At 60.1% G+C, this 54,293-nt stretch carries 52 protein-coding genes and 3 pseudogenes; 21 read left to right on the top strand and 34 right to left on the bottom strand.

The genetic code is table 11. From position 1 onward, the window contains the following. Positions 1–103 precede the first annotated feature (103 nt). From NKH13_RS31510 to NKH13_RS31545, 7 genes and pseudogenes are all read right to left on the bottom strand, one after another. A pseudogene (locus tag NKH13_RS31510) lies at positions 104–524 on the bottom strand (recombinase family protein); the annotation flags it as partial. Then, entirely contained in the window at positions 521–1,000 is a 480-nt protein-coding gene (locus NKH13_RS31515) for a DUF5372 family protein (RefSeq protein ID WP_352916691.1), read from the bottom strand. The pseudogene NKH13_RS31510 and the gene NKH13_RS31515, both read right to left, overlap by 4 nt. Further along, positions 978–1,856, bottom strand: coding sequence for an IS110 family transposase (locus NKH13_RS31520; RefSeq protein WP_502914601.1), 879 nt, complete (start codon positions 1,854–1,856; stop codon positions 978–980). Before NKH13_RS31520 ends, NKH13_RS31515 begins: the two co-directional genes overlap by 23 nt. A gap of 98 nt (positions 1,857–1,954) precedes the next feature. Next, positions 1,955–2,350 carry a UPF0262 family protein gene (locus NKH13_RS31530; protein WP_352916758.1) on the bottom strand — a complete coding sequence of 132 codons (396 nt, stop codon included), beginning with the start codon at positions 2,348–2,350 and terminating at the stop codon, positions 1,955–1,957. A gap of 296 nt (positions 2,351–2,646) precedes the next feature. After that, positions 2,647–4,650 carry a CocE/NonD family hydrolase gene (locus NKH13_RS31535; protein WP_352916693.1) on the bottom strand — a complete coding sequence of 668 codons (2,004 nt, stop codon included), beginning with the start codon at positions 4,648–4,650 and terminating at the stop codon, positions 2,647–2,649. A 29-nt stretch (positions 4,651–4,679) separates the two neighbouring features. Continuing rightward, positions 4,680–6,353: a hydantoinase B/oxoprolinase family protein gene (locus NKH13_RS31540; protein ID WP_352916694.1), complete on the bottom strand. Its 1,674-nt coding sequence runs from the start codon at positions 6,351–6,353 to the stop codon at positions 4,680–4,682. Between the two features lie 8 nt (positions 6,354–6,361). Then, on the bottom strand, positions 6,362–8,395 hold the full coding sequence (locus NKH13_RS31545) for a hydantoinase/oxoprolinase family protein (protein WP_352916695.1): 2,034 nt from the start codon (positions 8,393–8,395) through the stop codon (positions 6,362–6,364). Between the two features lie 726 nt (positions 8,396–9,121). Between NKH13_RS31545 and NKH13_RS31555 the strand changes: the two genes are divergently transcribed. Further along, positions 9,122–9,871 carry a GntR family transcriptional regulator gene (locus tag NKH13_RS31555; protein WP_352916696.1) on the top strand — a complete coding sequence of 250 codons (750 nt, stop codon included), beginning with the start codon at positions 9,122–9,124 and terminating at the stop codon, positions 9,869–9,871. A gap of 430 nt (positions 9,872–10,301) precedes the next feature. Here the strand turns inward: NKH13_RS31555 and NKH13_RS31560 are convergent. The 10 genes and pseudogenes from NKH13_RS31560 to NKH13_RS31605 form a co-directional block, all read right to left on the bottom strand. Further along, positions 10,302–10,586 (bottom strand): annotated as a pseudogene (locus tag NKH13_RS31560) (hypothetical protein); the annotation flags it as partial. After that, positions 10,586–11,145: pseudogene (locus tag NKH13_RS31565) on the bottom strand (transposase); the annotation flags it as partial. The pseudogenes NKH13_RS31560 and NKH13_RS31565, both read right to left, overlap by 1 nt. 1,181 nt (positions 11,146–12,326) lie before the next feature. After that, positions 12,327–12,956, bottom strand: coding sequence for a Kiwa anti-phage protein KwaB-like domain-containing protein (locus tag NKH13_RS31570; RefSeq protein ID WP_352916697.1), 630 nt, complete (start codon positions 12,954–12,956; stop codon positions 12,327–12,329). Between the two features lie 97 nt (positions 12,957–13,053). After that, positions 13,054–13,251 (bottom strand): hypothetical protein, encoded by a 198-nt coding sequence (locus tag NKH13_RS31575; protein WP_352916699.1) that lies wholly within the window; start codon positions 13,249–13,251, stop codon positions 13,054–13,056. Then, entirely contained in the window at positions 13,248–13,838 is a 591-nt protein-coding gene (locus tag NKH13_RS31580) for a KwaA family protein (protein ID WP_352916701.1), read from the bottom strand. The genes NKH13_RS31575 and NKH13_RS31580 overlap by 4 nt, the downstream gene beginning before the upstream one ends. Before the next feature lie 815 nt (positions 13,839–14,653). After that, positions 14,654–15,724, bottom strand: a complete 1,071-nt coding sequence (locus tag NKH13_RS31585) for a hypothetical protein (RefSeq protein WP_352916703.1) — start codon at positions 15,722–15,724, stop codon at positions 14,654–14,656. Positions 15,725–15,854: 130 nt separating this feature from the next. Beyond that, positions 15,855–16,265: a hypothetical protein gene (locus NKH13_RS31590; protein ID WP_352916704.1), complete on the bottom strand. Its 411-nt coding sequence runs from the start codon at positions 16,263–16,265 to the stop codon at positions 15,855–15,857. Beyond that, complete coding sequence (locus NKH13_RS31595; protein WP_352916705.1) at positions 16,265–16,828, bottom strand: hypothetical protein; 564 nt, start codon at positions 16,826–16,828, stop codon at positions 16,265–16,267. Before NKH13_RS31595 ends, NKH13_RS31590 begins: the two co-directional genes overlap by 1 nt. Positions 16,829–17,843: 1,015 nt before the next feature. After that, the gene (locus tag NKH13_RS31600) at positions 17,844–18,302 is read right to left on the bottom strand and encodes a hypothetical protein (RefSeq protein ID WP_352916707.1); all 459 of its coding nucleotides are present in this window, start codon (positions 18,300–18,302) and stop codon (positions 17,844–17,846) included. Between the two features lie 55 nt (positions 18,303–18,357). Next, positions 18,358–18,960, bottom strand: coding sequence for a hypothetical protein (locus tag NKH13_RS31605; RefSeq protein WP_352916708.1), 603 nt, complete (start codon positions 18,958–18,960; stop codon positions 18,358–18,360). Between the two features lie 117 nt (positions 18,961–19,077). Between NKH13_RS31605 and NKH13_RS31610 the strand changes: the two genes are divergently transcribed. Beyond that, positions 19,078–19,593 (top strand): helix-turn-helix domain-containing protein, encoded by a 516-nt coding sequence (locus NKH13_RS31610; RefSeq protein ID WP_352916709.1) that lies wholly within the window; start codon positions 19,078–19,080, stop codon positions 19,591–19,593. A gap of 138 nt (positions 19,594–19,731) precedes the next feature. Here NKH13_RS31610 and NKH13_RS31615 read toward each other — a convergent pair whose 3' ends face one another. Genes NKH13_RS31615 through NKH13_RS31630 form a run of 4 tightly spaced genes read right to left on the bottom strand, consistent with a single transcriptional unit; the run spans position 19,732 to position 22,915 of the window. Then, a complete protein-coding gene (locus NKH13_RS31615) occupies positions 19,732–21,048 on the bottom strand; it encodes a sensor histidine kinase (protein ID WP_023785091.1) in 1,317 nt (438 codons plus the stop codon). Next, a complete protein-coding gene (locus NKH13_RS31620; RefSeq protein WP_352916711.1) occupies positions 21,045–21,590 on the bottom strand; it encodes a putative pterin-binding protein in 546 nt (181 codons plus the stop codon). The genes NKH13_RS31615 and NKH13_RS31620 overlap by 4 nt, the downstream gene beginning before the upstream one ends. Next, positions 21,580–22,281 (bottom strand): FkbM family methyltransferase, encoded by a 702-nt coding sequence (locus NKH13_RS31625; protein WP_023785089.1) that lies wholly within the window; start codon positions 22,279–22,281, stop codon positions 21,580–21,582. Before NKH13_RS31625 ends, NKH13_RS31620 begins: the two co-directional genes overlap by 11 nt. A 4-nt stretch (positions 22,282–22,285) precedes the next feature. Further along, positions 22,286–22,915, bottom strand: a complete 630-nt coding sequence (locus tag NKH13_RS31630) for a response regulator (protein WP_023785088.1) — start codon at positions 22,913–22,915, stop codon at positions 22,286–22,288. A 140-nt stretch (positions 22,916–23,055) separates the two neighbouring features. Here NKH13_RS31630 and NKH13_RS31635 point away from each other — a divergent pair, with 140 nt between their 5' ends. After that, on the top strand, positions 23,056–23,400 hold the full coding sequence (locus NKH13_RS31635; protein ID WP_352916713.1) for a hypothetical protein: 345 nt from the start codon (positions 23,056–23,058) through the stop codon (positions 23,398–23,400). Here the strand turns inward: NKH13_RS31635 and NKH13_RS31640 are convergent. The 3 genes from NKH13_RS31640 to NKH13_RS31650 are packed head-to-tail and all read right to left on the bottom strand — an operon-like array spanning position 23,397 to position 24,765. Beyond that, the gene (locus tag NKH13_RS31640) at positions 23,397–23,561 is read right to left on the bottom strand and encodes a hypothetical protein (RefSeq protein WP_352916715.1); all 165 of its coding nucleotides are present in this window, start codon (positions 23,559–23,561) and stop codon (positions 23,397–23,399) included. The genes NKH13_RS31635 and NKH13_RS31640 overlap by 4 nt on opposite strands. Next, positions 23,558–24,106, bottom strand: a complete 549-nt coding sequence (locus NKH13_RS31645) for a thermonuclease family protein (protein ID WP_352916717.1) — start codon at positions 24,104–24,106, stop codon at positions 23,558–23,560. Before NKH13_RS31645 ends, NKH13_RS31640 begins: the two co-directional genes overlap by 4 nt. After that, positions 24,103–24,765: a hypothetical protein gene (locus tag NKH13_RS31650; RefSeq protein ID WP_156942071.1), complete on the bottom strand. Its 663-nt coding sequence runs from the start codon at positions 24,763–24,765 to the stop codon at positions 24,103–24,105. The genes NKH13_RS31645 and NKH13_RS31650 overlap by 4 nt, the downstream gene beginning before the upstream one ends. Positions 24,766–24,771: 6 nt before the next feature. On the opposite strand from NKH13_RS31650, the gene NKH13_RS31655 reads away from it, so the two are divergent. The 14 genes from NKH13_RS31655 (at position 24,772) to NKH13_RS31720 (ending at position 41,737) form a co-directional block, all read left to right on the top strand. Further along, entirely contained in the window at positions 24,772–25,446 is a 675-nt protein-coding gene (locus NKH13_RS31655) for a lytic transglycosylase domain-containing protein (RefSeq protein WP_352916719.1), read from the top strand. A gap of 12 nt (positions 25,447–25,458) precedes the next feature. After that, complete coding sequence (locus NKH13_RS31660) at positions 25,459–25,773, top strand: TrbC/VirB2 family type IV secretion system protein (RefSeq protein ID WP_023749602.1); 315 nt, start codon at positions 25,459–25,461, stop codon at positions 25,771–25,773. A 3-nt stretch (positions 25,774–25,776) separates the two neighbouring features. Next, positions 25,777–26,070 carry a VirB3 family type IV secretion system protein gene (locus NKH13_RS31665; RefSeq protein WP_023720449.1) on the top strand — a complete coding sequence of 98 codons (294 nt, stop codon included), beginning with the start codon at positions 25,777–25,779 and terminating at the stop codon, positions 26,068–26,070. After that, positions 26,067–28,469 carry a VirB4 family type IV secretion/conjugal transfer ATPase gene (locus tag NKH13_RS31670; protein ID WP_352916722.1) on the top strand — a complete coding sequence of 801 codons (2,403 nt, stop codon included), beginning with the start codon at positions 26,067–26,069 and terminating at the stop codon, positions 28,467–28,469. The genes NKH13_RS31665 and NKH13_RS31670 overlap by 4 nt, the downstream gene beginning before the upstream one ends. Beyond that, positions 28,453–29,610, top strand: a complete 1,158-nt coding sequence (locus tag NKH13_RS31675) for a transglycosylase SLT domain-containing protein (RefSeq protein ID WP_352916723.1) — start codon at positions 28,453–28,455, stop codon at positions 29,608–29,610. Before NKH13_RS31670 ends, NKH13_RS31675 begins: the two co-directional genes overlap by 17 nt. Before the next feature lie 9 nt (positions 29,611–29,619). After that, a complete protein-coding gene (locus NKH13_RS31680) occupies positions 29,620–30,354 on the top strand; it encodes a type IV secretion system protein (protein WP_352916725.1) in 735 nt (244 codons plus the stop codon). Positions 30,355–30,537: 183 nt separating this feature from the next. Beyond that, positions 30,538–31,581 carry a TrbL/VirB6 family protein gene (locus NKH13_RS31685; RefSeq protein WP_352916727.1) on the top strand — a complete coding sequence of 348 codons (1,044 nt, stop codon included), beginning with the start codon at positions 30,538–30,540 and terminating at the stop codon, positions 31,579–31,581. Positions 31,582–31,661: 80 nt separating this feature from the next. Next, positions 31,662–32,369, top strand: coding sequence for a VirB8 family type IV secretion system protein (locus NKH13_RS31690; protein ID WP_352916729.1), 708 nt, complete (start codon positions 31,662–31,664; stop codon positions 32,367–32,369). Next, positions 32,366–33,163 carry a TrbG/VirB9 family P-type conjugative transfer protein gene (locus NKH13_RS31695; protein ID WP_352916731.1) on the top strand — a complete coding sequence of 266 codons (798 nt, stop codon included), beginning with the start codon at positions 32,366–32,368 and terminating at the stop codon, positions 33,161–33,163. The genes NKH13_RS31690 and NKH13_RS31695 overlap by 4 nt, the downstream gene beginning before the upstream one ends. Further along, positions 33,163–34,626, top strand: a complete 1,464-nt coding sequence (gene virB10, locus NKH13_RS31700; protein WP_352916732.1) for a type IV secretion system protein VirB10 — start codon at positions 33,163–33,165, stop codon at positions 34,624–34,626. Before NKH13_RS31695 ends, virB10 begins: the two co-directional genes overlap by 1 nt. Beyond that, on the top strand, positions 34,623–35,648 hold the full coding sequence (gene virB11 / locus NKH13_RS31705) for a P-type DNA transfer ATPase VirB11 (protein WP_352916733.1): 1,026 nt from the start codon (positions 34,623–34,625) through the stop codon (positions 35,646–35,648). Before virB10 ends, virB11 begins: the two co-directional genes overlap by 4 nt. A 12-nt stretch (positions 35,649–35,660) precedes the next feature. Further along, positions 35,661–37,811 (top strand): type IV secretory system conjugative DNA transfer family protein, encoded by a 2,151-nt coding sequence (locus NKH13_RS31710; RefSeq protein WP_352916735.1) that lies wholly within the window; start codon positions 35,661–35,663, stop codon positions 37,809–37,811. Positions 37,812–38,070: 259 nt separating this feature from the next. After that, a complete protein-coding gene (ligD, locus tag NKH13_RS31715) occupies positions 38,071–39,969 on the top strand; it encodes a DNA ligase D (protein ID WP_352916736.1) in 1,899 nt (632 codons plus the stop codon). Positions 39,970–40,075: 106 nt separating this feature from the next. Beyond that, complete coding sequence (locus tag NKH13_RS31720; protein ID WP_352916760.1) at positions 40,076–41,737, top strand: DNA polymerase/3'-5' exonuclease PolX; 1,662 nt, start codon at positions 40,076–40,078, stop codon at positions 41,735–41,737. A 264-nt stretch (positions 41,738–42,001) separates the two neighbouring features. Here NKH13_RS31720 and NKH13_RS31725 read toward each other — a convergent pair whose 3' ends face one another. Next, complete coding sequence (locus NKH13_RS31725) at positions 42,002–43,180, bottom strand: trans-sulfuration enzyme family protein (protein WP_352916737.1); 1,179 nt, start codon at positions 43,178–43,180, stop codon at positions 42,002–42,004. Between the two features lie 4 nt (positions 43,181–43,184). Between NKH13_RS31725 and NKH13_RS31730 the strand changes: the two genes are divergently transcribed. Continuing rightward, a complete protein-coding gene (locus tag NKH13_RS31730) occupies positions 43,185–43,883 on the top strand; it encodes a helix-turn-helix domain-containing protein (protein ID WP_352916739.1) in 699 nt (232 codons plus the stop codon). A 32-nt stretch (positions 43,884–43,915) separates the two neighbouring features. Beyond that, a complete protein-coding gene (locus tag NKH13_RS31735) occupies positions 43,916–44,554 on the top strand; it encodes an FMN-binding negative transcriptional regulator (protein ID WP_352916740.1) in 639 nt (212 codons plus the stop codon). Positions 44,555–44,794: 240 nt separating this feature from the next. Here NKH13_RS31735 and NKH13_RS31740 read toward each other — a convergent pair whose 3' ends face one another. Both NKH13_RS31740 and NKH13_RS31745 read right to left on the bottom strand, forming a co-directional pair. Continuing rightward, entirely contained in the window at positions 44,795–46,972 is a 2,178-nt protein-coding gene (locus tag NKH13_RS31740; protein WP_352916741.1) for a relaxase/mobilization nuclease domain-containing protein, read from the bottom strand. Positions 46,973–47,031: 59 nt separating this feature from the next. Then, complete coding sequence (locus tag NKH13_RS31745; protein ID WP_352916743.1) at positions 47,032–47,439, bottom strand: MobC domain-containing protein; 408 nt, start codon at positions 47,437–47,439, stop codon at positions 47,032–47,034. 493 nt (positions 47,440–47,932) lie between these two features. Between NKH13_RS31745 and NKH13_RS31750 the strand changes: the two genes are divergently transcribed. Both NKH13_RS31750 and NKH13_RS31755 read left to right on the top strand, forming a co-directional pair. Then, a complete protein-coding gene (locus tag NKH13_RS31750; RefSeq protein ID WP_024927363.1) occupies positions 47,933–48,613 on the top strand; it encodes a nucleotide-binding protein in 681 nt (226 codons plus the stop codon). Then, a complete protein-coding gene (locus tag NKH13_RS31755; protein ID WP_352916746.1) occupies positions 48,610–49,017 on the top strand; it encodes a hypothetical protein in 408 nt (135 codons plus the stop codon). The genes NKH13_RS31750 and NKH13_RS31755 overlap by 4 nt, the downstream gene beginning before the upstream one ends. Before the next feature lie 117 nt (positions 49,018–49,134). On the opposite strand, the gene NKH13_RS31760 is transcribed toward NKH13_RS31755, so the two are convergent. From NKH13_RS31760 to NKH13_RS31790, 7 genes are all read right to left on the bottom strand, one after another. After that, positions 49,135–49,476: a hypothetical protein gene (locus tag NKH13_RS31760; protein WP_352916748.1), complete on the bottom strand. Its 342-nt coding sequence runs from the start codon at positions 49,474–49,476 to the stop codon at positions 49,135–49,137. 57 nt (positions 49,477–49,533) lie between these two features. Continuing rightward, positions 49,534–49,857, bottom strand: a complete 324-nt coding sequence (locus NKH13_RS31765) for a DUF736 domain-containing protein (protein ID WP_006205585.1) — start codon at positions 49,855–49,857, stop codon at positions 49,534–49,536. 700 nt (positions 49,858–50,557) lie between these two features. Continuing rightward, positions 50,558–51,091: a hypothetical protein gene (locus NKH13_RS31770; RefSeq protein WP_352809906.1), complete on the bottom strand. Its 534-nt coding sequence runs from the start codon at positions 51,089–51,091 to the stop codon at positions 50,558–50,560. Positions 51,092–51,381: 290 nt separating this feature from the next. Next, entirely contained in the window at positions 51,382–51,801 is a 420-nt protein-coding gene (locus NKH13_RS31775) for a hypothetical protein (RefSeq protein ID WP_352916750.1), read from the bottom strand. After that, positions 51,791–52,051 carry a type II toxin-antitoxin system prevent-host-death family antitoxin gene (locus NKH13_RS31780; protein ID WP_352916752.1) on the bottom strand — a complete coding sequence of 87 codons (261 nt, stop codon included), beginning with the start codon at positions 52,049–52,051 and terminating at the stop codon, positions 51,791–51,793. Before NKH13_RS31780 ends, NKH13_RS31775 begins: the two co-directional genes overlap by 11 nt. A 63-nt stretch (positions 52,052–52,114) precedes the next feature. Then, positions 52,115–53,056: a DUF2493 domain-containing protein gene (locus NKH13_RS31785; RefSeq protein WP_352916754.1), complete on the bottom strand. Its 942-nt coding sequence runs from the start codon at positions 53,054–53,056 to the stop codon at positions 52,115–52,117. A 249-nt stretch (positions 53,057–53,305) separates the two neighbouring features. Next, entirely contained in the window at positions 53,306–54,283 is a 978-nt protein-coding gene (locus NKH13_RS31790; protein ID WP_352916762.1) for a DUF7146 domain-containing protein, read from the bottom strand. Between the last annotated feature and the right edge of the window lie 10 nt (positions 54,284–54,293).

Consider the following 54,293-nt stretch of genomic DNA (forward strand, 5'->3'; position numbering starts at 1 on the left):
GATCACTGACTGGTCGAACTGGCGGCCCTTGAACATCTAATCCTCCGAAAATGTCGAAGGGGTCTTGCCATAGCGCCGGTAATCAAAACGTTGCAACACATCCCAGTTCGAGTTCGCTCATTCCCTTTCATGCCCAGCAACAACCGATCGTTTGGATGGCGTGGTTCATAGATTCGATCCTCATCGACAATCACCGTGCCAACCAGTCCGCAAAATTCGATCAGCGTGGGCCAGTCGCGTCCATTGCGCGCCAGACGCGACACTTCGATCGCAAAGACGGCACCGACGCGGCCTTCGCAGATCGCCGCCAACAGCTTCTCGAAGCCCGGACGACTGACGCCCGACCCCGAGCGGCCAAGGTCGTCGTCGATGACTGTCACATCCGTCCAGCCAAGAGCATGGGCACGGTCGGCAAGTCCATATTGACGCCGCCGGCTCTCATGATTGTTGGCAAGCTGATCGACGGTGGATTGCCGAATGTAGATGAAGGCGCCGCGCGCCAGGTGGTCAGACGTGATCTTCATCGCCGGCCTCCGTCACTGCGGGGACGCTGAGTGTTTCCGACAGCAGCGCGCTCACCAGTGGCAATAGCTTCGTCCCCTCGGACGCTGCTACCGGCACCGGTGGGGTCTTGGGTACGAAGAGATCGAATTGGCGGTGACAGGGTTGCCGTTGCTTCATGCTTGTCTCCTCCTTCGTGACGGGAATCGTCACGCAGCAAGGTTAGACAGGCATCGAGCTCAAGACGAAGTTCGTGCAGATACGCCAGCGGCAGACGGGGACGCTCCGTCATCATCATCGCCTTCGCTTGATCTTCCGTCATCCAGATCGGCAGATGCGCCAGGGTGCCGTCAGGCTGGCGGATGGTCAGACTGACCTCGTCACCACGACGATTGCGCCCGGCAACAGTAACCGTTTCCCCGTAACGGGGATGGAAACGGTAACGGATAATCGTCTCGCCCGACTGATAGCGGGTATTATGAAGCTGTTGCCCCCACACCCGGCATTGTCATTAGCAGCTTGCAAACTTCGTCCCGCCGCGCCAGCGATATGATGCGGCGATCGAATACGGCTCGCTGGCGCAAGAGCTCAGCGCGATCAACCAGCAGCGGCTCGATTGTCAGCATGACCGTAGCATGGTCGCCAATCCGATCGCGCACCTCCTTGTCGAAATGTCGTCGCCCAAGTGGGAGCGATATGCCGTCGCCGCGTAGCAGTCCACGGATGACATTTTCGATTCGGATAAGCTGATCCTGGAGGGTATTCCGAGCCGTAAACAATGCGCCAAGGCGCTGCGCATATTCCGACTTCACCCAGACTGGTTGATATGCGTTCATGCGCATGAGGTGCGCGATGCCGCGCGCATCATTGCGATCTGATTTATTGCTCAGCCCTGCGTGGAGCATCGCCGCTGCGTGTCGTGCGTCGATGCAAATTGCCGGTAACTCGTGAGCCACGAGGCCCGCCTGCAGCCAGACTGCTGTCGACCCCGCCTCCAGTCCGATCTTCTCGCAAGCATAACCGGACTCCAGGATCGTTTGGGCGATCGTCTCCGGATCGGACGCGACTTTCTTCTCTTTGCAGATTTTGCCTTCGGCATCGACGATGCAGATCGCAGTTTCCCGCAACGAAACATCCAGGCCGCAGTAATACATGGTCAAATCCTCCTTGAAGCATGCGGCTTCAGCCACGCAGCCGAACTTGCACCCGTCAGCCGGGACACACCATCTTGTTGCAACGACTGAATCGGGACGTAGGGAGGATTGGTGCGCTCGCCTGTCCTTGTGCATCATGTGGACCATTTCGATGCCGGACAGAATGATGCCGGCGGTGAGGGACGACTTGAAGCCGAGCATCGGCCGGATGCGGCGTCGCTTGATCCGCCGATGGTCCTGTTCGATCCAGTTATTAGGCGCGACGCGTCAATCCGTATTTTCTTGCAGGGATGGATCGACTACCGTCCACCTACCGGGATTGGGGTGTCGGGAGCACGCGTGGCGGGCAGGCCGAAGTACCTGATGAACTGAGAGTTCGAGTTGTTATCTGGCCGCCCCCTTCGACTTGCGCGGTTGCGCTGCGAGCGCGGATTCGTAGTTGTCGTGTAGCCCGCCGGCCCCCATGGTTGCTGACCCTGGAAAGGAGCCGGGAATGAGAACCATTGCCCCTGATCGCCTGGCCCTCTCGTTACAGACACGATCAGTCGCCTCTCCACCAGTGCAAAAGAGAGTCGGTGAGGGCCGCCGCTGTGATTGACCGGCGCAAACGTATTGCTGTCGAGCAGGTCAAAAATGGCGACATTTTGCTCGCGCTTGCATTTCGAATCCATCGGACTGCCGAAAGACTTATCCAGCCAAACCGCGTCGGGCGAAAGTCGCTTGAGGTCGCGGTTGCGGGATCATCGTGCACACCTTCCTAGCGCGTTGGTCAACACCGACTTCCTTGTCCTACACCAAGATGTGGCTGCCGCCGACACGGGTCTGGCGACAGCCACGCGCCTTGGGAGGCAAAGGCAGGGGGCAAACTTGTTAGAGACCGTCTCGATGTGCCGCATCGCCACTGTGGCATCGTCATCTTCTGACTCCGATCAACCGCGGCAGGCTTTAGGTGATAGCGACCAATCGTAGGTCCCGATCTCGCAGAAACCGCTCAGGACCATTTCCGCTGGACGCTTTCCGTCCAGCTTTTTTGAAAATGTGCATGCCCATTGATCTGGATGCCGATCTGCACGGCGTGCGTGTAGCTCGCCGAGTCGCTCGTCGTCTGACAAGCGGCCTCGATGCGAATATCGAGCGTCGGATGCGGCGCGCGATACGAAAAGCTCGCATCGATGGTGGTTTGCGCCGGATTCCGATTCGAGACGGTATAGCGGGAGCGACTACGACTGCCTGCATCGTCGTTGGTCAACTCGCAGGTCACCTGATCGGCGACCAGATCGTGATGCAAGGTGTAGGTCGGCTGGGGCATCATTTCCGGAGACGCCTGCGAGACGACAGAGTCCACGAAATCCGGCGGCGGCAGGTGCTTCTGCCCCGGCATCGCGATCGGCAGCACAACGCGGGACGGATGCTTGTTACCTCGATGGATGGTGTTGCGCGCCGACTGTGCGGTGGGCCAGGCATTTTGAAACAAGGCGCTGGAGACTGCGACGCGGAGGCGATGTCCAGAAGGGATCGCATAGGCACAGTGCTTGAGGGGGAAGCGAATTTCTGTCACCTCGTTCGGGACGAGCGGCTCGTCACTGTCCGCCCCGTTCCGACGGCTTGCAAGCAGACCTCCATCTGTGATGAGACGAGACTGGCCGTCGGGTGCCAGATCGCACAGGCGGACAGCGAAATAGGCGCTTTGCGCAGTGGAAGATACGTGGAGGATGGCTTCGGGCTCGCCGAGCAGTTCGGTCTCTGTCGTGAAGCTCTCCGATTCGTAGAGCACGGAATAGGCGTCGTCGAGCCGCTGATCCACCGGCATGCCCCATGGAGTGGTGGAACCGAGTCCGAGCCGCCCCGTCGTCAGCCCGACGGACGGGCGGTACTCGTAGCTTTCCGATCCATCTTGCGCTGCATCAGCTAGCTTTCCCGCGTTGCCGAAAAAGACTTGCGTGTTGCGTACCCGTTCAGGTGGCCACTCCGCCTCATTGCGCCATATTCCCGCATCCTGTGGGCAAACTAGCGCCGGCGTTTGCCACCCGCGCACAAAAACGGTTACCGGCGGCTCGTCGGTAACGCCGTTTTCCATGCCCTTCAGGAAGTGATCAAACCACTTCAGGTATTCACGACGTGCGTCGATGCGCGGGCCAGGAAACGCCTCCTTCTCCTCAGCGTAATAATGCCCCCATGGACCGATCAGCACCTTGCGAGGTGAGCGCAGCCGTTGGTAGGCGCGCAACTCGGCGCTTGCATACCAATCGGCCCAACCCTCGATGAGCAGCACCGCACATTGAATGCGGTCGTAATCCGGTGCCACGCTGCGGCTGCGCCAATACTGCCCCTGTTGCAGATTCCGGATGAAACCCAGCCCCCAAGGCGCGCTGTTTTCGAGGCGTTCCTGCCAGATCGCAGCCCAGCGATCGCCGGTCAGCAATGCGTCGGGAGGCGAGAAGTTGAAGGCGCTCATCGAGGGCGCAAAAAATTCGAACATCCAGGGCCGGATGCATCCGCCGGGATTGCTGAATTCGGGCGCCAGATCCACTCCGCCCGAGCGGACGACAATTGCCTTGAGATGGGGCGGGTTCTGCACGGCGACCTGCCACTGCACGACGGCACCGTAAGACTTGCCAACCATGCCGACGGCCCCCGTGCACCAGTCCTGAACGGCGCACCATTCAACCATATCGTAGCCGTCGCGACGTTCGTCATCCGAGTACATGTCCGTGCTGAAGCCCGATGAACTGCCGGTACCGCGCACGTCGTACTGGACGACGACATATCCCCTCTCCGCCAAGTATGGAACGACGGGCGGATACTCGTCACGATAATCCGGCATGGCCCCCGCGAGCCGGCGATAGGGGTTGTATTCAAGCACTGCCGGGAAGCGTCCCGGCGCATCCGGCCGCGTAATGCGCACGTTAAGCTCAACACCATCACGCATGGCGATACGAACGCCCGTGATCACCCGAACGCCGAATTGAGCTGCAAAGTCCGTTGTTGAGGTCATGAAGACTCTCCCGCGTTGGCGCGACCATCTCAGTCGGCTCTTGTCGATTGATAGAAGCGAGCGACGAAGCTTGGGGCGAACTTACCCGAATCGATATCGTCGCGGATGCATAGTTCGTCGCGATCAGTCGCCGGACCGTAGCCCCCTGCTCCGGGAGTCTCGACCGCTACGGCATCGGTCGGTCGAAGTGTGAGACCGGTGAGCTTGCCGGGCAATTTCCCGACGGTTCCATTTGCCGTGTGCAGTTCGAAGACGCCCGGCCGCCCAGGCTCGCCGCCGAAGATGCCGGGAGGCGCGTAGCGGAACCGCTCGCCGACACCCGAGAATTCGCAATTGTGCCCGACCGGCCGGACGACGCGTCGCAATCCGAGGCCGCCCCTCCAGCGGCCAGCGCCACCGGAGTTCTCGACCAGCGAATATTCCTCGACCCGCAGAGGATATTCCATCTCGATGGCCTCGACGGGCAGGTTCGACGTATTGGTTATATGAACCTGAACGCCATCTTTACCGTCTCGGTCGCTGCGCGCGCCCATGCCGCCGCCCAGCGTCTCGAGATAGACGTAGGGCTTGCCGGTTTCGGGGTCCTCGCCGGCGAAAACCATGCTGGTATTGGCGCCATTGGCCGCGCCGACGGCCTGTTCGGGAAGCAAGGGACCGATCGCCCCAAGGACGACGTCGATCACGCGCTGGCATGTATTGGCGCGCAGGGCCACGGCGGCTGGTGCACGACAATTGACGACGCTCCCTTCGGGAGCCACGATCTCGAACGCCTGCACTACGCCTTCATTGTTCGGCATTCCCGGATCGAGAAGGGCCTTGAGAGCGTAACAGACTGAAGACCGGACGGCATTTAACGTCAGGTTGATGTTGCCAGCAACCTGAGGGGAGGATCCCGTGAAGTCGAACAAGGCCTTTTTTCCATCCTTCACGAGCCTGAGCGCAATCACGACCTCGTCGCCACTCACCCCGTCGTCATCCATTCGGTCGCTATAGGTCCACTCGCCGTCGGGAAGCACCGCAATCGCCGTCAGCATCCGGCTGCGGCTGCGATCGATGATTTCGTCATATGACGCAAGCACCCGCGCCATGCCGAAGCGGTCGCCGAGATGACCGATGCGCTCGACACCCAAGCGGCAAGAGGCGATCTGAGCGTTGAGATCGCCTCTGCGCTCTGCGGGAAGACGCATGTTGAGCAGAAGCAGGTCCAGTATATCGCGGACTAGCTCGCCCTTTCTGTAAAGGCGGATAACCGGGATGCGGAGCCCTTCCTGATAGATTTCCGTCAGTCCCGGCGACATGGAGCCGCGTGCAGCGCCTCCCACGTCGGCATGATGAGCGATGTTGCAAATAAAGGCGATCAGTCGGTCGCCGTCGAAAACGGGGGCGGCAAGGTTGATGTCCGGAAGATGGGTACCACCCGCCACATGCGGGTCGTTTCCGACGAAGATATCGCCGGGCGCGATGTCGCCCGCATAGCGCGCAAGAAGAATTTCGACGAGGCCGCTCATCGAGGCCAGATGAATTGGCAGCGCGTTCTCAGCTTGCACGATCAAGCGTCCTCGCGCATCTAAGATGGCGACGGAATGATCGTGCCGTTCCTTAATGTTGGTCGAGAAGGCGCTGCGCTGCAAAGTGAGGAAGCATTCGTCCGAGATCGAGCGCAGTCCGTTCCAGAGGATTTCAAGGGTGATGGGATCGAGCATGAAAACGCTCATTGCGGTACCTCGATGATGATGTTTCGCGCGTCGTCGACGCTGGCGTGGCATTCCGGAGGGACGACCGTTGTGGAATCGAACTGGGTGATGATGACCGGCCCATTAATGACCGCGCCGGCTTCGAGTGAATTGCGGTCGACGATCGACGTCTTTTGAGGGGCTGAGGAATCGAACCACACGTCCGCAATGATCATTTTGTTCGTCGCCCGGTCGACGCGCAGGATGGGTTCAACCGTGACTTTCGGGAGATTTCTGGCGCGAAGCCGTACGTTCACCACCTCGATCGGAGCGGTCTCGTCGAAATGGCCGTATTTCGATTTATGCGCGACGAAGAACTGGTCCCGCAGGACTGGCAGGGGGGGTAGGATCTCCAGGGCTCCATCCAATGCGACCGACAGTTCATAGTTCTGGCCCACATACCGCATGTCGAGGAAGATCGCGATATCAAGATCGCCGTCCGCCTTGGCGGCTACGTGCCACCGGCGCGCGGCGGCCGCGAGTTCCCTGACGGCCGCCTCCACCGCGATCCCAGCCTTATCCAGCCCGACCCTGCATGTAGCGACGAAGCCTTCCTGCAGATTGGAGACCGCCGCGCCTTCGGCGCACAGAATGCCGGGAGACAGCGGTACAAGAATGGTGCGGATCGAAAGCTCGCGAGCGACATCGACGGCATGCAGGCCGCCGGCGCCACCGAACGGCATCAACGCGAAGTTGCGGGGATCATAGCCCCGCTCGATCGAGATCGCCCTGATAGCTCGGACCATGTTGGAAGTCGCGATCCGCAGGATACCGAGCGCCGTTTGGTGCAGGCTGAGGCTAAGGTGCTGCGCGATCGGCTGCATCGCACGTTCCGCCGCCGACTTATCCAGCGTCATCCCGCCACCGATGAGATCGCCGGGAAGCCGGCCGAGAATGGCGTTGGCGTCGGACACCGTAGGAAGCGTGCCGCCGCGCCCATAGCAGGCCGGCCCCGGAGAAGCGCCGGCACTGATGGGGCCGACTTTGAGGAGCCCGTCTGGGCCTATGTGAGCGATCGAGCCGCCGCCTGCGCCAACGGTGTTGATGTCGACGGTGGGAAGCCTGACGGGAAAGTCGGCGATGTTGCGCCCATAGGTCATAACCGGCGCGCCGTTCTCGATCAGGCAGACATCCGTGCTGGTTCCGCCGATGTCGAGTGTAATCAGGTTCAACACATTTGAGCGCGCCGCCACGGCGACGGCGCCGACGCAACCTGCGGCCGGACCCGACAGGGCGGTACGGATCGGAAAGTCCGAGGCGCGGCGAATATCCATCAGCCCGCCGGAAGATTGGCTGATGCCGATGGCCGCGTCATTGGCCGTGTCGGTGAGTGCCGCTTCCAGCCGCTCCATGTACCCGGTCACCCTCGGCTGCAGAAAAGCGTTGAGAATGGTCGTCGAAAATCGCTCGTACTCGCGGAATTCGGGTTGAACTTCGCTCGAGAGCGAAAGATGAAGGTTCGGAAGGCGCGCACGCAGTGCGGCAGCGATCCTTTGCTCGTGCTCCGGGTTGAGGAACGAGAAGAGCAGACAAATGGCGCAGCAATCCACGTCGGCCGCCGCGACCAGATCGACGACACGCTTGATTTCGACGTCGTCCAAGGTGGCGACGACCTCTCCTTTGGGGCCAATGCGCTCCCGAATTTCATATCGAACCTGCCGCTTCGCCAAAGGCGCCGGCGCATCCGCCTTGAGGTCGTAGATAAGGGGGCGTACCTGCCGGCCAATCTCGACGAGGTCGCGAAATCCGGCCGTCGTCACCATCGCGACGCGCCCGCCCTTACGTTCGATGAGGGCATTGGTTGCGACCGTCGTTCCGTGTGCGAACCGGGCGATCGCGGCGGGGTCGAGTCCGTGGCGTGAGCAAATTTCCCCCAGCCCGCCGACAATGGCCCTTGACGGGTCGTCCGGGGTGGAAGGGACCTTGAGGACGAGCACCTCCTTCGTCCCTTCGTTGAAGAGATAGAAATCAGTGAACGTGCCTCCCACGTCCACCCCGACAACCCAACTCATTCTCGTCTCCTTCGTTAATCCGTCACTACGGCCTGGGCATCAGAAATCGCTATTGGCTTTAAATCTCAGCCCACAGGGCACGCCGAAGCCGCCCTAGGGGACATTTTCCTGCATAAAGGCGATACGGCCGCCGATGACATTGTTTGTTGAGCTCCGCTCAGCGAACCCTTTGGGGACCGATTACATCGCACCCATCGGATCGAGAAAGTCTGGCCGAGTACCGTCACCATGATGGCGAGACGGGGAAATACGTTGATCCACCAAGCTGTTTGCAAGTAGCTGCGACCATCCTCGCCCCAACTCGGGATCTGCGGGTCGACACCAAGGGCCGACGTCCCCGACCCCGATTCTCCAACAATGGCTATCGTCTTGCCGCGATGCACTTCAAAGCTGAGGGATTGGACGGCCGGGAGGGGGCTGTTCTCGTTCTCGAATTCCACGGCCAGTGACCTAACCGACAGAAGCGGCTCGCCTGTAGTGTTCATGGCAATCTGGTTCCGTTGTTCACTTGGCGCACCTGTCTATGATCTCCGCGAGACGGCAGTGGAATCGATAACTGGTTCCGAGGAGGCGATCCTCTGTTGCCCCGATACAGGATTTAAAATACAGTGTGTATCATAATCATTCGTGTATCATAATGATTTTTATGTCAAGGGCATCATGAAGAGCATCCGATAGGGCATGTTCGTTGCGGATTGAGGTTTGTTCAAACTAAGAGGAGTGACGATGACTGGCAGTGAGGAAGGATCGAAGCCCGGCAAACGGGGAAAGCCGAAAGGGCAAGGCAGCCAGCTGATATTCGACGCGCTACGCGAGCAGATTCTCAGCGTGGAAATCGCACCTGGAGCCGATATCGATGAACTCGGCCTCGTCGCCCGCTACGGAGTGTCCCGGACGCCGGTTCGAGAGGCATTGATCAAACTCGCTTCGGAAGGGCTGGTTCTGATCGTCCCGAATCGGGGAGCACGCGTGGCACCGCTCGAAATCTCTAATGTGCCGGCGCTCCTCGAAGCGTTGGAGCTCTGCGAACGTGCCGTCAACCGATTTAGCGCTCTGCGCCACCGGCCGGAAGATCTGCTGTCGATCGAAAACCATTGCAAGCTGTTCGAGGATGCGTCGATCGGGATGAATTACAATCGCATGGCCGAAGAAAACCGGAACTTCCACGAAGTCATCGCCCGCTCCTGTGACAACTGCTTTATCGAGGAGCAGTACAAGAACTTGACGACCATGACCATGCGGCTGGCCCGCATGGCCTTCACGACTGCTGCGCGCGATCCCGGTAGCGACGGCTATTATGACACCGTCCGGCATCATCATAGAGGCATGGTCGAGGCGATCCGGCGTCGTGATGCCGACCATGCCGACGAACTCGCCAAGGAGCACGCGAAGCTCTTTCGGGGGCGCTTGCTGAAGTTCCTTGAGAGGAATGACGCCGATGCTCTCGACCTAGGCTCAGGATCTGTAATTTGCTGAGCCTGGCAGTGTTTCCCTTGAGGAACTTGTTCCCTCTAGGTGCGGAGTTCTCGTTTGGGCGAACTCGGATCAACCTGCGAGTCGCAGAAGTGTGATCTGAAGCCATACGCATGTTGCCGCTACATGCATGCCACGGTTGATCAATCATCTCCATGCACCGCCCTGGCGAGAATGTTATTAAGACGCTGCTAATAGACACGTTCAACGCGCTTGCTAAATGAACGCGCGCCGATAAATCTCGAAGCCCCTCAGTACAGCTTCCACTTCAAATCGAACTGGCGGTCCTCTACGGGGTGGAACGGCTCACTGATGATCGGATCTCGAACTTGCTGGCCGCGGTGACCAGTCCCGTCATTAGGCTTGCGGTCGGAACACCGGCTCGCGTCTTGCCCGACCAGGGAATCGGGCCTGAGGAAATGCTTGTCCTAGTTAGGCGGCCTGCGCTGCCAAAAACAACCCAACCACGGCCATAGGCTGGGTCGTTCTCATCATGCCCTTCCCACGAGAACTCCGCGCAGGCTGAGCCATCGCGGGTGCCATATCGGACATCGAGGAAGCCGTTGGGTGCGCCGAAGGCGATCTCGCCATCCGCCGAGCCTTTGAATGTCAGATGCGCTTCCTCGACGAGATCGAGGAAGTCATTATCCCAAACATCCATCTCGACGATGCGCCAGCGGCCGGCAAAGGCCTTGGCGAAGCCGGGAACCTTAGCCATCAGCCGGTCTCCGCAATGAGCTTGGGCAGTCGCACCAGATTGTAGGCGGCGGCTGCGAAGGTGAAGGCCCATCCGACACGGTCGCGGCCGCGGAACCTGGTCTTGTGCTGGCCGGCCACGACCTTGATCCAACCGAACGCCTCTTCGATGCGCTTCCTGATGCGCTGGCTGACGACATAGCCGCCATGCCGCGTCGTGCGCCCGTCGATCGCGGAACTGCGGCCGCTCAGATTCTGCGCCACGTGCGGCGCCACCCTCATCGAGCGCAGCTCATTGACGAAGTCTTCCGCGTCGTAGGCCTTGTCCGCGCCGAGCGTGATCGCCTGTGGCCGATCGGCGCGAGGTTCAATCATGTGCAGCGCTGCCACCCGTTCGGCATGCCCGTCAGCCTTCTCCATCAAGCCATGACCCATGAAGCACAACTTGGTCTTCTTGCCCTTGCGATAGAGCCGGGCATCCGGATCGGTAGTCGAGGCATGCGTGTCGTTCGAGCGCTTGTGGCCATGGAAGTCCGCTTCCGCCTTCGCCCGCCGCCTTCAGCCGGCGGCTCGCCCGAGCCGAAAGTTAGGCGCCCCTGCCGGCTGCGTATCGAAAGCGCTCTCGCCGATCTCCTCGACTTCTATTGAGACACGCGGAAGTTTTTCGCCAGCGAAACCCCGACGACCTTGATGGGGAGTCGCGCCAGCAGGGTGGGCGGCACGTCCAGTGCCACCGACCATGCGAGATGCCGATTGTTGGCGCGTCTCTCAGTGGCGCGGCCATATTCATTCTGGTGCCGATCTGTTGCCTTTTCTGCTTTTCCCATGCGTTTTAGATTAGGCCGAGCCATTTGTGAAGGGGGCCGTCAGATCGTCGAACGGTCGAAAAGTTCCAAGTATAGTGGATGGGAAGTCTTGAAACGAGCCGCCCCTGTCGAAGGGCGGCCGGTTTCGGCTAAGCAACGGTCCCGCTGCCGTGGTTATGGGCAGAACTGCTATCCGTCATCGTGATCTGGAGTTTTGCCGTACCTTGAGGAACGCCCGACCAGCCAGGGAGCCAAGCTGGATCGCCCCCGCTCGGGCTATGCAACCCGACCAGCTGACGCCCGATCGGGCGCTCAAGTCGGCGCCTGGAAGCGCATCCGTGTCGCATTTCTAACCTGCTGCGCTTGGAACGTCCAATGCGACGTTTCTATTTTGCAGAACCAGCGACATTTCTAAATCACCGCCACATCAGTTGTGGCGAAAAGTTAAGCTTTCCCACTTCTGCAAAATCGGAATTTCGTCCTCCTCGCTAATCCAACAAAAGGCATACTAAACTGGCAGGGAAGCCACTAGAGCTGACAATACTTGATTGGCAACTCACCTTTCTTACGACCGGCGCTAGTTCGCCTATCCTATTTCGCGTTGAGAGATGCCAATTCGTGCCCCACGCGATAATAGAGGCCGACACGCGCCCGCGCACCGGCGGATATGCCCTCGCTTAGGCGTCGACCTTCCGCGCTGGCAATAAATTCAATGCTAATCGACCGGGAAAGGGCGAATTTCACCCCCGACCTCATTGTTTCCCGGGAGTTTTTCGTACAAGCGGTTAACCGGAACACCCAACGATCTGCCGATTTCGTAGAGCATGCACGCACTCACTCGGTTCCTCGCGTTCCACGGTTGATCGGTATCCCCCAGCCCCCCTATCCAATCAGATCGTCGCGCCGCCCATCAGTCACACAGCCGCTCTCTGGGCGTTCTCGGAACCTGCCCAAGGTTAGTTGACCTTGGTTGCGTCGGGCACATCATATATGTTTTCGGAGAAGGCCGATGCAAGGCGATGGTCTAGCAGGGCCGTTATGATGTCGCGGCACGTTTCCGCAGTCGGGACGATCAGCCCACCAGTATCAAACTCAAGCGTTAGTCCATGCGCGGCGTGATGCTGCCGGAGTTTGGTCATGAACCCAGCATCCTTGTAATGTCCCTTCTGCCGTATAGAACACATGCGCCGAAGTTGAATTTTATTACTTCCGACAAATTCAGCGAGGGGTCCGAGCGCTGAGAATACCTGCTGGAAATCGCCTTCTCCCTGCAAAATCATGAACTCGTCGGCATGAGCCTGTCGATAGTGTAAGACTGATTCAAAGTTGGCCTTGTGAGGAATGACAATTTTGTCACCCACTATGAAGAAGTCGACGTTTTTGGTGAGCGAGAAGCTAGGTGTCTGATCAAGAGCAAGCGCGTTCTCTCGGTACACCATGTCGATCAGGGCCCTGCGCTTCTGTGTCCGCCAGGACGAATCCGTTCGCCGGACAGCATGCAGAACGTCGTCACCACTCGTCAGACGAACGACAAAAAAGCTGGTATTGGCGATTTGGCTTTCCGCTGAAATTTTTCTCTGCGGCAAGGCGTTAGCCGATTGATCAACAATCAGTCCAGCATGGGTCTCTACCGTGTCGATAAGAAGTGCGCTAGCTTCATTATTCTGGGCGAGCAGCCCGTATTCATGAACTTCCTGGATACGGGCACGCGCCTCCGAGGAGGGACGCCTTTAACGCCGCATTGAGATCATCGTCCGTGGTGATCCAGCGCCCCGTAAAGACCGGGGTGACCCCGCCCGCTCCCCCTGACTTCTTAAAGAGCCAGACGGTTAAACCAGCATTCTGGATATCAAAATCGCTCAGCGCCGCTGGGATTGTCATCGTATCTCCTTAGGTTTGACAATTTGAATGTCCTGGATCGGCCACTGCTTGAAGCGACCGGCCTCCAGATAGCCTTTGACGAGTGCACGACCTTTGTGCGTGTCCGTGCTACCCGCGAAACTGTAGGTTACATTGTAGAGACGCCAGCCGAGGGCGATTAAGATCGGGTTTAAGAATATCTGGCCAGACTTATGGGTAATCCAGAACATCCACGCTAAAAAGACACAGAACCCAACAAACTTGTTAGTCTCGTTATAGTTGATTCCCATGAACGAAACGACATATGGTAACGTATAGTTCATGAGATCGGTTGGGACATACTCAGGTTCCGAAATATTAACATCCTGTTTCGGGTTAACGAGCCGAAGAAATAAGATAGTGAGGCCAAAACAGGATAAAGTTACGAGCAAGAACGTGATTGAGTAGCCTGCCTCGTTAATAGGTAATTCGCATCGACCAGCCCTCAGAGGCCAGCAGAACCCGCGCCGAAATGATGAGTAATCGACATTCTGCGAAAACAGGATTGCCGCTAATGGCAGGTATGATCCTAGGAACACGATGATTGCCGTCAGGAGCCTGAACTGCATTTTTCCTCTCCAGAGGCGCTTTGGGGTTTGTTGTATAAATCTTGGTTTCGCTGTCGACCGGAGCCGGCGTGTTCTCTACGCTGGGTATTTACGCTGGCGAAAGAACTGCGCGAACAGCGATGGGGGCGAAGTTGGGCGGCCAAAGATCGGACGTGCTCGCGGCGACGTTTGATGTCGCCGACGATCTTCTTTGGCAGGCTGAGGCCGGCCGCTTGGCAAGTCGCGGCGCGATTAGCGTCGAGCGCTCGGGTCGGATCGGCCCCTTGGTAGAACTGGCACTCGCCGTACAGGCGACACCAACAGGTTACGCGTCCGTCACGGTTACGCCGCCTTTCTTCAAAGACGTTCTGCAAGGCCTGGCCGTTGGTCGCATCAGCGGCGGTGAGGTGCGCGACATAGCCGGCGTTTTTCCCCTCGGGCGGCTCGACCTGGCCGGAGACAACAGCCACTGGGAGCAATGGGCGAGTCACGCGGAGAACGCGGCGATAGCTTCGGGGCTGGCGCGAGGCCTTGTCAGCGGCCTGATGGGCGCGCTCGGCGAACTGCAGGAGAACATCTATCAGCACAGCGGCCGACCAGATTCCGGCCTTGTGGCCTACGCCACGGTGAAGGGAACGTTCGAATTCGTGGTCGCCGACGCCGGCATCGGTGTCTTGGCAAGCTTGCGACAAAACCCGGAGTTCGCGTCGCTCGATGACTCGGGCGAAGCGCTGCGAGTCGCCACCTCGGACGGCGCCTCGCGCCATGGTCGCGCGAGTGGGCGGGGCTACGGTATCGGACAGTTGTTCCGGGCGCTGGCGCATGAGTCGGCGGAGCTACGCTTTCGCAGCGGCGATCATGCGCTGCGACTCTGGGGCGACGCCCCCAGCCTTAGCGGGCACTACCAGGTCGCCCAGAAGGCTCGGCTGGATGGCCTCATCATTACGGTCCGGTACGCGCCTCGGCTTGACAACGAGGCGTAACCGGGGCGCAGGCTCAACGCCGAGCTCATGCGCCAAACGCACGATCTCAACGTTGTGAGCGAACAGGCCGTCGATCGGCGCGCCCTTCGGCGTCGGCGACGACGCCCACTTGATTCGGCCGGATTCCGTAAGCACCGCCCGCCTGCGACGGATCGCACGCGCGAAGGCCTCGGTATCGATCAGGGTGACGTAAGCGAAATGGCGCCGCAGCTGCGAGGTCTTCCGACCGCCGCCGCGGATCACGAGCGTAAGCGGACGACCGACGCGGTCGGCGAGTTTGCAGAGCTGGTCTACATGCCAATCAATGCGCTCGCCGCGGCCACCCCCGGTGGCGAACTCGAATGCCAGAGCCTCGATCTCGGGTCGTTTCGCGATGAGCTCGGCCCACCGACGATAATCATGGTCGGTGCGGGCGTTGACGTGAAGCGCGGCAGTGACGCCGGCGGCGGCCATCTCCGTCCATGCGAGCAAGATGCGCTTCATGGCGTGGAGGTTGTCCGTCCGTGGGACGTCCAGGAGCACGCTGTAGTTGGGCGCGGTGACCAGTGCGACCCCCAGGCGCGCGAGTCCTGCAAGGATCTCAGGACGGTTCGGCAGCTCCCACCAGCGTTCGATGAGGCCGTCCTTGTCGACGCCGCTCAGGACGATTGTGGCGTCGGCCGGGATCAGGAAGCGCGCCGCAAGCTCTTGCTGGGTTGCCACATGCAGCTGGCCGCTCGCCATATTGACGACCTCGTACAAGGAAAGGGCGACGACGGGCTCGTTCAATGTCGCAGCACGACCATAGCGATGGTCGACGAACGGAACGAGCCGGGGAAGCTCCGGGACGCCGCGCGAAGGCACGCGCGGCGCGTTGTCGAATAAGAGCCCGCCGACCTCCTGCATTCGAGCAAGAAACAGGCGCACATTGAAACGGCAGACCATGTCGCACCGACTCTTGTCGCGGCAAGAGCACAAGTCGCGGCAATCGAGCACGCCGGCGTCAGTGTGGACGCCTCCGCAGCGACTGAACTCTAAACACGTCGGGCAGCCAAGGGATGGGGCGTGGCGGGTGTTATCGTCCCAGAGCCGCTGCGGCTGCGGGAAGTGGCGAGACGGCTCGTTTGGCGCACGCTCGTTCATCGAATACTGACCTCCGCCGTATCTCCGAACAGGCCGATGCGCTGCGCCGTCCCTCTTGCGTATCCACCGCCCGTACCGATGGCGGAGGATCAGCGGAGGGATTGGAAACGCGGCCGATTGGGCGAAGACCGTCGCTCACGGTGACGCCCGTCGGGCCGCTTTCGACAATCAGCGTGTCGCCGGCCCGTAGAGACGCGCCGGGGTGAAGCACGACGGTCACGGTTCGAGCCGCCTCGGACATCGTGAGGTCGAGCAATGTAGGCAGCTTCAGGCGGTTGAGGCCGCCATTCCAGCGCTTTTTCCAAGGCTTGCCCGTCTGCGCGCGTATATAGTCGAGACCCATCAGGCAATCTCCAAAAGAGCGCTGAACGACTTGGTTTTGCCTGTCCGCCGCTCGACCAAGAGTCCCTTCGCGGCGAGTCCAGAAAGGCGATTGTTCCAGGCAGTCGGCCCGATGCTTTGATCAGGATATCGGGCCGCCAGCTCGGGTGCAGTGACGGTGCCGAGCTCGCGGACGGCGTCGAAGGTTGTGCGCTGCGCGGGATCGAGTTCCCCAAGCAGCTGGGTGTGGCTGACGTGCTCGTAAGCGTCGAGGTGGCAGACCCAGAAGACGTCGTTGCGAGACCGCAGGAAGAACTCGAGTTCCTCAAAAACGGCGGGCGCCAGGTTGGCAGCCACCGGATACACGTTGGCCAAGGACAGGCGCGCGTAGTCCCGAAAGCCGATTACCGCCTCCCGCAGAAAAGAACTCGTCGCCACTTCCACTCCCGCAAAGTCAAGGAAGGCGGCCGTTGGCAAGGCCGCTGGAGGCGTAGCGTCGACCAAGGAGGCTAGCAATTTCCGTCCGGACATTCCACCGGACAGCACTTTGCGCGCGCCCATCATGTTCAACAAATCGTACTTCATTCACTAACCTCACCTGCGTAACGTGAAGATAGTGAACCATCCCGTTTCGTCAAGAGCGCGCGTCATGGCTCTCCACAGAATCTTAGGTTCCATTTGCAAGCCAGGTGCAATGACAGGTGGCGGACTGATGTCCAGGCATTCGTGCGAACAAGCCCCAAGAGGAATGGCGAAGCTTGAGGGCCAATCGCGGGAGCACATAATATATCCAGCGGGCAGCCTGCGCTCGGCCGCCAACTACAGCCGACGTTGGGGATCTCGAACTGGTCGGTTCATCGCTGGAAGAGGTGTATTCCCGGCACCGGACGCGCGGTGTAGCCGAAGGGAGCTACGACGAAGCGACATCTGAAAACATTGATGTGGGTGAAGTCCTCTGCGTTCTTCCTGCGGGACATCGTTTGATGACAAAGGCAATTATCGATCCATAGGACTTCGATGGAGTCGCTTCGTGTATTATTCCGAGGACGACCCTTACAGGCACAAGTTAGACGAGGTCTTCGATGTGGCCGCCGGAGTGGGCGTATCGGTTGTGAACCGGTTCACCGCCGCGCACTACGCAAAGAGAGGATCGTCTCGCGCAAGCGTTCGTGTGCCGTACCATGTGTATCGGTGGAGGCCGGCAAAGGGAGTTCGCTCTGCGCAAGCTGATCAGTTTGTGCGCGTCTTGCGCCAAGTTACGGAAGAGATGAAGCAGCAAATCAAGGTTTGATGTCAACCTGACGCGGTGCTGACGTCCCGCTCTCAACACCCGCGTTAGGAGCTTTTCTCCAAGTTCTCGGATCGCGCTCGATGGACGCCCCGTGAGCTATGTCGATCGCCTAACTTCGGCTTATTCTCTGCATCGCGTGTTCCCCTTAAGATTGGGCGGCGAAGCAGGATCTCCTTGACGCGTTCGGATGGATTCGTACTGCCGCTTCACCAGATTTCCGGCCAGCGGCGGCCAAGAACGAAACCGCGGAACTGGGCGCTTTGCGGTCTTGTATTTCACTTCGATCGCTCCCCTGCCCTCTCGGCGCACTCACTTGTGCGGCATGCAATAGATTCCCTCGGATTGCATCAGTACCGCGCCACCCTTCAACTCGCTCAGTGCGCCGACCCACGCTTCCGAATAAGTGCGGCTGGCATCCACGGCCGTCAACCAAAGAACGCGATTGTCGGCCAGTTCGACTTTAACTTCCTGCTGCAAAGGGCTTGCCTGCACGGTCTGTTGATAGTGGCGCTTGATCCTGACATTGCCAGCTGGGAACTCGGCTTCGTTGCTGCCGTAGTTCAGCACAAATCCAGAGCGGTCCTCAGTCACTGAGCAGCCGCCATCACGCTCGCATACAATCTTGGCAGCGGTCTTGCAGTCCCACTTCAGTGAAGCGGGCCACATAGGATTGTCCACGCTTGATCGCGGCTTGTCGCTCTGACCAGCCGCAGTCAACACTGCGCCTATGTTCAAAATCACAGTAGACAAGAGAAGCGCCTTGAACACTACAAACCTCCCTGAATTGCGACCCCATAGTCATCGTCCTGCGTGATCGCCTGGCTCATGGCATGTTGAGATTGAACCAGCTTTTCTGGCGCACGCCGTTCGCGTCATCATACTCGATGAACCAGGGCTTTCCGCGCATTGGTCGAGGGATGGTGTAGTAGGTGGAGCCATTACCCAGGGAATGCCCCCGATCGTTCCCCGCGGTCTGGATTGTTGCCGCAAGCACCTTACCGTCGATTTCGATTTGGACCTGACGTGATCCGTCTCCATGATGCCCGCCGAGGGCGTTGGTTTTGAAAAAGACAGGCAAGGAGAGCCTATCGGCCGCAATGCGGCAGACGTTTCGTTCTTGAGCTAAGCCCGGCCGATCGGATTCGGAGCTGCCAACTGCTTGCCAGCCAGAGGGACAATCCTCATACTTCTCAAATCTCGCCGCGCTGGAGTTGGCTTGCGGACAGGTCGGCCAATTAAAACCGGGGGCTTCCATCGCCGCAATCAACTTGTAAATTGGCGGGTGGCACGAGGGGGTGCCCTGCCAGTCGCCGGAAAGACATAGGAGGACCTGACAGCCCCATTCCGACGCTTTTGATTGGGATGGAAGAGCTGCGGCGCCCGCGATGGCGACGGCACCCCCCAGTAGGAATTTGAGTATGGTCATAGCCTTTCCTCGCTGCAGATTTTGACAGTTTACTATGGATGATCCGCGCGAAAAAGGACAGGTCGAAAAGGCAGGTTTGTGCGACTACATCGATTTATGAAACGAGACGACGGAGGCGTGGTCAACAACCCGTTGCGCGCCAACATTGCACTGACGCTTGAGCGGGAGAGAGCCAGACGCGGCCTATCCCATATGCACATGGCCGAACTGTTTCGGACCGCCGAGGGCGAAAAACTGGCCTATCGGACCTACATTCAGACTGTGCGTCAGAAAAATAATGTCACATTGACGACGCTGCAGATCATGGCAAACGGCTTGCAAGTGTCCTTTGCAGGACTGCTCGCCGGCGGTAAGAAGGTTCCGGAATGGGCGCATCGGTTGGACGACAATGCGATCCGCAAGCGGCTGGCGCACATCATCGATTTTGAGCGACAACGACGTACTTTGCACCGCTATGAGATGGCCAAACTCATCGGTGTGGCGGAGGCGACATTCACGAAACTGGAGCGCGCGAGCGGCAACATCAGCGTGGACACGATTGCCGGGATCGCCAAGGCGTTGAAACTGGATCCAGCGACCTTCCTCTTTTCCGAAAAGATCCCACCAACAGCAGACCTACCTGTTTCTGATTAGCTGGAGGGGTAGGCACCCATTTGAGAGCTGATCCAGCGTCATCATCCTTCTAGCGGAGACAACGGAATGACCTGGCAAGTTCTGGCGATGCTCGCGCAGACCGTGCAACAAAATAGAGCAGAACTGATACCTAGCTACCTAGCCGCCCCACGAGTGTTCCTTTGTTCGCCCGTACCTGCGGAACGATTGCCAAAAAGTGGCTGCGGCGGAGGCCAGGGGAATTCTGACCTGCACGGTTGTGCCGATACCTTGAGCGCTTTTGATGATGAGCTTTCCGTTCAGCGTCGAGACCATCTGAGAACATGCGGTCAGGCCAAGGCCAGTATGATTCCCGGCTCGCGTTGAAAAGAAAGGGGTGGTCGCTTTTGCAGCGATCGTAGGCGGCATGCCTGAGCCCTTGTCGGCCACCTCAAGCACTAGATAGGTGCGGGGGAGGAATGGCTGTCGCTTGACTGTCGCGGAGACAAGAACTTGGGCGTTATTGACGTCCGACGAAGCGGCAAGAGCGTTTTCGATCAGCTCGTTCACGACCAACCGGAATGGCGCCGAGGGTACGGGGTGCAAGCGCGCTTTGGAGTCGATACGGACTTGCACCAAACCGCTACGCTCTGCCGTTACATCTTCTAGCAGTCGGCCGAGCGGCACAGTGCTGGACTCTTGTGGCGCATAGGCGATCTGGAGCACACTGTTGGTGATCGATTCCAGTTCGCTCGCGGCATTGCGCGCAGCCTCAAGCATTTCGCTGCTTGGCTGCGTATCTGGCTGTGAATGCTCAAGGAACAGTCTGAGGGCTGTAACACGCGATCGAGTAGTATGCGCAAAGAGCGACGCGAACGAGCGCATGTGCTGGTCACGGCGGTTGGCCGAGGAGTAGCGCTGATGGATAACGAGATAGAAGGTGGCGCCGAGGCCAAGCGCGATGGCGAAGATGAACCAGTTGCGCGAGGCGGCAATGTCGATGCCGGCGGTCTGCTGCAAGGTGGCGCTGTGATCAACAGTAGAGCTGGAAATCTCATAAATTGACTGTTCCAGCTTGGCCATGTCGGCAATGGCTTGAGTGTAGTTTTTGCGGGCCGACACAAGGGGGGCGATTTTCTCTTCGAGGGTCTGGCGAATCCCGCCCAATAGTGCGGCGTCATGATCCGGAAAAAAGCGGTTCAGATAGGGCAGGTTTTCCAGCTGCGCGACGTTCACGCTCACCAGCGCCATTTGCCGATCGATGTCGGCATCAAGCTTGCCCGTCTGGTCAGCAATACGAAGATAGCCATACACCCGTATAAGGCGCTCGCGAATCTGTGCCGCGCGCCACTGAATCTCGAAGGTCTGGTTGAGGATGGCATCCGTCTCCTGACGGTAGCGGTTCGATTGGATGAATGTCCAGGCACTCAGCCCAAGCGCCGCAGCCATACCGAGATATGGCAGAACAGTGAGCAATCGGCCGTTGAAGAACTTCATTGCGTGGCGCGCAGGACGACCGGGAAAAACACCCAGATCGAGTTTCTTGCTGGAACGTATGAAGCGGGCAATTGGTCGAAGGGCCAAACAATGAAGATAGGGCCTTTCTCCACCATGCTGATCGGGCGGAAATCCTGGCCCGGGGGGCAAAGCGAGCCGGCCTTGTCGCTCTCATTGCAACGACGCTCGACCGCCAGAATCGGATTATAGGACCGGATTTCGTCCATTCGAATATCGGAAACGAAGTTGTCATAGGCGACAACTTTCACCTCCTGCGCGGCGGTTATTCCAGCCTTGGAAAGCACGTTTGCAAGCAGCGGCCCACGATATTCGATTTTTTCGCTGTCGCTCGTCCAGGGTGTACGCGTGTCATAGGCCTGTTGCGGAAACTCTGCCCGCAGCTGCTTCACGGAAAAGACCGCGATGGTCTTGCCGCCGGCATCTTGAACCGACACTTCGTTGGGATCGAGCGGAATTTCCTCGGCGGCGCTGGCGAGCGGAAGGGCAACGGCAAATATGACGGCGAGAGCACTACGCAACATCTTCCACATCCTCGTATTCGCGGGGGCCATCGTTCTTGGCGAAGAGCACGCAAGGTCCTCGGGAGCCCCGCGGATCGTAGGCAAATCCCTTTTCCGCCAGGGCAAGCGTGATGTTTCGGATGCCGTCAAGGCCATAGAGATGGTCGTGCAGCTCAAGAAAGATGCGCTCGACCCCGGGCAGCTTGGCATCCTGCAGAAGTTCTTTCTCAGCACCTTCAATGTCCATGACGAGGGCGTTTATTCGATGATCGGTGATGAAACGATCGACGTCGGCCGAGACGATCGAAAGTTCGCGCTCGTAGGGTCCTTGGTCTTTGTCCGTGGAAGACATCCAAAGGTCGCGGCGAACGTAGAAGGTGAAGGACCGCGGCGGGCCCGCTGTGAGGATACCCTGGGAATATGTGACATTGTCGAGATCGTTGGCCGCTATCACGCGTTTCGCTAGCTCCGCCGTTGCGGGATTTGCTTCAAAAGCCCATACCTGAACGCCGGGGATTTTTGCGATCAGTGCGGTGATGATGCCGATACCCGACCCCAGCTCCAGTACGCGATCGCGCGCCTTGACCGCCCTGAAGATCCACTTCGCTTCCTTAGCCTCATAGCTCTGGCTTTGAAGCGCACGCCAGATAACCGGCGAAACATCCTGTGGTGCGACAGGAACCTTGATTCCATGGACGATCATGGGCGCCATTGGCTCACAGCCCCTGCGGGAGCCGATGGCCTTGCCGCATGAGCTTGGCGCGAGCCTGCTTGTAGTATTTCTCCGCCGAGCCGGGCTCAATGGCGAGCCGATCGGCCATGAGAGAAAAGATCTCCTTGCGTTTCACGCCGGGAGCACGGTGCGCCATCATGTCGATGGCCTCCTGCTCGCGCGGAGTGAGGGCTGAAAATCGATAATCGGGTTTGGTCATGACAGCCCGCGAGAGGCGCAAGGAGAACCCCTTGGTGGAAATATCGTCCAGCACGTCGCTGAATACGCCGGGCGCAAGGCCGGTTTTGCCGAGATATGCGGCGGCGCCGATTCGCCGGAAACCATCTGCCTCGCAACGGTTGTCGGAACCGGTGACGACAACATGGATTGCACTGGGTGAAGCTTCGATGATCCTATCGACGACAGCGATGCGATCGCCTTGTGAGGTGGGATCAAAGCCGGGCAAGCCAGGGTCGATGACGACCAGATCGAAATGATTGTTTTGAAGCTCGGCAGTGGCGATCGTCAGCGACTCCGCGCCGAGGACGACGCATTTTTTGAAACTCGCTTGCACTTCATTCATCAGAGCCAGACGCATAAGCGTCTGGTCTTCGACCACCAGGGCACGAAACATCGGAAGCCAATCCTTCTACGCAGCCGCCCCCCGCCCTGTATTTCAGAATTGGTCGCTTCAATCTAGGGATGTGAACATCCCTAGTTTTCCTCGCCTCCACAGGTATTTGTATGTGACCGATATACGCAGGGAGCAGGACGATGCCTATTCGATTGGTCTGTAGCACCGGAGTGATGGAAGCGGCTGAAGGCGTCGCGAAATTGATTGCGGAACATCGTCAGCGCGTCGCCGCGCTTGAACGTATCGGCAAGCGTTGGATGGGGGCCGAAGGGCCTGACGCGATCGTGCTGGGTGAGAGGCTGGACGCGGTTATGGCGGAGGAGGCCGCTGTGCGAAGGCGTGCTGCCATTGCTCCAGTAGCCACTATCGCGGAAATGAAAATGAAGGCTGCTTACTTTCAACGGCTGACGGCTCATGACTGGTGCGAGGTTGATGTCGACGATTTTCGCGCGTTGCTCGGTTCTTTCGCGAAACTGCAGTCCTAGGAGAAGAGCGCTGAAATCCATGAGACCACGGTATTCCAGGCCGCATAGAGTCCTGCCGGCACCAAGATGATCGCGATGAATGCAGCGGCTCCACCAATAGCACCATCACCGCGTCCTTCGACGGGATAGTAATATTTGTGCGCCTCATCCTCTTGCTTCATTGTTGCCTCTCCAGCCCTTGGCTCAGCAGCAGTTGCACAGGATGCTGAAACGTCGCGCCCCACAAACCCGCACGTTTCATCTTAGCGTTGATTTCCGCGACGAGGTAGTTCTCATTGACGGCTTTGCCCTTTGCTGTCGTTGCGGCAAACGCGTATCCGGTCGCTATGAGCGCTGTGCCGACGTCGATTGTTTCGCCATTCAGCTGCGCACCGCACACGACAAAAACCGCCTTATCCAGGGCGTGGCCGATTGGCTGGCATGTAACCGCCGCGCTATCGAACAGCGCAGCAAGGTGCGCCAGCGAGGTGTTCCCGCAATCGATTTTGTTCCCATTTGGCTCTTCAGCTGATGTGCCTCGAAGACATGACTGGACGCCATAGAGGCGGAAAAGGTGATCTCCGTCACGCCAGGTATCTCCGGTCAGCAGTTGAGCCGATTTCGATACCGCGAAGGGCGTTGGCACGGCAGACTCGGATGCATCCTGCGCCTGCGCCGATGCGCATACCGAGAATGCGGCCAGCACTGCAAAGCTCGCCTGTTTCATTCCTGGAACTGTCCACCGAGGTCGGCGGAATGCTCGAGATCGGGGCGCAGCGACTTGCCGTCCTTGTTGCGTCCGATCGCTGCCATGTCGAAAAAAACCATTTCGTCATCGTCGTAGGCGACGTTGTACGGGTCGTTTGCGTTGCCCGCACCCACGAGAGAGAAACACGACACGGCGTCGGGTTCACCCTTCTTGCTTTGCAGCACAAGCGTTTTGCAAAGCACGACAGATGCACGATCGTTGTAGATTGCCTCTTCATAGTCCTGCGCGGCTTTCGTGCAGTCCCATTGCTGCGCCTTGTAGGTAATCTTTGGTTTTGGACAGGCTGCAAGGCCGCGCAGTCGATAAGCCATGCCATTGATGACGCGCTCGGTCGCCGAGGGCACCTTGACCGGCGAGACAAGGGTCGCCGCATCGCGCTGAAAGAGCGCGCCTTTCGCATCGTAGCGCTCATAGACGAACACTTTCTCTCCCGGCTTGGCAAACTGGAGCAGGTAGCGCTCCGACGGCTGCGCGAAGGCACTTGGGGCATCGGCGCCGGCAGCATAAGCGACGGCACCTTGGAGCAGCAAGACCGTGCAAAGGGCAGTCTGTTTCATTGAAATTCGTCCCTGCGGCGCATATCGTGTTGACACTTTACTAGGGCTGCGTGTAGCCATAGTAAAGTGTTAAATTTTGGCGACAGTATGAACACTCGATTCGCTCTTCTGGTCACCCTCTTTGGCGCCACGATGCCGTTGCAAGCGCACGGGCAGGACAGGGCATCAGACCGCGTCGCAGTCGCCTTTGCAACGCCGGCGCAAGCCCTTGCCGCGGTCGGGGCGCAAAGGCCGGGGGCGTGTGAGACCGGAAATCGTGCCGAGGTCTCCCAACTTGTGCGTTCAATCGCGCAGGACGAAGGGTTCGACGCCGATCTGGCCGAGACAATTGCATGGGCCGAAAGCGATCTCGGCGCCAGTCAGGGCCCCTCAAAGGCCGGAGCCTTGGGAATCATGCAGCTGATGCCGGGCACGGCGGCCGATCTGGGGGTGAGCGACCGTTGCGATACACAGGCAAATGTCCGGGCTGGCCTTCGCTATCTGAAGTCACTCTATGACGAATTCGGGGACCCGCTGCTGATGCTGGCAGCATACAACGCCGGGCCCAACAGCGTCTACAAGGCCCAGGGTATTCCGGTGAATCCGGAGACGGCGGAATACATTGTGAAAATACTGAACCGCTGGAAGTTCGGCGGTGTGGTGAAGAAGTCCGCCCTGACCAAATCCGAGACGCTCGCGGCTGCTCCGCCAGCAAGCGAGGACGCTTGGCAGGGTGGTCATGTCATGGATTTCGGCAACTGAAAGGAGCCAAGGGTGGAATACAGGAAAGCGGGCAGATTTGCCCTGAAACTGGCCTTGGCCTCGGCGGTCGGAATAGCTCTCGCGCCAGCCACTGCGTATGCCCAGTCGGCGGCGCCAGTCGAAAATGTGCTGGAGTGGTTCGTCGGAGTTCTGCAGGGCAACATAGCGCGTTCATTCGCCATCATCGCCGTCTGTTTTCTCGGTTTCCTCGCCATGACGGGCCGGCTGGCGTGGATGATGGCCTTTTCCATCATCATCGGCATCGCTCTGATCTTTGGCGCCGCCCAGCTGGTGGATGCGGTTCGCGCGACCGCAGGAGGCAGCTGAGGCATGGATGACGAGGAAGTCTATGTCGAACCGGTCAGTCTGCCACTGACACGCCCCCCGATGAAATGGGGGGTGCGATATGAGGTTTTTGCCCTGAACGGCATCCTGGCGGTGATCGGTTTTATCGCCACGAGCAGCTTCATGCTCGGCCTTGGCGTGTTCGGCGTGGTGCATCTGGTCAGCGCATATCTGTGCCAGCGCGACCCCTACATGTTCCATATTTTCGAGCGGCGCGTCTCCAAACGCGGAGCGGTGGCGAACCTTACTTTTTGGGGCGCGAGGAGCTATTCGCCATGAGCCTCGATACTGACCTGAAATTTGGACGTGAGCGCCGACGTGAAAAGCCCGCGGCGATGCACATACCTTACCTTCGCCATGTCGATGACAATCTGATCGTGACGAAGAGCGGCTTTCTGGTCGGCGTCATCCAGCTCAGTGGCCTGCCCTTCCAGACGATGGACCAGACCGAGTTGAACAGCCGAATGTTCAACCGCAATACGACGTTCCGCAATCTCTCGACGTCTCGCTTTGCGGTCTACACAACGATCATCCGCCGCCACGTGACGCCGGAGATCGAAGGCGACTTTGACAATGCTTTCGTGGCCGAGCTCGACGCCCGCTACATGGATGAGCTTGGGGCGAAAAACCTTTTCGTCAACGAGGCGTATCTGACGGTCATACGCCGACCGATGGTCGGCCGCGTTGGCTGGGTGGACAAGGCGCTCAATGCGTTTCGCATAAGTACCGCGGGCGAGGAAACCCGCGAAGAGGCGATGGCCGAATTGCGTGACGTTCTCGACGGCGTGGTCAAGGATTTCACGGCTTATGGTGCGCGTCTTCTCGGCGTCGTGAAGCGCCGCGAAAGCTTCTTTTCCGAGCCCGCGGAATTTTTGGCGAAGATCCTCGCCGGCGGCGGCGACGTGGAAATGCCTTTGCCGCGCATGAGCCTTGGCGATGTGCTGGCGACACGACAATTGTTTTTCGGCAAATCCGCGCTGGAACTTCGCGGACCGGACGCTGGCAAGCTCGGCGCCATGGTGTCGATCAAGGAATACCCACCGTTCACCGCGCCGGGGTCATTGGACGGTCTCTTGCGCCTGCCGCATGAGTTTGTCCTGACGCAGAGTTTTGCGATCGAAGATCGTGTCACGGCGATGCGCAGGATCAACACCATCGCGAACCAGGTTGAGGGCTCCGACGAGGCGGGCACGACGGTTGAGGAGTCCGTCCACGACGGCGCTGACAAGCTGGCCGGCGGCGAAGTGGTCTTCGGACAACATCACATGAGCGTCATGGCCTTGGCACCGGATATAGGGGGTCTCAACCGTGCGCTATCCGACATCACGGCGGAGCTTTCGCGCATGTCGATCGTGCCGGTTCGCGAGACACTGAACACGGAACTGGCCTTTTGGGCGCAGTTGCCGGGAAATTTCAGCTACATCGCGCGACGTGCGTTGATCTCGTCCCTCAATTTCGCCGGCCTTTTTTCAGGACACAATTTCCCGTCGGGCCAACGTGAGCGGCTGCATTGGAAACGGCCCATCGCTTTGCTCGAAACGACCAGCCAGACAGCCTATTATTTCAATTTCCACGTTCATGATGTCGGGCACTTCACGGTGTTCGGTCCGACTGGCTCGGGCAAGACCGTGGTGCTGTCATTCCTGATGGCGCAGGCCATGCGCATCATGCCGCGGCCACGATGTGTTTATTTCGATTATATGCGCGGCGCTGAAATTTTCGTTCGGGCGCTCGGCGGTCGCTATGAGGTGATGGAGCCTTCCCAGCCGACCGGGTTCGCGCCATTGCAGCTTGAGGACACGGCAGAAAACCGGTCCTTCCTGGAAGATTTGCTCATCTACATTCTGACGCCGGAAGGTGGCGCGCTGGATGTGGCGGAGATGCGCGTCATCAACGCCGCCGTCGACATGATCTACAAGATTCCGCGCGAACAGCGGACCTTCGACCTGCTGCCGGAAGTGCTGCGGGGGTCGCTCATGCCTGGCATGAACGATCTGGCCGCGCGGATACAGCCCTGGCTCGACCCGAAGGACAAGGGCTGGCTTTTCAACAATCCCGTCGATCTGGTCGATTTTTCGAAGCCGGTTGTCGGGTTCGATATGACCAAGATCCTGAGTGACCGAAAGCTGCGTTCGGCGGCGTTGCTCTACATTTTCCATCGTCTTGAGGACGTCATCGACGGCTCGCCGATCATGCTCTTCCTCGATGAAGGCTGGAAGCTGTTGGACGACGAGGTTTTCGCCGCTTTCATCAACGAGACGCTGAAGACCATTCGTCGCCGCAACGGCGTGGTCGGCTTTGGCACGCAGACGGCGGAGGACGTCGTCAATTCCTCCATCTCGTCGTCGCTGATAGAGCAAACGAAGACCAACATTTTCTTCCCCAACCCGAAGGCGAGCAAGGACTCCTACATCGAGCGCTTCTCGTTGACGGCGAAGGAATTCGAGTTCGTGCGCCGAACCGCCAAGGAAACACGCACCTTCCTCGTCAAGCACGACAGCGACTCGATCGTAGCTAAGCTCGATTTGTCGGCGATGCCCGATCTCATCAAGGTCTTGTCCTCGAACGAAGCCAACAGCAAGGAATGCGCACGGCTCCGGGAGACCTTCGGCGACGAGCCGGAGATGTGGCTGCCATACTTCTGCGGATGGGAGAACGAGCATGACGAAGCGGCTTAGCAGCGCTTGTCTGGCCGTGGCTCTCGCGACGGCGGAAAGCATGAGCGTGGCTGTCGCTCAGATCGCGGTCATCGACGGGCAGAACCTCGACAAGCGGCAAGAGGACGAGCAACACAGCAAGACGTCGGATGAAGCGAAGAAGGACGAGACCGACAAGAAGAAAAGCGTCGTCTGCACCTATTCGAACAAATACCGCTCACAGATGTTTCGCCGGTCGCCAGCAGAATCGTTGCAGCGCGACGCGGGCAACGTGAAGATGATCCGCTATTATGCGCAAAAATACGGCGTGCCCGAAGGCCTGGCGCTTTCCGTTGCCTATCAGGAATCGCGCTTCGACACATGTGCCGGGAGCCACACCGGCGTCAAAGGCGTCATGCAGCTGACCAAGGGCACCGGTAAGTCCATGGGACTGGACCGCGACGTGAACGAGCAAAATGTCGAAGGCGGTGTCAAATATCTCGGAATGGGCGTGAAGCAATGCGGGGCGACGAATTACAGCTGTCTCGCTTCCTTCTACAACGGATCGAACGCAGGGGAGCAAAGAGAGTGGGCCGGCGGCGTCGGCGGCTGGAACAGCTACTTCAACGAATATGTGTCGAGCGGCAACGCTCCGGCCGCCGCGCCGCCACCCTTTTCGATCGTAACGGCCGACGGCGCAGGCGGCACGGCCCAGGACGCGGCCATGGGCACGGTGAGGAAGGCTGCGGGCGGGCTTGATGCAAGCTCATCGCAGATGGGCGCCAACGACGCGGCGATCGACGCGCTGACGGGCACCGTTGGCCAGGTGACGGAATACAAGGACGCTTGGGAGCTGAACTCGTCGGCTCGTGGGATCAACGCTGGTGTCACCAACCAGTACCTCGCCCAGGCGGGCGACTTTACGGCGTTGCTGGCTCAGCTTCTATCGATGCAGAACGTTCAGGCATCGCAGGCGTCGAAGCTGGTGCAACAGCCGAAGAGCGGTTCTCCAAACCCGTTCTCTTGCAATCCCGCGGAACTGGAACGGTTGAAGATCGATCGCGGCCGGTGGTCACCATGTGCACGTGAGAACGCCGGGGCAAGCTCAGCCGATAGCCGCTCGGTGATCATCACCACCGATCCTGCTGGCGCTGCCAGCGTCATCGATTCTCTGCAGCAATAGGAGGCTGACATGAAGAAATTCGCGATTGCTGCCAGTCTGGCGCTTTGGGCAAGCACGGCCCACGCACAGATTGCCGTCATCGATGGCGCCAATCTCGATGTCGCTCGCAAGAATGCGGACAACACCAACTCCATCATGGATTCGAACAAGGATATCCTGAAAAAGAGCGAGGAGATCCTGCAGGCTCTCAGCGGCAGTCGTGATGGTTCGCTCGGGATCGGACAGATGGGCCTTGGCGGCAACATGTCGATTGCCCAGGCGCCGTCGTTCGGATCGATCCTGAACGGCGGGGCTCTTTCGTTTGGTGGCCTTTCGCCCGAAATCCAGAAAATCGCCGGCGCCGTCATCAATGGGCTCCAACTGGTGAAGCAGCTCCAGCAGATTGCCGGCAAGGAGACCAGCGCCGTCAACACGGCCTATGGCGGCAGCGTCAATGTGGCCTCGCTGCTAAGCGCATTGACCTCGCAGGCTTCGCAGGGCGTCACCCAGCGCCAACAGTCTCTGCAGTCAGCGAGCGGGCAGATCGGGCAGTCGCAGGACGTCAAGGGTTCGGTGGACCAGAACACACGAATGCAGCTGGAAAACGCGCGCGCCGTCAACGAACTGATCGGCGTCCAGAACGGCGCGGTCGCGGCCCTGAATGAGAAGCTGAAGGGAGACCTACTTCGCCAAAGTCAGGTGCAGAAGATGATGACACCGCGCACCGTCAATCCGTTCGTGGACTTCGGCAAGAGCGGAGGCTGAGCGCTTGTCGAGGCGAGTCCTGCGCATATGCGTTGTGATTGGGCTCGGCCCAGTGCTTTTCGGATGCGCAAAACGTGAACTGAAAGCGCCGTGCGGGCCTTTGGCGTATGCCCATGCCGACGAATGCGGCGCACTGAAGCCGGTCAATTCAACGCCGTTCGCCAGCATCGTTGACGAGGATCCATGAACGGTCTCGCCGCAAGCATCCTCGGTGGCATTGACAACATCGGTGAGGACTTCGTTCGCACCGTCTATATGCAGTTGGGCAATGCGATGGGCAACGTCTTCACCCTGATGCTGACCCTTTATATCGTGTGGTGGGGCTATTCGATCCTGAGCGGGCGAGAGTCGATTTCACCAATCGAAGCAGCCTATCGCCTCGGCCGCGCCGTCATCATCTATCTGCTGCTGACCGGATGGGGCACATTTTCCGCGACGATCTATCAGCTCGTGCAAAGCATTCCAGACGAGGTCGGTAAGGTGATCGTCGGCGCCGTGTCGCGGGCCACCGGCAATCAGCTCAGCGACCAGGCGGCAATCCCAGCGCTTATCGACAATCTCTACCAAGGGGCGCAGGACGTCGCCAATCAGGTCTACAGCGGATCCTTCTATGACATTTTTGGTGCGCTCTTGTCGCTGCTCGTTCTGCTGTCTGCCATCATCTTCGCGGCGCTTGCCATTGCCGCGATCATCGCCGCCAAAGTGATGTTGTTCATCACGCTGGCCTTGGCGCCGATATGGATCATTCTTTGGCTTTATCGATGGTCCTCGCGCATGAGCGAAGGCTTCCTTTCGCTGACCACCTTTCTGATGATCCAGCAAGTCCTGATCTACGGCTTTCTCGGTTTCTACTTCTCGCTCGTCAATGCGGCGCTGAACACCGCCACGTCCGGCGGAGCGACCATGGACAGCAAAATGTCGCTGGTGCTGCCGCTGGTTCTGGTGACGATTATCGGAATCTACGTTCTCATGCAGATACCCTCGATTGCTTCGATCCTGAACGGCGGCGGGTATCTCAGCACCGTGGGCGCATACAATCCTTATAGAAACTTCGGCAGGAATGCCGTGCGCTACTCCGGTGCACGATGGGCCGCCGGCCGTGCCGCTAGGGGCGCCCGGCAGCTCGCGGCAAACAGTTTTCGAACTTCGCGAGCAGCGAGGGCGGATGCCGCAACCCGGTCCGCCATCCAGCAAGGTGCGCGCGATAACTCCAGGCCTCTGGCCTAAACGAGAACACAACGATTACCGATCGCGGCTCTGGATCAGAATGGTCGCGCAAACGAGGCAATAGTAAAGTGTCAACTCCAATGGAAACAGCTGCTAGCAACAGCAGCGAAGTCGTAGACAAGCGCTATTACAGAGCTGGCGCGACCTGGGAAGATGACACGCACCGGTCAATGCGCCGATCGCGCACATTGGCCTGGATCGTCAGCGGCGTTTCCGGATTGGTTGCGATGCTGTCGCTGCTGGCGCTCGTGCTGATCCTGCCGCTCCGGCAGTTCGAACCATATGTTGTGGAGGTCGACAAATCGACGGGCTACCTCGAGATCATGCGCGCGCTGAAGCCTGGCGATTTGTCCCAGAACGAGGCCGTCACGGCGGCCAATCTGGTGCGCTATATCAGGGCCCGCGAAACCTACGATTCCCGTGAACTGAAACAGAATTACGACCTGGCGCAGCTCTACTCCACCGACGCGGCATCCAAGGATTTGACGTGGCTTTATACGCCTGCAAATCCACAATCGCTCGACAAGATTTTTGGCCGCAATGTCACTGTCTCGGTCGAGATCAAGTCCGTTTCCCTGCTCAATCGCAACACGGCCTCGGTGCGCTTTGCCACGACGACGCGCCGGGACAATTCGTCCACCACCGACAATTGGGTGGGGGTGATAAAGTTCCGCTACACCTCAACGCCGCTCAAGAACGAATGGCGTTTCGACAACCCGTTGGGATTTCAGGTTACGGATTACCGCCGAGACCAGGAATCGGCGCCGGCCGCGGGGAGCCTGCAATGAGATGGCGCGTGAGCCTCGCCCTGTCAGCCGCCTTTCTGCTCGGCACGATTCACGGCGCGGCCGCACGCGACGGCCGCATCCGATATGTTACCTTCAACAATGACGACGTAACCTCGGTGCGCGCCGCTCTTGGCATTTCGACGATGGTCGAGCTCAGCCCGACCGAAGTCATCGAAACCGTTTCCGCCGGCGACACGAAAGGCTGGTCGATCATCCCCAAACGCGGATCGCGATTTCTGTTCGTCAAGCCGCTGGAGCGCGATGCGTGGACCAATGTCAACGTGGTCACCAACCGGCGCGTCTATTCCTTGCTGTTGCAGGCGACTGACAATAGCCGTGACCGGGCATCCTTCCAGGTCCGGTTCAAATACCCGGACGAGGATATCAACGCGCGGCTGCTCTCACAGGCCAAGGAGAGCGCCGCCGATCCGGATTTGAAGGACCTGAACTATGCCGACCTCAACTACGACTACGCCTACAAGGGCGACGACAGCCTGAAGCCGCGCACCGTATTCGACGACGGCACCAAGGTGTTTTTGGAGTTCAAGGGCGACATTCCGGCTATTTTCGTTGTCGACGACAAGCGCCATGAGTCGCTGGTTAACGTTCGCACGCAGGGCAAATACACAGTCATCGACAAGGTCGCGCGGCAATTCACCTTGCGGGCCGATGGCAAGACGCTCTGCCTCTACAACCGGGCGCGACCCAACGCTATCGATCCCGTCGAGCAAGTCTACGGTCCAACGAAACTGACACGCGGTTCCACCCTGTTCGGATCCAGCGGAGGGCGCTGATGTCCCAGATCGATTATAACCAACTGGATGGTAGCCCGACGGTCGCTCGCCGTGGTGCGGGCGTCGGTACCAGGATCGCCCTGGTCAGCCTCGGCGTAGTGCTGGTAGGCGCGCTGATATGGCTGAACTGGCCCCGGGAGCCTGTATCGCGAGATGTTCGCAGCGATGGCGAGGAAAACTTCAACCCGCCCGAGTTCCGCCCGCCGGCGTTGAACGAACCGCCGCAACCTGCCGACGGCACGGTCGACCAGATCGTGGTGGCGCCACCGGCCGCCGACCAGAGCGGCACGCAACAAGCCGATAATGTCGATCAGACGGTGCAGGAGGGCGTGGATCTCGATGCGCATCGACGCGCGCTGGAGGCGCAAATGGCGGCCGAGGAGGCTCGCCGAAAGGCTGAGGCCGAAGAAGCCCGCCGCAAGGCCGCGGCTGACGAAGAGGCCCGCCGCAAGGCTGAGGCCGCCGAGCATGAAAAAGCGGTGTGGGAACGCCTGCGGTCGAACCAGATGGTGACGAATGATCAAAGCGGCTCGACGGATGCCGGCGCCCAAGCGGCGCAGGTCGAAATCGCGCCTGACGGTCAGATCGTCCCGGTCCCCGGCGCCGACAGTGATCCCAACAAGGCATTCTTGGCGCAGTCTGAGGCAAGTTCTTCCGGCATTGTCAAAGCCAGGGCCTTCCGACGCACCGATGCGGTGATCCCAGAGGGAACGATCATTCGCGGCTATTTGGAAACGGCGATCAATACGGACCTTCCCGGCGCGGTGCGCGCGGTCGTGCGTGAGGATGTCTTCTCGCTCGACGGCAGGCGGATCCTCATTCCGAAGGGCTCGCGCCTGACCGGGGAATACCGCTCGGGGCTTGCGCGTGGGCAGAAGCGTGTTTTCATCGTCTGGAGCAGGGTCATTCGCTCGGACGGCATTTCCGTCGATATCAAGTCGCCTGGGGCAGACGCGCTCGGCCGCGGCGGCATGGGCGGGCGTGTTGATACGCACTGGGTTGAACGCTACGGCAACGCCATCATGCTTTCCGTCGTTGGCGGTGTCTCTGAATATCTGTCCTCGCTTTCCGATAGCAGCCAGAATGGACAACAGCGCCAGGTGTCGACGGTCGATCCCGTGACCGGCGAGACCACGACCGTAACTTATGGCGGCAATGGCTCGCAGCGCGACGCGCGTAGCATCGCCTTCGACAAATCATCGACCGCCCTGCAGCAACTCGCGCAAGAGGCGTTTCGTGATACGCAGAACATTGGCCCGACGGTCTACGTCGACCAGGGCACATCGGTGGTGGTGCTGGTGCGGCGAGATCTCGATTTCTCGGATTTGTACGCCGATCCCGTCCAGGAAGAAGTTGCACGCCTCAAGGCAGGCGGGCGGCCGAAGAAGGCGATCGATCCGACGCCTCTCTACGGCACGCCGAAGGATCATTTTTATCCCGGCTATGGGAGTCCGGTGAAATGAATGCCGTCCATCCCCTCCCCGATCCTTGGGCGAGAGCTCCGGTCCTGCGCGCTCATCTGGAGCCGATATGGTCCTATTTGAACGAAACTGCGGTGTCCGAGATTGCAATCAACAGGCCAGGTGAATTGTTCATCGAACGCCTCGGCGCGAAGGAAATGGAGCACGTCGTCAAGCGCGAGGTCACGCCCGGCTGGATTAGGCATATCTCGACCGGCGTCGCCTCGGCGACTAACCAGGTCATCAACGAAGAAAAGCCGGTCCTGTCGGCCGCTCTTCCCTCGGGCGAGCGCATCCAATGCATCTTGCCGCCGGCGGCTCCCGAAGGCGGGGCGATTTCGATCCGCAAGCAGGTCATCATGGATATGAGCCTTGATGCCTACAACGATCTCGGCGCATTCGAGAACACGGCGATGGGCAGCGGACTTGAGCTGTCAGCCGAAGAAAAGCGACTTGTCGAAATGCTGCACGACACTTCGCCGATGGAGTTCCTGCAGTATGCGGTACACAACCGAGTCTCGATCGTCGTTTCTGGCGGTACGTCGACCGGCAAGACGACGTTCTTGAATGCACTCTTGAAGGAGATCCCGGCTCATGAACGGATCATCACGATCGAAGATACCCGCGAACTGAGGCTGCCGGCTCCCAATAACGTCACCCTGATAGCCTCGAAGGGCGACCAGGGCCTTGCCAAGGTCTCCGCGCAACAGCTGCTCGAAGCCTCGCTTCGCATGCGGCCCGACCGTCTGCTGTTGGGCGAGTTGCGCGGCGCTGAAACCTTCGCGTTCCTCCAGGCGATCAACACCGGCCACCCGGGTTCGCTCACCACCGTTCACGCCAATTCCGCCCGGTCCGCCTACGAGCGCCTGGCGCTCATGGTCATGCAGGGCAGCTCGGGCCTCGCACGAAGCGAAATCCTCGACTACCTGCGCGAGGTCATTCCGGTGGTCGTCCAGATGGTCCGCACCGAAGGCGGACGGCGTGGCATCAGCGAGATCAAGTTCACCAAGGCGGAGACGATCTAGCGGGGCCCATCCATGCAGAAAGTCGCAACAGCAATTTTCATGATGCTTATGGCGCTGGCCCTGGGCGTCCTGCTCTTCATGGTAGCCTATGCCGCGACTGATTGGTACCGGACTGGCTCCCACGTCCTGTTCGACCAGCTGAACGCCAATCCATTGCCGGTCGTCCATCAGGCCTGGGCGGACACGATGGCGAGGAATTTTGGCCGGATACAATACGCCGTTGCGGCAGGAGCATTGGGGTTTCTCTTGCCACTGGTCAGCTTGTTTCTCATGCGTCCGAGAAAGCGCAATGACTCTCGCTTCATGACCATGAGCGACGTATCAAAAACCGGCCTGACGAAAGTGGGCGGCGTCTTCGTCGGTCGAGCCGGCGGCAGGCTGGCCGAAATTTTGTCGCCGCGCCGCGATCAGCGCTCAGGCAAGTTCCGCTTGACGCAGCGCAGGCTGATTGGCGGCAAGAAATTGTGGATTGATGGCGATGATGTCGGCGGCTTCGTCATAGGGCCGCCGCGCTCGGGTAAAGGCACGTCTCTCATCATCCCGAACGCCTTGACCTGGCCGCATTCGCTCGTGGTTCTCGACCTGCGCGGCGAGACCTATGCGGCGACCGCCGGCTACCGTTCCACCATGAGCCGCGTGGTGCGTTTCGCGCCGGCTGATCCGGACGGCAATACCGCATGCTACAATCCGATGGACTTCATCTCGCTGGATTCGTCACAGCGCGACATCGACCTTCGCAATATCGCTGGGGCGCTGTTTCCGCGGCCGCCCTCAAATGCAGACCCGTATTGGGTTAACGACGCCCGCCTCCTTTTTACCGGCATTGCGTCCTTCGTCATGGAATCGCCGGCGATCCCGAACGAGAAGAAGACTTTTGCCACAATCCTCGAGATCATGAACGGTGCCGAGCAGCCGCTCCTGGAGTTCATCGGCTCGCTGCGCGAGGAACGCCGCCGCGAATGCTCGCATTTCACGCTGCAAACCCTGTTGCCATATTTCGAGATGTCTGAGCGGCAATTTTCCGGAATCTACGCTGGCGTACGCACCGGCATGGCGCCCTTTCTCAACGAGCGCCTAATGCGAGCCACGTCGCGCAGCACGTTCGATATTCGCAAGCTCAAGCGCGACCGGATCTCTCTTTATCTCGACGTGCGGCGTGAGCAGATTACGTCGCTTGGACCGTTGTTCAACGTCCTGATTACGCAAATGATGAACTTCATGTCGGAAACCATGCCGCGTCCGAACGAGCATCCGGTGCTTGTGCTGCTCGACGAGTTCCAGAACCTCGGCAAACTCGAGAACGTGACCGAAATGGCGAGCGTGCTCGGCGGCAACGGCGTTTCCATGTGGTTTTTCGTGCAGTCGCTGAAGGCGGTAGACGAGATTTATCGCCAGGAAGGGCGCAAGACGCTCATCAACGCTGCTCGCGTGCAGATCTTTTTTGGTGCGCAGGATGCGGACGATCTGCGCTACGTTTCCGAGCAGCTTGGCGAAACGTCGGACGTGCAAAAGGACGTGACGCGCACCAAGGCAACATTGTTTGACACTTATTACACGCGCTCGGAGCACCGCAAGGAAGTGCGGCGGCCCCTGATGCGGCCGGACGAAATCCGTACGCTCGACAAGAACAAGGTCATCATATTGCCGCGCGGCGAACTGCCAATCCTCGGCACGCGCAATTTCTATTTCGCCGACGGCCAGCTCGCCAAACGCGCGTTCATGCCCCTGCCCGCCTCTACCGGCCCCTCGCTCACGAAAAGTCCTGCATTGGGCGCTTCTCCGGCGGTTCCATCTCCTGCGCTCCCGACGATTGTGCCGAAAGCTCCCGCGTACCGCTCAGGCCTCTTGCAGGCACGCCTGCGGCGCGGCGCGATATTTGCCGCAAAAGCTGGCCGTTTAGCTCCGCCACCGGGCCGGCGCGCAATCGTGAAAGAACGGCTGAAAGCAACAGACGCTGCAGCCCTACCACCTTATTCCGCCGTAGATTTTTCTGCTTTGGCGGCCAAAGCGGTGACAACACGCATAGCGCCCGACAAGGAAGCGGCGGTCGCGGCGATCCTGAACAAGGTGCGGTCTCTCCGGGCCCACGCATCCGATATCGATGCTTTCGATAGAAATTTGAACGTCGTCGAAGATACTTTGCCTGATGTAGTCGATGGGTAGGCTAGCATTCCGATGCGGCGGAGAGGTTATTGTCTACGGTGACTTGTCGCAGACGTCATGGCGGCAGAGGACATTGGCGCGCGCTTCGGGCCGTGCCAAGGTCTCAATCGAGAGATCACACGGCGCGAAACGCGAATCGATACTGGGCCTCAACAGGCGTTTCAGGGACCCACCTCAATACGCCCTGCAAGGAAACTAAAGAAGTAGTCGCGCGTTGGACGCGGAACGCTATTCGTCTCTGAGTATGGTTTAGGTCAGAGTGGTCAAGCCAACGTTGCGTAAGGCATTCAGTGGGTCGAGCGCTAGTCGAGCGAAGTCGCCCGCTCGTGACGAGGTCACTTTAGCGCCGCCTGCTTTCCGGCCGCTCCAGCTCGCAACGCTCGTGGACAGGGTCCCTGCCGGCGATCGTTGGATCCATGAGATGAAATACGATGGCTATCGTATTCTCGTTGCCGTCGGCGGTGGCGAGGCGCGAGCCTATACACGATCTGGTCTGGACTGGTCTAGCCGCTTTCCCTCGATCCTCTCCGAGGCTCGCAAGCTCAAGGTGCGATCCGCCCTGATTGACGGCGAGGCCGTGATTGTCGATGCGGAAGGAAAATCTAACTTCCAGGCGCTTCAGAATGCATTGAAGAGTGCCCCGGCGACTATCGACCTTTATGCGTTCGATCTGCTGCAGCTCGACGGTGAAGATCTGACAAGGCTTCCTCTTCTTGAGCGCAAGGCGAAGCTGGAGGCGATCTTGCCCGCGAAGAATCCGGTCCTTCGTTACTCCGACCATATCCTCGGCCGCGGAGAAGAGCTGCTCGATCGCTTCTGCGCAGCCGGCCTTGAGGGCGTCATCTCAAAGCTCGCGGATTCGAGTTATGTGGCGGCCCGCGGCGCAAGCTGGCTGAAGATCAAATGCATCAAACGGCAGGAGTTTGTGATTGTCGGCTGGACGCCGTCCGACAAGGTCCGAGCTTTTCGGTCCTTGATCCTTGGCGTTCATGACGGCGGCAAGCTGCGTTACGCCGGGAAAGTCGGCACCGGCTTTGATACCGCTGAACTTCTTCGTCTCTTGAAAATCATGGCGCCGCTTGAGCAGAAGGCCGCGACCGTCGACGCACCACGCGCCGAAGTGCGCGGTGCACACTGGCTCCGTCCGAAACTGGTCGCTGAGATTGCTTTCACCGAAATGACAAATGAAGGGACGTTACGACATCCGAGCTATCTTGGTCTCCGCGAAGACAAGAAGCCGGACGCGGTCGTGCTCGAGAAGGAACGTCATGCAGCCGATTTCGCCGCGACTGCGACAACAGCCATCGCGATAAGTAACCGTGACCGCATCATCTATCCGGAGTCCAACATCACCAAGGGACAGCTCGCCGACCATTACGCAGCGGTTGCGGCGATCATGCTTCCCTGGGTTGGCAGCCGGCCGATCAGTCTGGTTCGATGCCCACAGGGCCGCGCGAAGAAGTGCTTCTTCCAAAAACACGATGCCGGCAGCTTTGGCGACAAAGTCCACCACGTCGGCATCACGGAGAAGGACGGGCACGAGGAACCATATCTCTATGTCGACGATGCCGACGGACTGATGACTTGCGTCCAGATGGGAACGATTGAGCTGCATGGGTGGGGGGCTCGGATCGAGGATGTCGAAAAGGCCGACCGCCTCGTGTTCGACCTCGACCCCGATGAAGGCCTCGATTTTGAGGCCGTCCGCGCCGCTGCCTTTCAGTTCCGCGCTATTCTTAAATCGCTGGGGCTTACGACTTTCCCGATGCTGACGGGAGGCAAAGGAGTGCACGTCATCGCGCCGCTCATCCCTGGCGCCGAGTGGCCAGAGGTGAAGGACTTCGCGTCTCGCCTGGCGCAGGCGGTCGCCCAGAGCGATCCGGCCCATTTCACGGCCGTGTTGTCAAAGGCGCGCCGCAAGGGTCGCATCTTTGTGGATTATCTACGCAATCAACGCGGGGCGACCGCGATCATGCCCTACAGCGCAAGATCACGTCCGGGCGCCCCTGTCGCGGCACCGATCACGTGGGCGGAGATGAAGACAATAGATGCGCCCTCACATTTCCATGTGGGCGATGCTCCTGAATTAAAGAAACGCGCAGCCTCCAAAGCTCTGGCGGGATGGGGTCGCGCTGACCAATCGTTGCCCAACTTGTAGCGTCCGACGCGGGAAGCGGAGTAAAGCCAGCTTTCAAAGGGCAACGCTGCGCTCATGGCCTTGCCTGATTGGAACCGGCGGAGATCGGCCTCGTTTGGCTGAAGCCATGGCAAAAATCGATGCGAGAACTGTCGCCAGTCTTTTGAGGGAATATGCGCAACGGGCGTCTATGCGTGGCGACAATCCCTATCGGACAAAGGCATACTTGCGCGCGGCAGACAGTCTGACGGCGCTGTCGCAGCCGCTTGATCGGATCATCGCCGCCGGCGCCCTCACCAAGATCCCGGGGATCGGTGACGCGATCGCCGACATCGTGACCAAGCTCTACCAAACCGGCACGCACCCAAGCCTTGAGAAGCTGCGCGAGGATGTTCCAGCCGGCGTGATGGAGCTTTTTGCGATACCCGGGCTTCGTCCCGATAAGATACTGAAGCTTTATCAGGCGCTCGGCGTGAACTCGTTGGCGGAGCTCGAGGCCGCAGCAAGAGAAGACCGCATACGCCCAGTCAAAGGCCTCGGCGCCGCGCTTCAGGCAAAACTCCTGCAGAACTTGGCCATCGTGCGAAGCGGCGAAACACAACTTCACCTGCACAAGGCCGCCGCGCTTCTCGAACATGCGGTCATATCGGTGAAGCAAGAGCATCCAGAGTTTTCGCGCGTCGACATTGCAGGTGACTTTCGGCGCGGTTGCGAACTCGTTTCCGACTTCGCCCTGGTAGCGCAGGGCAGAAAGTCGACTGGAAATGAGGATACAACCCTCAGGCTTGTTGTCACGGACAGGAAGCACTTTGGCGCGAGCCTGCTCGAAGCGACCGGTTCGGCAGATCACCTTGAGCAACTGAAGACGTTCGCGGCCGACAAGGGATTCACCCTAAACGCCGACGGGCTTCATCGCGGGAGAAAACTGATCGCGTCAGCGACAGAAGAAGAAATCTACCAAGCTCTAGACTTGCAGTTTATCGAGCCGGAATTGCGCGAAGGCAGGGACGAGATTGAGCGAGCCGCAAAGCGGAAGCTACCCGTTCTCGTTCGGGATGAAGATCTGCATGGCATCCTGCATTCTCACACGACCGCATCCGATGGCACCGAAACGCTTGAGGCAATGGCTGAAGCCACGCGTAGGCGCGGTTTCGAATACTATGGTGTCGCCGATCATTCGCAGTCCGCTCACTACGCCGGCGGCCTTTCGGTGCAGGAGATTGCTGAACAGCACCGCGAAGCTGACCGGCTGAACAAGGCATACAATGGAAAATTTCGCATACTGAAGGGCATCGAGGCGGACATCCTGGCGGATGGCGCGCTCGATTATCCGAATGATATCCTAGAGCAGTTCGATTTCGTCGTCGCGAGCGTGCACAGCCGCTTCAAGTTGCCGAAGAAGGAGCAGACGGAGCGCATCATTGAGGCGATCGGAAATCCTCGGACGACGATCATCGGGCACATGACCGGTCGCCAGCTGTTGCGCCGGCCCGGTTATGATCTCGACATCGACAGAGTCCTCAAAGCGTGTGCGAAACACGGCGTCGCCGTCGAAATCAACGCACATCCGTGGCGACTCGACCTCGACTGGCGCTGGCATCAAAAGGCACTCGATCATGGCTGCATCTTCAGCATCAATCCGGACGCTCATTCGATCCGCGAGCTCGACCACATGCATTGGGGTGTCGAGATGGCGCGCAAGGGCGGTGTCCCTGCGAAGCGGGTCCTGAACGCGATGCGTTTGGCTGCCCTCCTTGCGCATCTCGCACGCCGCAGGCAAACGCCATAAACTGCTTGTGCGCCCGGCCTATCAGCGCAGGAGTCCGTCCTTCTCAAAAAACTTCCCAGCCGCGCGAAAGGGAGTGTGAGTTCTCATCCGGGCCATAGCCAGCTAAATCTGCAGTTCCGCGACCGCTTCTTTGCGCGCGTTTCATAGCGGCCTTCCCCGCGGCTCGCCGCCTATTCTCTGCTGTCGCTGCCCGTGTTCGCCAAAGATGGCCTAGGTTATGGCCCATCACAGATCCTTCGCCAGACGAGGGCTATCTGGCCTCGCTTACACAGTTGCGCCCAGGGCCTGCATCAGGTCGTCAATGATGTCCTGAGGGTGCTCGAGCCCCACGGACATTCGCAGCAATCCGCCTGGCGCTTTGGACTTCGCACCCTCGACGGATGCGCGATGCTCGATCAGAGAGTGCGTCCCTCCAAGGCTTGTCGCACGGACAACAAGGCTGAGGCGGGCAGCCACCGCCATCGCGGCATCGGTTCCACCTTCGACGATAAAGGAAAGCATCGCTCCGTAACCGCTCATCTGCCGCGTAGCCAGATCGTGTCCCGGATCATCTTGCAGGCCTGGAAAGAGCACTTTCTCGACGCGTGGGTGAGACGCCAAGGCCTCGGCAACCTTCTGGGCGCCTTCACAATGAGCGCGCATGCGGATCGGCAATGTCTGCAGGCCCCGCAATGCCAGCCAACAGTCGAATGGCGCTGCGACGCTGCCCTTGTGTTTTTGGACCATCCGTAGCGACCGTCCGAGAGGCGATGAATGCGGCACAACAACGACGCCCGCCATCAGATCCGAGTGGCCGCCAATGTACTTTGTTGCCGAGTGCATGACCGCGTCCGCCCCAAGTTCAAGCGGGTGCTGAAGCACGGGCGTTGCCCACGTATTATCCACCGCCGCGATGGCGCCGGCCTCGTGCGCGATTTTGCAGATGGCCGAAATGTCGACAACGCGGATCATCGGGTTAGACGGCGTCTCGACCCACACGAGGCCAGTCCGCTTTGAGGTGACCGCATCGCGCACGGCATTCAGATTCCGCATATCGACCGCGGCGAAGTCGAAGCGAGAGCCGATATCCGTTTCGTCCATCAGCGAGCGGATGCCAAAATACATATCATCAGGAAGGACGATCCGTCCCGTCGAGGGATGGCTCTCAAAGACCGAAGCGATTGCAGCCATACCCGACGCAAAGGCTATTCCTTCGTGTCCGCCCTCGAGCGCGGCCATCGCCGACTCGAATGCATTACGTGTCGGGTTTGCATCACGCGTGTACTCGAACCCAAACGGAAACGAGCCGTCGGCGCCTCGCTCGAACGTCGTGCTGGTATGAAGCGGTAATGAAACCGCGCCCGTGGACGGATCGACAGCTCGACCGCTATGGATTGCCTTCGTTTCAAAGCGCACTGGCCAATTCCTCGATTTAAAGCGCGGTTGCAATTTCACGCCGGTCATTATATTGACCGTAAGCGAAGCGCGAGGCCAAGTCAATATAATGACCGACACCCCCACACCTTTAAAGACCGAGCAGGAGCTGGGCCAGGCGATTGCGATCCGGATCCAGGATCTGAGACGCGACCAAAACCTGACCCTCGATCGATTGGCCAAACTGACCGGCCTGTCGAAAGGGACGGTTGTCGCGCTTGAGCAGGGTAAGGCAAACCCGAGTATCGGCATCCTTTGCCGTCTGGCGGCGGCGTTTTCGCTGTCGGTCGCCGATTTGCTGAACGAGGCGTCCCTGGCTCCCGACCTCCCGATCGAACGGAGCGTGTCCAGGACGCTTTGGACGAGCGCCAAAGGCAGCCGGGCACAGCTTCACACATCGACCTCGGGACGCACGATGTTCGAACTTTGGAGCTGGGTCCTCATGCCGGGTGATGTGTTTGCCGCCGATGCGCACAGTCCCGATACGCGCGAACTGCTCTCGGTTACGCAAGGCGCCGTCACGGTCACGGTAGGCAGCCACGAGATCATCCTAAATGCAGGCGAGAGTGCGCGCCTCGTTACGGATCAATCCCACTCGTATGCCGCGGCATCTGACGTGCCCGCCCACTTCTCGATGGCGGTGCTTGAGCGCGGTGGACAGCGGGTTCCGGCACCCTCTTCGCAAGCAGCGACGTCGCCCCTGGCTGTCTCGCAAGTCCTCGCTGACCACTGACAACTGCCCCCTTCACGATAGGAGATCCACCTTTGTACGTTCCTCCGCATTTCGCCGTGCCCGATCAGAACGCCCTCTTTGATCTTATCGAACAACACCCGTTTGGTATCCTGATCACCCACAGCAACGGCTTCCTCGACGCCAATCATATCCCCTTCGAGCTCGACCGCTCAAAGGGCGACAAGGGCGTCCTCAATTGCCATGTCGCCCGTAAAAACCCGGTCTGGACGGAGGTTGCCAATGGTGATGAAGTCCTCGTCGTCTTCCGAGCGGCCGACGCTTACATCTCGCCGAACTGGTATCCCAGCAAACACGAATTCCATAAGCAGGTGCCGACTTGGAACTATCTCGTTGCCCACGCCCATGGTCGCATTACTGTTCGGGACGACGAGCGCTATGTGCGCCGCAACGTCGCGAAGCTCACTCACATGCACGAGGCCAACCAGCCGGCCCCGTGGAAGATGGGCGACGCGCCGAAGGATTTCATTGACACAATGGCCAAAGCGATCGTGGCCTTGGAGATCGAAATCACCAGCCTGGTTGGAAAATTCAAGCTCAGTCAGAACAAAGAGCTGCGCGACATCCAGAACGCCGGGGAGACGCTAACTGCTCAAGGCGCTGTTGAAGTGGGACAGGCGATGCTCGCGGCTGCGGCGGCCAAATCCCAATAGCATCTATCTTGTCCTGACAAAGCACAGGCGCGTGACCTTGAGAGAGAAAATGCTTCGGCTCGCCGGAAAGGGGACCAGCATCTCACCACCCGCGATGCGGCAGGTAGCACATTTCAATATCATGCCCCGCAATGACATGCGTGGCTCTTGATCCTGAACCTCCGAGGCACGAACGAGCCTCGGCGACATTTTGGTTCCCTGCACTCTTCCGCGCTTCAGAGGGCCGGCACGTAAATTTGCTCAGCGCTCGTAATCGTTATCATTCGAGCGCTGGGTCTTGCGGTCCTGCTCTTCCGACTGCCGTGCCTTCTGTTTGTTGGCGTCCTTCTGCTTGGCTCTCACCTTCTCCTGCTCGGTGCCGGTGCGCGGCTCCTCCGGCTGGCGGGGATCGTCCCGCGTTGGGAGATCTCGCCCTCGCGCCTCGCGCTCGGGGATTGGCTCCTCACCGCCACCACCACGACGCTGCTGCTGCCGCTCGAATTGCAGCCGCGCCAGACGGTCGTGCATCTTGTCGTTCACCTCTTCACGATATTGTTCGAACTGTCCTTGATGCGCCGGCGGCAGCGTCCCGCGCATATTGTCCAGAGCCTGATTGACGCGGGCCATCCGACGCCGCATTTCCAAGGGGGTTTGCGCCATATCCAAATCTCCTATCAGTGCATTCAATTCTCTCATACCGGGATGGGACAGGAAAGACTTCTGCCCCGATTGATCAGCTCCGCGATCCGCGGCAGGAGCTGGTTGCCCTTCCTCTGTCCGATCGCCACGAAACCGCAGAAAATTGTTGCCGATCAACTCCGCTGCCGTGAGAGCCTGACCGACTATGCCCGCGGTCCGCATCGTCGTCACAGTCTTTTGCCATGCGGCAGCGATTGCATCGCCGTTAACGACAATGGATTGCCCATCGATACGGCGTTGCCGCTTGGCCTCCACTCGCTCGATCGTCCTGGCGCTGACCTGGTAGCGCGGATCGCTCTGCGCGCGGCTATAGGCTCCGGCATGCTCCTTCGTGAATGGCCGCGTCATCGCATGATCCATGCGCCGCGTCGCCACCATCGCAATGCCGTTCTCGCGTGCTTTTTCCGCAAAAGTCTCGCGCCAGGCTGCGAGATCAGGCTTGTAGAATTTCAGGCGCTCGCCATCGGCTGACCGTGCCTGCACCATTGCATGGATATGGACGTGCTTGGTGTCCTTGTGATGCGCCAGGACGAACTTGTATCCTGGTGCTCGCTCCTCGAGCACGGCGCGCGCCGCAGCCATGACGGCGTTGGCATCGGTGCCGGCTCTCGCCGAGAAAAGCAGGTGATAGGCATTGCGGCGCTCACGCCCCGAAAACTGCGGGCGCCATTGTTCATAGACTGAAGCGGCAGCCTTCGTGGAGTTCTTCACCCCAGGCACGGGCTCACCATTTGCGTGGCGGACCTGGCTATGGGTGCGGATGAACTTCTGCAGGAAGTATTTCGCTTTGGGTTCACGGCTGACGGCCGCCATTACCTCTGCCTTGGCGACCACCCCCGCCGCGCCCATGGTTTCAGACAACCGCGCCTCGATCTTGTCGAGCGCCTTGCTGCGCGAATTATCCCGACCACCGGCCAGGACTCTCGCAAGCGGTCCAGCCCGCTCATCGGTGTGCGCGTAAACCTCCACCGTCTGCCCGTCCTGCGCATAGATGAACGGTTTTGCTCCAAAGGCCTTGTTCAGCGCCTCGCTCAAGGCGGCATCGGTGACCCCGCCGACGAACTCGAAACGAACCTCCAGAAAATTGGTATTTTCCAGGGGCGGTTCGAACGTCTCGCAAAGCGTCTCCAGGAACGCCTTTCTTGCGCCGCCTGTCGCAAGCATCTGCCCATCCTCGTCGAAAATCTCGATGTCGTGTTTCTCGCCTTTTTCGTCCTCGCGCTTCCCGATGTAATTGAGTAGCCGAGCAGCGGCTTCCCTGGTCGACGGAGGATTGGGCATGACCTTGAACACGGCAGGCTGCGCGCCCGCCGCATAGCCTGCCCGTGCCGCCACGGCCCGCGCCTGATAGCCCGTCCGCGCCGCTCGCCCTGTAGCGCTCGCGCGACCCGCACCACGGCCGCCGCCGCCGCGCCGCTTCCAGTCTTCCTCCTCCTCTTCCGGCCGGAAACCGGCGAGCGTGGCGCCATAGACCATGATCGGGGCGCTACCGGCCTTGTGCGAGCTCGCAGCAGCAGTGGCCTTTGGAGCCCCGCTGGACATCGAACCCCCCGACGCCCCCAATCCTCCCGGCGACGACAGAGGGGCGCTCCTGCCGCCACCTAGAGTCGAAGCGGCTTGTCCTTGCTCGAGGCGTCCGCCGCCACCGGTCAGCTCATAACTCTTCATCGCTTGGAATTCGCTGGCAGCGCGTCGGGCCCCCGTCAGGGACTTGTCGTCGTCCAGGTCTTCACGCTTCATGCCGGACCCGCCCCGCAGATAGCGTTCTATTTCGGCAGCGTAGCCAGCAAGACGACCGCTCATGGCTTGGCCTCCCTAGCCTTGCGAGACGCGACGGTCATCGTTTTCAGTTCCTCGCGAAACTGCCGCACGAGGTCGCCCACCGCGACCAGCGCCTGTTCAAGATCCTCGTCGTGGGCAACACGGCCGTCGTTCATCGCGCGCACGGCCTGATTGAAATTGATGCCGACGCGCCGCAGCTGATCGGTCATGTCCACGATCGCCGGCCGCAACGCCTCTGATGCGATAGGCAGATGCCCGACCTCTGCCCGCACGAGACGCCGCACGACCTCGCTGACGGTAACCCCGTCCCGCTCCGCAATGGCTTTGAGGTTGGCCAGCTCGTCAGCCCAAAACCGGATGTGCGTCACCTCGCCATAGCGTCGTGACGCGCTCTTTACCGCTGCTTTCTGGGCGTCTGCATCCATCTCTCAAGCCCGCTTGCGGGCGCTAAGGCCCGCTAGGGCCGCGCCGCCTATTTTGTGTGTATCACAAAATAGGCTATCCTGCCATTAGAAAGAGGGGGAAATTGTAGATACGGGCGGGGTTTTCTCACCAGCCTAGTTGTCAGCGGCAGCAGCGCGGGCGAAATGTTCCCATCGTGATTTGATGCGATGTGTCTATGATGTGCTGACGACTTGTTTCCATGTTAACATGGAAACATCGGCCTGAGATGCGTAGTTGGAAAGCGTAGTCGGAAATGCGCAGTCGATGGCCACCCGGACCCCTTCTTCCCTGAAGATAGCAGCTGCGCAAAACTCCCCCTTGAGCGAGCCCTTCGGTGCGCGCATGGGTTGCCAAACCAGTCTTCCCCGTCGACAATGTCACCATGTTTCGGACCGTGATTGTGCTTCATGTGTCCACGATGACTTGTTTCCTTGTTAACATGGAATCAAGGAGACAACGCGGGAAGGAGGCCCCATGATCATCTCCGCTGCGATCCCAAAGGGTGGCACTGGCAAATCGACGATGCTGCGCACCCTCGCATCCGTCGCGCTGCATCGGGGCTATTCGGTCACTCTTATCGACGGCGACCGGCGGCAGAACATGAACCGCTGGTTCCAGATGCTGGGCGAAGCTGGCAATCGTCCTGACAGGCTCCAGATGGTGAGCGCGATGACGCCGCAGGAAATCCTCCGCGCGGCAGCCACTCACAACGGCGAGCGTTCCGTCGTCTTGATCGATACGGAAGGCACCACAAATGACAACCTCATGGCCGGGCTCTTCGCGGCTGACATTGTCGTCGTCCCGGTCTATTTTGCCCTCGACGATGTGACCGCCGCCATCCAGATTACCGACCACTACATCCCGCTGGCGGTCGAGAGCAGAGGTAGGCCCCTGCCTGCGATATTCGTGCTGACCAAGCAGACCATCATCGATGGCAGGGCGCGAGCCCTGACCGAACTGCGCGCCATCATCCAGGCCAACGGGACACCGATTGCGGAACACGTCCTGCACAACCGCGTTGCCTACCGCGACCTTCAGACCGGGCAGACCCTGTACAGCCCCGAGGTGCCCGACGCGAAGGCGATTGCCGAGAGCGAAGGGGTCTTCGACGACCTTCTGCAAACCTTCATCGAAGCCACAAGGAACGCGGCATGAGTGAAGAAACCGCACCTAAAGCCGGTGACGACAAGAAAGCCCGCATGATGAAGGCGATCTCCACGCAGCCGCCGGCGCTGCCCAGCATGTTCATCCCACAGAAGGCCGAGCCATCAGGGATCAAGGAGCAAGCTACGCCCCAGATGCAGGAACCGACAAAGCCATCCCCGGCAGTCGGGCCTGATTTCCGTAAGCTGCTGCGGCAGGGTCAGAAAAAGGACCCCATTGCCGGAAAGAAGATTCGCGAGGAGGAGATGATCCGCTGCGGGTACTATCTGACGGCAGTGGAGCAGCGCCAGTTCAAGTTGCTGGCGATCAGCAACGGGCACAGCATGACCGAACTGCTGCGAAAGGCCGTGCAGGATTATATCCGCGTTCATAAGTACAAACTGCCAAGGGAATAATCGGCGGTATGGAGTCGCTGTCGCATGCTGTGACGGGTGATGTTCGTGGCTCTTTGCGGCGCGCAAAAAAAGGGCCCGCAACGGAACACTCCGTCGCGGGCCCTGAGATGTGTTTGCCTACTTGGGTTGGTTGAGGTGTTTCAGCACCTGGCCGAGGATTGTGTCTCGCACCGGACGCCCGCTGGCTGCCGCTTTGTCGTCGAACAGCTTTGCGGCCAGTTTGGGCGACAGCGGGATGAAGTCGTAGCCGTGTGAGACGGCTGCGCGGTGAAGATCCTCAAGCGTTTCGAAGGCGCGATCGTGGGTGCCGAGCCAAAGACCGGGCTCGTCGGTTTCTTCGTGTGGGAACGCCTGCAGGAAGTAGGTCCGAAGTGGTGGATCGTAGCCGATGACAGCGTCTGGGTCCGAGCGGCCCTGTCCGGGGACGGTGCCAATGACAGTGATGGTGTAGCGGCTCATTGCAACCTCCTATTGCCGGTGGGGAGCCGGCCCCTTGCGGGGCCGGCCACTGATGCCTCACTGGGGGTTGTTCCAGAGGATGACCTTCTTGTTTTCCTCGCCACCCGGGGCGGGAGCGAGATTGCCGAAGATGACGCCGATCTCGGGGGCCTCTAGCTTGACCGAGAGGTATTCCTCGCCCGAACGCTGGGAGATGCGGTGCCAGCCGGCTCCGATCTCGAAGCCCGTGCGCTTGTTGACGATCCGGTAGTCGGGGGCGTCCTCGCGCGACTTGTTGGTGTTCGGGATCAGGGTGATCGGGGCGTTGACCCGGAGCGTGGCGAAGACGCCTTCCATCGAGCCGTCGGCCTTGGTGGTGAGGTTTGCGATCGTGGTGGCCATGGTAGTTCTCCTTCGGTTGCATCGGGACCATTCCCGATGGCGCCAAAGGAGAGGGCCGTCCTGCTGCGGTCATCTCGGCGAAAATTCTGGAAAATTCTATTTGCCGAAAAATTGCGGGCAGGAACTTCGCCTGCCCGCAGACAAAAACAGAAATCGAATTTTCCTGAATATTCGCCGAGTGTACCCCCAACGGGGGTTGACCGCACAAAGCAGGCGGTCGTCTACAAAGGCGACATGAAACGGGAATGGCCCCGGATGCGACCGAAGGAAAAGAACTCAGGCCGCCATCGCTAGACCGCCGACGCAACGCTGCCGGATCGCAGGAACATGCTGCAGCCTCTCGGGTCATGTCGTCGGCATCGCCAACACATCGAACAGCAGCCCGGCGCGTGGCCGCCTTGCATGTTCGGTCTCGCGGCAGAGTGGTCTCGAGATCGGAGCCGGCTGGCAGCGGCCTTCACGCCCCTCGGGGACGATACCGCGCAGTCAGGTTGGATGACCCGGCAAGCCAGGATGTTGTTCGGCACGCTTGCACCGCTTCAGAGGCGAGAAGCGTCAAGATGATCATCCGCACAACGCCCCGCGGCTCTGCGCGTGGACCGGTTTCGAAAGGGGCCGGCTCCGTCCGCACATACAGTGGATTAGGCGGCGCGAGCCTGATCAACATATCGGATTGAACCCGCCGGGCTGTCGGCAGCCATCATCCTGGCAACGTTAGACGCTCCTCCGGCATCATGCGGGCTTCGGCTTGGCGGCGAATGTCCGAACCGGCATGGCGGAGCATGGCGCACCAGTCCTCCACATTGTACGTCGTTGCCATCCGGCCCCTGGCCAGATCGTAAATGACGCACGGCTTGTTTGCGATGGCGAGCCGAAGCACGTTGACGGCCGTACCGGGTGATGCGCCGTCCCAGACCATCATGCCAAAGTCGGCGCGCCGCGCCATCTCCCGGTCCTTGGCGGCGTCGTACCAAGATCCATGAGTGCCTCCAGGTGACGGGACATGGTAGGCGGCCCAGTCGCCCAGATTGTTGCGGGGTTCCTTGCAGGCATGGAAGACCCCGACATGCTCGTACTTGTAGCCCGCGAGCAGGCCCTGCGCCTCGGCATCGGCTCCCGACGCGTCGCCAACCAGCACGCCGTGCTCGGCAGCAACGATTGCGCCGATGCGAGCGATGGCAGGTTCCGGCAGCTCGAATATCTCGCGTGATCCACCTATGAATATCATCGACATGGTGACTTTCCCTTCTCTCCCGCGTCCCCCGCCCCGCGCCGGCCGCCCTCTCCCTTGGCCCTGCGCGAGGGATCGTCACCCGAAGGCCGAGACGGCAAAGCCGGCTCGGGAAGCGGCGGGACGCCGCGACGAGAGCCCGGCGGGCCGCAGGCCGGCGCGCCCGGATCCTGCAGCTGCCGGAGGCGTTACGCGCATCTGGCTAGTGGCGCTTCGCGCTTGGAGCTAGTGGTCTTGTCGGCCAGCCAGAGGCTCCCGTCCTGGATCGAGCGCATGGCCGCGAAAAGAGAACGTCAATCCAGACGGCTGACGCGGCGGCCCTCGCTGCGCGCTTCGATAAAGGCGCCTGCGATCTTCATCATGAATGCCTTGCTGAAACGACCGAGGGGCTTACCGTCGGCTTCGATGTACCAGGAGCGTTCGGCAATATCGTAGTTGTATTCGTCAACCACGATCCAGCAGCGTTTGAGATCGGTCAGACCGGCGCGGCGGCACTCGATAGCGGAGACTTCCAAACCGACCCGATCCCTGGTCGGTGGCTGGGTGGTTATAGCCAGGAGCGCGAGATGGGTCAGGCCATCTCTTGCGCCGCGGACAGCGATGACCACGCAGGTCGGCCGGCTCTTGCGGCCTTCCGTTTCGCCGCGCTCGTATTGCCATGCCCAAAGATAAGGATAGGAGATCACCTGACCGGGCAGAAATCTACCGCTCATCATCGTATCCTTCCCCGCGCGCCAATCGGTCGATCTCGGCGGCGAAGAGTTCCGTGTGTTCCTCCGGCATCTCGGCGACATGGTATGCGCGGCGGGGATCGCCGCCGATGCGCATCCGTTCGTAGTGCTCGTAACTCATCAGCACGAACCGGGGTTTCCGGTGCTTGGTGAGAATAACGGGTTCGCGGCTGGCAATGTCGGTGACGTCGCCAACCTGCTTGTTGAGATCCCCCGTCGTGAACTGGCGCATGGCTGGACTCCTTGATCAGCCTCCATATTATCTGGATTTTCTGGATTTGCAAGAAAACGGCGCTCACGCGCCGCCCTCCGCGAACCGCCAGACGGGGATCCCGAGCCGACGGGCCTTGTCGGCAAGGTTGTCGGTAATACCGGAGCCGGGAAAGACGATCAGGCCGTAGGGCACGACCGAGAGAAGCTGGTCGTTGCGGCGGAAAGGAGCTGCCTTGGCGTGCCGGTTCCAGTCCGGCTTGAAGGCGATCTGCGTGACCTTGCGGTTCTCGGCCCAGCAGGCGGCGATGCGCTCGGCGCCGCGCGGGCTGCCGCCGTGGAGCAGGACCATGTCGGGATGTTTTTCGCGGGCCTTGTCGAGCGCGTCCCAGATCCGGTCGTGATCGTTGCAGTCGAGGCCGCCGGCGAAGGCGATCTTGGTCCCGGCTGGAACGAGCACCTCGGTTTCGGCGTGGCCGCGGGCGGCGAGGAAGTCGCGGCTGTCGATCACCGAAGCGGTCATCGCCTGGTGACTGACCTTGGAGCCGGTGCGCGGTCGCCATGCCGATCCGGTTTGTGCCTCGTAGAGGTCGGCTGCCTCATCGCGCATGATTTCCAGCACGTTGCGGCGCTCGATATAGGTGATGCCCTCGGCCGTGAGCCTTTCCAGCTCGACCGACTTCACCTCCGAGCCGTCCTGCTCCTGCTGACTCGAGCGCTGCGCCTCCTCGTTGCGGTCGAGGCTGCGGGTGACACGCTCGGCGGCACGGTGGAAGACGTTTGCGAACGACCAGAGCAGGTCGTCGAGATCGGGTTCGAGCCTGGTGTCGCCGAGCATGCCGGCGAAGGTTTCCACGATCCCGGCAAGGCCGGCCCGGATCACCTCGTCGTCGGGAAGTGGCCGAGGGTCAGGTTCGTCCTGATGCGGGCGATGGCCGTACATCTGCAGTTCGAGGATGACGCGGTCGGTCGGCGAGGAGGCGTGGGAGGGCTCGTAGGCGTCGTCGAGAGGAATGTCGTAGGTCATGGCGGTGTCTCCGTCGGTTGTAGCCGCGCCTATCGCGGCCTGACAGCGCATCCCGGCCGCGCACCGGGCGCGGCCGCACCGAAGGCCGAAGCGCGAGCGGAGGACGGCGCAGCCGTTGCGGCCGTGACCGGGGGGTGGCAGGGGTCGCCTCTCAGGCAGGCCGCGGGCGCGGCCTCTCCGGCGGACCGCCGCCATGCCTGCGAGACTTCCGGTGACGCCGGCTCTGCCCGCCTGCCGGCCAGGGGCCGCTCATCCGGACGGCAGGAAAAGACCGGCATCCTCCGGGACGAGTTGATCGCGGAGCCATGCCGCGAGGTGGGCTTGGCCGAGATGGCGCAGGTCGTCGTTGAAGTCGCCAAGCTGCGGCCGCAGCGCCAGAGCGAGAATCCCGGCCTCCCCTGCGCGCTGGCTGAGACGCTTGATGCCGTGCCGACCGGCGGCGTCCGCATCGGCCGCGATGTAGAGGCGACGGCAGCCAGGCGGGAATGTCAGACCGGCGAGGTGATTGGCCGAGGTGGCCGCAGCCACCGGCAGCGCCGGCATCACCGTGCGGAGCGAGGCCATCGTCTCGAAACCCTCGCCGGCGGCCATGATCGGAACGGGCGTGCCGGGATCGAGGCCGAGCCAGATGCCGTTGCCCAGGAGATGGCCGAGCGAGCGTCGCGGATCGGCGATCTGCGCCTTGCCGTTGCCGTCCGGAGCGAGCCAGGTGCGCTGGAGGCCGGTGATGCGTCCGTCCAGACTGGTGACGGCCGCGATCAATGCAGGCAGGGTCCGCGTCTCGCCGGTCGCGAGATCCCGGTAGTAGCAGCCGGGGTGGAAGCGCAGAGCGCGCTCACGGGCGGCAAGCAAGATGCCGCGGGCGGCAAGGTAGCGTTCGGCCAGCGTGCCGGTGATCGGCTGCGACATGCCAAACAGGCGACGCGCGGCGTCGGGGGAGCCGCGTGCCGCGGCGGGCTGGCGCTGGATACCGGATGGTCGGGACTGGGGTTCTGGCCGTGGGATGGCGAGGAAGCGACGTGCTTCATCCGCGACTTCGCGGAAGTCGACCAGACCACAGCTTTCGCGGATGACATCGAGCAGATCGCCAAATTCGGAGGTCGCCTCATCGGTCTTATGTTGAACTGCACATAAGGTCGAATATGTTGCGCCGAAGGTTATGTTGCGCCGCCACGATTGGGCGCTGTCCCGCAGGCGATCGACGGCTTTTGCGCAACATAATGTCAGCGCGCGGGAG

The organism is Mesorhizobium sp. M1348 (genome assembly GCF_040317925.1).
Taxonomy (GTDB): Bacteria; Pseudomonadota; Alphaproteobacteria; order Rhizobiales; family Rhizobiaceae; genus Mesorhizobium.

What these genes read in the sequence shown, in the direction of transcription:
- NKH13_RS31545 (WP_352916695.1), bottom strand. Translation starts at nt 8,395, where the DNA reads ATGAGTTGGGTTGTCGGGGTGGACGTGGGAGGCACGTTCACTGATTTC.
- NKH13_RS31575 (WP_352916699.1), bottom strand. Translation starts at nt 13,251, where the DNA reads ATGACAATCCCAGCGGCGCTGAGCGATTTTGATATCCAGAATGCTGGT.
- NKH13_RS31750 (WP_024927363.1), top strand. Translation starts at nt 47,933, where the DNA reads ATGATCATCTCCGCTGCGATCCCAAAGGGTGGCACTGGCAAATCGACG.
- NKH13_RS31755 (WP_352916746.1), top strand. Translation starts at nt 48,610, where the DNA reads ATGAGTGAAGAAACCGCACCTAAAGCCGGTGACGACAAGAAAGCCCGC.
- NKH13_RS31665 (WP_023720449.1), top strand. Translation starts at nt 25,777, where the DNA reads ATGGATGACGAGGAAGTCTATGTCGAACCGGTCAGTCTGCCACTGACA.
- NKH13_RS31785 (WP_352916754.1), bottom strand. Translation starts at nt 53,056, where the DNA reads ATGACCTACGACATTCCTCTCGACGACGCCTACGAGCCCTCCCACGCC.
- virB11 (WP_352916733.1), top strand. Translation starts at nt 34,623, where the DNA reads ATGAATGCCGTCCATCCCCTCCCCGATCCTTGGGCGAGAGCTCCGGTC.
- NKH13_RS31675 (WP_352916723.1), top strand. Translation starts at nt 28,453, where the DNA reads ATGACGAAGCGGCTTAGCAGCGCTTGTCTGGCCGTGGCTCTCGCGACG.
- NKH13_RS31625 (WP_023785089.1), bottom strand. Translation starts at nt 22,281, where the DNA reads ATGGCGCCCATGATCGTCCATGGAATCAAGGTTCCTGTCGCACCACAG.
- NKH13_RS31590 (WP_352916704.1), bottom strand. Translation starts at nt 16,265, where the DNA reads ATGGGTCTCGACTATATACGCGCGCAGACGGGCAAGCCTTGGAAAAAG.
- NKH13_RS31695 (WP_352916731.1), top strand. Translation starts at nt 32,366, where the DNA reads ATGAGATGGCGCGTGAGCCTCGCCCTGTCAGCCGCCTTTCTGCTCGGC.
- NKH13_RS31620 (WP_352916711.1), bottom strand. Translation starts at nt 21,590, where the DNA reads ATGTTGCGTAGTGCTCTCGCCGTCATATTTGCCGTTGCCCTTCCGCTC.
- NKH13_RS31595 (WP_352916705.1), bottom strand. Translation starts at nt 16,828, where the DNA reads ATGAAGTACGATTTGTTGAACATGATGGGCGCGCGCAAAGTGCTGTCC.
- NKH13_RS31780 (WP_352916752.1), bottom strand. Translation starts at nt 52,051, where the DNA reads ATGCGCCAGTTCACGACGGGGGATCTCAACAAGCAGGTTGGCGACGTC.
- NKH13_RS31670 (WP_352916722.1), top strand. Translation starts at nt 26,067, where the DNA reads ATGAGCCTCGATACTGACCTGAAATTTGGACGTGAGCGCCGACGTGAA.
- NKH13_RS31710 (WP_352916735.1), top strand. Translation starts at nt 35,661, where the DNA reads ATGCAGAAAGTCGCAACAGCAATTTTCATGATGCTTATGGCGCTGGCC.
- NKH13_RS31775 (WP_352916750.1), bottom strand. Translation starts at nt 51,801, where the DNA reads ATGAGCGGTAGATTTCTGCCCGGTCAGGTGATCTCCTATCCTTATCTT.
- NKH13_RS31725 (WP_352916737.1), bottom strand. Translation starts at nt 43,180, where the DNA reads ATGACCGGCGTGAAATTGCAACCGCGCTTTAAATCGAGGAATTGGCCA.
- NKH13_RS31720 (WP_352916760.1), top strand. Translation starts at nt 40,076, where the DNA reads ATGGCAAAAATCGATGCGAGAACTGTCGCCAGTCTTTTGAGGGAATAT.
- NKH13_RS31690 (WP_352916729.1), top strand. Translation starts at nt 31,662, where the DNA reads ATGGAAACAGCTGCTAGCAACAGCAGCGAAGTCGTAGACAAGCGCTAT.
- NKH13_RS31685 (WP_352916727.1), top strand. Translation starts at nt 30,538, where the DNA reads ATGAACGGTCTCGCCGCAAGCATCCTCGGTGGCATTGACAACATCGGT.
- NKH13_RS31640 (WP_352916715.1), bottom strand. Translation starts at nt 23,561, where the DNA reads ATGAAGCAAGAGGATGAGGCGCACAAATATTACTATCCCGTCGAAGGA.
- NKH13_RS31540 (WP_352916694.1), bottom strand. Translation starts at nt 6,353, where the DNA reads ATGCTCGATCCCATCACCCTTGAAATCCTCTGGAACGGACTGCGCTCG.
- NKH13_RS31585 (WP_352916703.1), bottom strand. Translation starts at nt 15,724, where the DNA reads ATGGTCTGCCGTTTCAATGTGCGCCTGTTTCTTGCTCGAATGCAGGAG.
- NKH13_RS31615 (WP_023785091.1), bottom strand. Translation starts at nt 21,048, where the DNA reads ATGAAGTTCTTCAACGGCCGATTGCTCACTGTTCTGCCATATCTCGGT.
- NKH13_RS31760 (WP_352916748.1), bottom strand. Translation starts at nt 49,476, where the DNA reads ATGAGCCGCTACACCATCACTGTCATTGGCACCGTCCCCGGACAGGGC.
- NKH13_RS31520 (WP_502914601.1), bottom strand. Translation starts at nt 1,856, where the DNA reads ATGCTCGGCTTCAAGTCGTCCCTCACCGCCGGCATCATTCTGTCCGGC.
- NKH13_RS31680 (WP_352916725.1), top strand. Translation starts at nt 29,620, where the DNA reads ATGAAGAAATTCGCGATTGCTGCCAGTCTGGCGCTTTGGGCAAGCACG.
- NKH13_RS31630 (WP_023785088.1), bottom strand. Translation starts at nt 22,915, where the DNA reads ATGTTTCGTGCCCTGGTGGTCGAAGACCAGACGCTTATGCGTCTGGCT.
- NKH13_RS31580 (WP_352916701.1), bottom strand. Translation starts at nt 13,838, where the DNA reads ATGCAGTTCAGGCTCCTGACGGCAATCATCGTGTTCCTAGGATCATAC.
- NKH13_RS31650 (WP_156942071.1), bottom strand. Translation starts at nt 24,765, where the DNA reads ATGGCTACACGCAGCCCTAGTAAAGTGTCAACACGATATGCGCCGCAG.
- NKH13_RS31645 (WP_352916717.1), bottom strand. Translation starts at nt 24,106, where the DNA reads ATGAAACAGGCGAGCTTTGCAGTGCTGGCCGCATTCTCGGTATGCGCA.
- NKH13_RS31535 (WP_352916693.1), bottom strand. Translation starts at nt 4,650, where the DNA reads ATGACCTCAACAACGGACTTTGCAGCTCAATTCGGCGTTCGGGTGATC.
- NKH13_RS31605 (WP_352916708.1), bottom strand. Translation starts at nt 18,960, where the DNA reads ATGACCATACTCAAATTCCTACTGGGGGGTGCCGTCGCCATCGCGGGC.
- NKH13_RS31765 (WP_006205585.1), bottom strand. Translation starts at nt 49,857, where the DNA reads ATGGCCACCACGATCGCAAACCTCACCACCAAGGCCGACGGCTCGATG.
- virB10 (WP_352916732.1), top strand. Translation starts at nt 33,163, where the DNA reads ATGTCCCAGATCGATTATAACCAACTGGATGGTAGCCCGACGGTCGCT.
- NKH13_RS31740 (WP_352916741.1), bottom strand. Translation starts at nt 46,972, where the DNA reads ATGAAGCGTGAAGACCTGGACGACGACAAGTCCCTGACGGGGGCCCGA.
- NKH13_RS31770 (WP_352809906.1), bottom strand. Translation starts at nt 51,091, where the DNA reads ATGTCGATGATATTCATAGGTGGATCACGCGAGATATTCGAGCTGCCG.
- NKH13_RS31555 (WP_352916696.1), top strand. Translation starts at nt 9,122, where the DNA reads ATGACTGGCAGTGAGGAAGGATCGAAGCCCGGCAAACGGGGAAAGCCG.
- NKH13_RS31635 (WP_352916713.1), top strand. Translation starts at nt 23,056, where the DNA reads ATGCCTATTCGATTGGTCTGTAGCACCGGAGTGATGGAAGCGGCTGAA.
- NKH13_RS31745 (WP_352916743.1), bottom strand. Translation starts at nt 47,439, where the DNA reads ATGGATGCAGACGCCCAGAAAGCAGCGGTAAAGAGCGCGTCACGACGC.